50 protein-coding genes (1 of these 50 running past the window's edge) are annotated in these 57,671 nt (G+C 56.9%); 32 read left to right on the forward strand and 18 right to left on the reverse strand.

Translation table 11 applies throughout. The features are described 5' to 3' along the window. Positions 1 to 30: 30 nt before the first annotated feature. The 3 genes from glnD to ROR01S_RS13215 all read left to right on the forward strand — a co-directional run bounded on the left by glnD (position 31) and on the right by ROR01S_RS13215 (position 4,051). The gene (gene glnD, locus ROR01S_RS13205) at positions 31 to 2,694 is read left to right on the forward strand and encodes a bifunctional uridylyltransferase/uridylyl-removing protein GlnD (protein WP_004858104.1); all 2,664 of its coding nucleotides are present in this window, start codon (positions 31 to 33) and stop codon (positions 2,692 to 2,694) included. A gap of 35 nt (positions 2,695 to 2,729) precedes the next feature. Then, the gene (dapD, locus tag ROR01S_RS13210; RefSeq protein WP_004858103.1) at positions 2,730 to 3,554 is read left to right on the forward strand and encodes a 2,3,4,5-tetrahydropyridine-2,6-dicarboxylate N-succinyltransferase; all 825 of its coding nucleotides are present in this window, start codon (positions 2,730 to 2,732) and stop codon (positions 3,552 to 3,554) included. A 107-nt stretch (positions 3,555 to 3,661) separates the two neighbouring features. Next, complete coding sequence (locus ROR01S_RS13215; RefSeq protein WP_004858100.1) at positions 3,662 to 4,051, forward strand: DUF3461 family protein; 390 nt, start codon at positions 3,662 to 3,664, stop codon at positions 4,049 to 4,051. Positions 4,052 to 4,141: 90 nt separating this feature from the next. On the opposite strand, the gene ROR01S_RS13220 is transcribed toward ROR01S_RS13215, so the two are convergent. The 3 genes from ROR01S_RS13220 to dgt all read right to left on the reverse strand — a co-directional run bounded on the left by ROR01S_RS13220 (position 4,142) and on the right by dgt (position 8,578). Beyond that, the gene (locus tag ROR01S_RS13220; RefSeq protein WP_004858098.1) at positions 4,142 to 5,299 is read right to left on the reverse strand and encodes a CdaR family transcriptional regulator; all 1,158 of its coding nucleotides are present in this window, start codon (positions 5,297 to 5,299) and stop codon (positions 4,142 to 4,144) included. A gap of 190 nt (positions 5,300 to 5,489) precedes the next feature. After that, on the reverse strand, positions 5,490 to 6,929 hold the full coding sequence (gene degP, locus ROR01S_RS13225; RefSeq protein ID WP_004858096.1) for a serine endoprotease DegP: 1,440 nt from the start codon (positions 6,927 to 6,929) through the stop codon (positions 5,490 to 5,492). Between the two features lie 134 nt (positions 6,930 to 7,063). Then, complete coding sequence (dgt, locus tag ROR01S_RS13230) at positions 7,064 to 8,578, reverse strand: dGTPase (protein ID WP_048024042.1); 1,515 nt, start codon at positions 8,576 to 8,578, stop codon at positions 7,064 to 7,066. An 84-nt stretch (positions 8,579 to 8,662) separates the two neighbouring features. Here dgt and mtnN point away from each other — a divergent pair, with 84 nt between their 5' ends. The 3 genes from mtnN (at position 8,663) to ROR01S_RS13245 (ending at position 10,917) form a co-directional block, all read left to right on the forward strand. Beyond that, entirely contained in the window at positions 8,663 to 9,361 is a 699-nt protein-coding gene (gene mtnN, locus ROR01S_RS13235; protein ID WP_004858091.1) for a 5'-methylthioadenosine/S-adenosylhomocysteine nucleosidase, read from the forward strand. Then, the gene (btuF, locus tag ROR01S_RS13240; protein WP_064359568.1) at positions 9,354 to 10,151 is read left to right on the forward strand and encodes a vitamin B12 ABC transporter substrate-binding protein BtuF; all 798 of its coding nucleotides are present in this window, start codon (positions 9,354 to 9,356) and stop codon (positions 10,149 to 10,151) included. Before mtnN ends, btuF begins: the two co-directional genes overlap by 8 nt. Positions 10,152 to 10,293: 142 nt before the next feature. Continuing rightward, positions 10,294 to 10,917, forward strand: a complete 624-nt coding sequence (locus tag ROR01S_RS13245; RefSeq protein WP_015585110.1) for a TRIC cation channel family protein — start codon at positions 10,294 to 10,296, stop codon at positions 10,915 to 10,917. A 57-nt stretch (positions 10,918 to 10,974) separates the two neighbouring features. Here the strand turns inward: ROR01S_RS13245 and erpA are convergent, their stop codons facing one another. Next, positions 10,975 to 11,319 carry an iron-sulfur cluster insertion protein ErpA gene (gene erpA / locus ROR01S_RS13250; protein WP_004858085.1) on the reverse strand — a complete coding sequence of 115 codons (345 nt, stop codon included), beginning with the start codon at positions 11,317 to 11,319 and terminating at the stop codon, positions 10,975 to 10,977. A gap of 81 nt (positions 11,320 to 11,400) precedes the next feature. Then, positions 11,401 to 12,819, reverse strand: a complete 1,419-nt coding sequence (clcA, locus tag ROR01S_RS13255; protein ID WP_015585111.1) for a H(+)/Cl(-) exchange transporter ClcA — start codon at positions 12,817 to 12,819, stop codon at positions 11,401 to 11,403. Between the two features lie 178 nt (positions 12,820 to 12,997). Between clcA and hemL the strand changes: the two genes are divergently transcribed. Further along, a complete protein-coding gene (hemL, locus tag ROR01S_RS13260) occupies positions 12,998 to 14,278 on the forward strand; it encodes a glutamate-1-semialdehyde 2,1-aminomutase (RefSeq protein ID WP_004858082.1) in 1,281 nt (426 codons plus the stop codon). A 75-nt stretch (positions 14,279 to 14,353) separates the two neighbouring features. On the opposite strand, the gene fhuB is transcribed toward hemL, so the two are convergent. The 5 genes from fhuB to mrcB form a co-directional block, all read right to left on the reverse strand. Further along, positions 14,354 to 16,336, reverse strand: a complete 1,983-nt coding sequence (fhuB, locus tag ROR01S_RS13265; RefSeq protein ID WP_064359569.1) for a Fe(3+)-hydroxamate ABC transporter permease FhuB — start codon at positions 16,334 to 16,336, stop codon at positions 14,354 to 14,356. Beyond that, a complete protein-coding gene (gene fhuD, locus ROR01S_RS13270; RefSeq protein ID WP_064359570.1) occupies positions 16,333 to 17,223 on the reverse strand; it encodes a Fe(3+)-hydroxamate ABC transporter substrate-binding protein FhuD in 891 nt (296 codons plus the stop codon). The genes fhuB and fhuD overlap by 4 nt, the downstream gene beginning before the upstream one ends. After that, positions 17,223 to 18,020, reverse strand: coding sequence for a Fe3+-hydroxamate ABC transporter ATP-binding protein FhuC (gene fhuC / locus ROR01S_RS13275; protein ID WP_004858074.1), 798 nt, complete (start codon positions 18,018 to 18,020; stop codon positions 17,223 to 17,225). Before fhuC ends, fhuD begins: the two co-directional genes overlap by 1 nt. Positions 18,021 to 18,066: 46 nt before the next feature. Next, positions 18,067 to 20,280 carry a ferrichrome porin FhuA gene (fhuA, locus tag ROR01S_RS13280; protein WP_015585113.1) on the reverse strand — a complete coding sequence of 738 codons (2,214 nt, stop codon included), beginning with the start codon at positions 20,278 to 20,280 and terminating at the stop codon, positions 18,067 to 18,069. A gap of 229 nt (positions 20,281 to 20,509) precedes the next feature. Further along, positions 20,510 to 23,062, reverse strand: a complete 2,553-nt coding sequence (mrcB, locus tag ROR01S_RS13285) for a bifunctional glycosyl transferase/transpeptidase (RefSeq protein ID WP_004858069.1) — start codon at positions 23,060 to 23,062, stop codon at positions 20,510 to 20,512. 611 nt (positions 23,063 to 23,673) lie between these two features. Between mrcB and gspS the strand changes: the two genes are divergently transcribed. Continuing rightward, positions 23,674 to 24,048 (forward strand): type II secretion system pilot lipoprotein GspS, encoded by a 375-nt coding sequence (gspS, locus tag ROR01S_RS13290; RefSeq protein ID WP_032716589.1) that lies wholly within the window; start codon positions 23,674 to 23,676, stop codon positions 24,046 to 24,048. Between the two features lie 40 nt (positions 24,049 to 24,088). On the opposite strand, the gene gspB is transcribed toward gspS, so the two are convergent. Continuing rightward, positions 24,089 to 24,631, reverse strand: a complete 543-nt coding sequence (gene gspB, locus ROR01S_RS13295; protein ID WP_048024048.1) for a type II secretion system assembly factor GspB — start codon at positions 24,629 to 24,631, stop codon at positions 24,089 to 24,091. An 88-nt stretch (positions 24,632 to 24,719) separates the two neighbouring features. Further along, positions 24,720 to 28,001, reverse strand: coding sequence for a pullulanase-type alpha-1,6-glucosidase (gene pulA / locus ROR01S_RS13300; protein ID WP_004858060.1), 3,282 nt, complete (start codon positions 27,999 to 28,001; stop codon positions 24,720 to 24,722). Positions 28,002 to 28,291: 290 nt separating this feature from the next. On the opposite strand from pulA, the gene gspC reads away from it, so the two are divergent. Genes gspC through ROR01S_RS13365 form a run of 13 tightly spaced genes read left to right on the forward strand, consistent with a single transcriptional unit; the run spans position 28,292 to position 39,961 of the window. Then, positions 28,292 to 29,152, forward strand: a complete 861-nt coding sequence (gene gspC / locus ROR01S_RS13305; protein ID WP_044023562.1) for a type II secretion system protein GspC — start codon at positions 28,292 to 28,294, stop codon at positions 29,150 to 29,152. Positions 29,153 to 29,194: 42 nt separating this feature from the next. Beyond that, positions 29,195 to 31,135, forward strand: coding sequence for a GspD family T2SS secretin variant PulD (pulD, locus tag ROR01S_RS13310; protein WP_049814748.1), 1,941 nt, complete (start codon positions 29,195 to 29,197; stop codon positions 31,133 to 31,135). After that, positions 31,132 to 32,625 carry a type II secretion system ATPase GspE gene (gene gspE, locus ROR01S_RS13315; RefSeq protein WP_064359571.1) on the forward strand — a complete coding sequence of 498 codons (1,494 nt, stop codon included), beginning with the start codon at positions 31,132 to 31,134 and terminating at the stop codon, positions 32,623 to 32,625. The genes pulD and gspE overlap by 4 nt, the downstream gene beginning before the upstream one ends. 1 nt (position 32,626) lies before the next feature. Beyond that, positions 32,627 to 33,841: a type II secretion system inner membrane protein GspF gene (gene gspF, locus ROR01S_RS13320; protein ID WP_004858051.1), complete on the forward strand. Its 1,215-nt coding sequence runs from the start codon at positions 32,627 to 32,629 to the stop codon at positions 33,839 to 33,841. A 20-nt stretch (positions 33,842 to 33,861) separates the two neighbouring features. Then, positions 33,862 to 34,284: a type II secretion system major pseudopilin GspG gene (gene gspG / locus ROR01S_RS13325; protein ID WP_004858049.1), complete on the forward strand. Its 423-nt coding sequence runs from the start codon at positions 33,862 to 33,864 to the stop codon at positions 34,282 to 34,284. Then, positions 34,284 to 34,802 (forward strand): type II secretion system minor pseudopilin GspH, encoded by a 519-nt coding sequence (gene gspH / locus ROR01S_RS13330; RefSeq protein ID WP_015585120.1) that lies wholly within the window; start codon positions 34,284 to 34,286, stop codon positions 34,800 to 34,802. Before gspG ends, gspH begins: the two co-directional genes overlap by 1 nt. Next, complete coding sequence (gene gspI, locus ROR01S_RS13335) at positions 34,799 to 35,164, forward strand: type II secretion system minor pseudopilin GspI (RefSeq protein WP_004858044.1); 366 nt, start codon at positions 34,799 to 34,801, stop codon at positions 35,162 to 35,164. Before gspH ends, gspI begins: the two co-directional genes overlap by 4 nt. A gap of 11 nt (positions 35,165 to 35,175) precedes the next feature. Next, on the forward strand, positions 35,176 to 35,760 hold the full coding sequence (gene gspJ / locus ROR01S_RS13340; protein WP_015585121.1) for a type II secretion system minor pseudopilin GspJ: 585 nt from the start codon (positions 35,176 to 35,178) through the stop codon (positions 35,758 to 35,760). Further along, the gene (gene gspK, locus ROR01S_RS13345; protein WP_015585122.1) at positions 35,757 to 36,743 is read left to right on the forward strand and encodes a type II secretion system minor pseudopilin GspK; all 987 of its coding nucleotides are present in this window, start codon (positions 35,757 to 35,759) and stop codon (positions 36,741 to 36,743) included. Before gspJ ends, gspK begins: the two co-directional genes overlap by 4 nt. Then, the gene (gspL, locus tag ROR01S_RS13350; RefSeq protein ID WP_064359572.1) at positions 36,730 to 37,932 is read left to right on the forward strand and encodes a type II secretion system protein GspL; all 1,203 of its coding nucleotides are present in this window, start codon (positions 36,730 to 36,732) and stop codon (positions 37,930 to 37,932) included. Before gspK ends, gspL begins: the two co-directional genes overlap by 14 nt. After that, entirely contained in the window at positions 37,925 to 38,419 is a 495-nt protein-coding gene (locus ROR01S_RS13355; protein ID WP_044348321.1) for a type II secretion system protein M, read from the forward strand. Before gspL ends, ROR01S_RS13355 begins: the two co-directional genes overlap by 8 nt. After that, the gene (locus tag ROR01S_RS13360; protein ID WP_032716580.1) at positions 38,409 to 39,149 is read left to right on the forward strand and encodes a type II secretion system protein N; all 741 of its coding nucleotides are present in this window, start codon (positions 38,409 to 38,411) and stop codon (positions 39,147 to 39,149) included. The genes ROR01S_RS13355 and ROR01S_RS13360 overlap by 11 nt, the downstream gene beginning before the upstream one ends. 14 nt (positions 39,150 to 39,163) lie before the next feature. Next, positions 39,164 to 39,961, forward strand: a complete 798-nt coding sequence (locus ROR01S_RS13365) for a prepilin peptidase (RefSeq protein WP_004858028.1) — start codon at positions 39,164 to 39,166, stop codon at positions 39,959 to 39,961. Positions 39,962 to 39,981: 20 nt separating this feature from the next. Here the strand turns inward: ROR01S_RS13365 and hrpB are convergent, their stop codons facing one another. Continuing rightward, the gene (gene hrpB, locus ROR01S_RS13370; RefSeq protein WP_064359573.1) at positions 39,982 to 42,411 is read right to left on the reverse strand and encodes an ATP-dependent helicase HrpB; all 2,430 of its coding nucleotides are present in this window, start codon (positions 42,409 to 42,411) and stop codon (positions 39,982 to 39,984) included. A gap of 72 nt (positions 42,412 to 42,483) precedes the next feature. On the opposite strand from hrpB, the gene thpR reads away from it, so the two are divergent. From thpR to panD, 9 genes are all read left to right on the forward strand, one after another. Continuing rightward, on the forward strand, positions 42,484 to 43,020 hold the full coding sequence (thpR, locus tag ROR01S_RS13375; protein WP_004858022.1) for an RNA 2',3'-cyclic phosphodiesterase: 537 nt from the start codon (positions 42,484 to 42,486) through the stop codon (positions 43,018 to 43,020). Continuing rightward, positions 43,020 to 43,736, forward strand: a complete 717-nt coding sequence (sfsA, locus tag ROR01S_RS13380; protein ID WP_004858020.1) for a DNA/RNA nuclease SfsA — start codon at positions 43,020 to 43,022, stop codon at positions 43,734 to 43,736. The genes thpR and sfsA overlap by 1 nt, the downstream gene beginning before the upstream one ends. Before the next feature lie 164 nt (positions 43,737 to 43,900). Then, on the forward strand, positions 43,901 to 44,356 hold the full coding sequence (dksA, locus tag ROR01S_RS13385) for an RNA polymerase-binding protein DksA (protein WP_004858018.1): 456 nt from the start codon (positions 43,901 to 43,903) through the stop codon (positions 44,354 to 44,356). A gap of 62 nt (positions 44,357 to 44,418) precedes the next feature. Further along, a complete protein-coding gene (gene gluQRS / locus ROR01S_RS13390; protein ID WP_004858016.1) occupies positions 44,419 to 45,300 on the forward strand; it encodes a tRNA glutamyl-Q(34) synthetase GluQRS in 882 nt (293 codons plus the stop codon). 175 nt (positions 45,301 to 45,475) lie between these two features. Further along, complete coding sequence (gene pcnB / locus ROR01S_RS13395; protein ID WP_071824645.1) at positions 45,476 to 46,870, forward strand: polynucleotide adenylyltransferase PcnB; 1,395 nt, start codon at positions 45,476 to 45,478, stop codon at positions 46,868 to 46,870. Continuing rightward, positions 46,867 to 47,367, forward strand: coding sequence for a 2-amino-4-hydroxy-6-hydroxymethyldihydropteridine diphosphokinase (gene folK / locus ROR01S_RS13400; RefSeq protein WP_032716579.1), 501 nt, complete (start codon positions 46,867 to 46,869; stop codon positions 47,365 to 47,367). The genes pcnB and folK overlap by 4 nt, the downstream gene beginning before the upstream one ends. A 101-nt stretch (positions 47,368 to 47,468) precedes the next feature. Then, on the forward strand, positions 47,469 to 48,260 hold the full coding sequence (panB, locus tag ROR01S_RS13405; protein WP_004858008.1) for a 3-methyl-2-oxobutanoate hydroxymethyltransferase: 792 nt from the start codon (positions 47,469 to 47,471) through the stop codon (positions 48,258 to 48,260). A gap of 11 nt (positions 48,261 to 48,271) precedes the next feature. Beyond that, a complete protein-coding gene (gene panC / locus ROR01S_RS13410; protein WP_004858005.1) occupies positions 48,272 to 49,126 on the forward strand; it encodes a pantoate--beta-alanine ligase in 855 nt (284 codons plus the stop codon). Between the two features lie 204 nt (positions 49,127 to 49,330). After that, positions 49,331 to 49,711: an aspartate 1-decarboxylase gene (panD, locus tag ROR01S_RS13415; RefSeq protein WP_004858002.1), complete on the forward strand. Its 381-nt coding sequence runs from the start codon at positions 49,331 to 49,333 to the stop codon at positions 49,709 to 49,711. Between the two features lie 2,531 nt (positions 49,712 to 52,242). Here the strand turns inward: panD and ROR01S_RS13430 are convergent. From ROR01S_RS13430 to ROR01S_RS13445, 4 genes are all read right to left on the reverse strand, one after another. Next, the gene (locus ROR01S_RS13430; protein ID WP_064359622.1) at positions 52,243 to 53,490 is read right to left on the reverse strand and encodes a polysaccharide deacetylase family protein; all 1,248 of its coding nucleotides are present in this window, start codon (positions 53,488 to 53,490) and stop codon (positions 52,243 to 52,245) included. Between the two features lie 62 nt (positions 53,491 to 53,552). Continuing rightward, a complete protein-coding gene (locus ROR01S_RS13435; protein WP_004857996.1) occupies positions 53,553 to 53,993 on the reverse strand; it encodes a PTS sugar transporter subunit IIA in 441 nt (146 codons plus the stop codon). A gap of 119 nt (positions 53,994 to 54,112) precedes the next feature. After that, entirely contained in the window at positions 54,113 to 54,883 is a 771-nt protein-coding gene (locus tag ROR01S_RS13440; RefSeq protein ID WP_015585134.1) for an ABC transporter permease, read from the reverse strand. Then, positions 54,880 to 55,806, reverse strand: coding sequence for an ABC transporter ATP-binding protein (locus ROR01S_RS13445; protein WP_004857993.1), 927 nt, complete (start codon positions 55,804 to 55,806; stop codon positions 54,880 to 54,882). Before ROR01S_RS13445 ends, ROR01S_RS13440 begins: the two co-directional genes overlap by 4 nt. 106 nt (positions 55,807 to 55,912) lie before the next feature. Here ROR01S_RS13445 and can point away from each other — a divergent pair, with 106 nt between their 5' ends. Then, entirely contained in the window at positions 55,913 to 56,575 is a 663-nt protein-coding gene (gene can / locus ROR01S_RS13450) for a carbonate dehydratase (protein WP_004857991.1), read from the forward strand. A gap of 61 nt (positions 56,576 to 56,636) precedes the next feature. On the opposite strand, the gene hpt is transcribed toward can, so the two are convergent. Continuing rightward, positions 56,637 to 57,173 carry a hypoxanthine phosphoribosyltransferase gene (gene hpt / locus ROR01S_RS13455; protein WP_015585135.1) on the reverse strand — a complete coding sequence of 179 codons (537 nt, stop codon included), beginning with the start codon at positions 57,171 to 57,173 and terminating at the stop codon, positions 56,637 to 56,639. Positions 57,174 to 57,376: 203 nt separating this feature from the next. On the opposite strand from hpt, the gene ROR01S_RS13460 reads away from it, so the two are divergent. Next, positions 57,377 to 57,671, forward strand: the start of a protein-coding gene (locus ROR01S_RS13460; protein WP_004857943.1) for a glucose/quinate/shikimate family membrane-bound PQQ-dependent dehydrogenase. 2,096 nt of this gene lie beyond the right edge of the window; only the first 295 of its 2,391 coding nucleotides appear in the window; its start codon is at positions 57,377 to 57,379; its stop codon lies beyond the right edge, outside the window.

Consider the following 57,671-nt stretch of genomic DNA (forward strand, 5'->3'; position numbering starts at 1 on the left):
GGGCGATAGTTATTTTCTTATGGTGACGCGATGAGCAACTCTTTACCTGACACTGTCTCCCCTACCCTCTCCGGTCAGCCAGAGAATCCGGGTAGCTGGCCGCAAGGTGATTTGACCTGTGCCACCATCAAGGCACACCTCGATATTTTCCAGCGCTGGCTGGGTGAAGCGTTTGATAGCGGTATCGCCGCCGGGCAGCTAATCGAAGCGCGCACCGAATTTATCGACCAGTTGCTCCAGCGCCTGTGGATTGATTTTGGCTTTGGTCCGGTCAGCGATCTGGCGCTGGTCGCGGTCGGGGGGTATGGCCGCGGCGAGCTGCACCCGCTCTCCGACGTCGACCTGCTGATTCTCAGCCGCAAAAAACTCTCCGATGAGCAGGCGCAGAAGGTGGGCGAACTGCTGACGCTGCTGTGGGATATCAAGCTCGAGGTCGGCCACAGCGTACGCACGCTCGAAGAGTGCCTGCTGGAAGGACTGTCCGATCTTAGCGTCGCGACCAACCTGATTGAATCTCGCCTGCTGATTGGCGATGTGGCCCTGTTTCTTGAACTGCAGAAACATATCTTCAGCGATGGTTTCTGGCCTTCAGAGAAGTTTTTTGCCGCCAAGGTCGAAGAGCAGAACATCCGCCACCAGCGCTACCACGGCACCAGCTATAACCTCGAACCAGATGTGAAAAGCAGCCCTGGCGGCCTGCGAGATATCCACACCCTACAGTGGGTCGCCCGTCGCCACTTCGGCGCCACCTCGCTGGATGAAATGGTTGGCTTCGGCTTTCTCACCGAAGCCGAACGTAACGAGCTTAACGAATGTCTGCACCAGCTGTGGCGGATTCGCTTTGCGCTGCACCTCGAGTTAAACCGCTACGATAACCGCCTGCTATTCGACCGCCAGCTCAGCGTCGCCCGCCGACTGCGCTACGAAGGCGAAGGCAATCAGCCTATCGAATACATGATGAAGGATTTTTTCCGCGTCACCCGGCGGGTCAGCGAACTGAATCACATGCTGCTCCAGCTGTTTGATGAAGCAATCCTCGCCCTCACCGAAGATGAAAAGCCGCGGCCCATCGATGATGATTTTCAGCTGCGCGGCACGCTGATTGACCTGCGCGACGATACGCTGTTTATGCGCGAACCGCAGGCGATCCTGCGCATGTTCTATATTATGGTGCGTAACAGCAACATCACCGGCATCTACTCCACGACGCTTCGCCACCTGCGCCACGCGCGGCGCCATCTGACGCAGCCGCTGTGCTATATCCCGGAAGCGCGCACGATTTTCCTCAGCATGTTGCGCCACCAGGGCGCGGTCAGCCGGGGGCTGTTGCCGATGCACCGCCACAGCGTACTGTGGGCCTATATGCCGCAGTGGTCGCATATTGTGGGCCAGATGCAGTTTGACCTGTTTCATGCCTATACGGTCGATGAACATACGATCCGCGTGATGCTGAAGCTGGAAAGCTTCGCCAAAGAAGAGACCCGCAGTCGCCACCCGCTGTGCGTAGAACTGTGGCCTCGCCTGACGCACCCGGAGCTGATTCTGATTGCCGCCCTGTTCCATGATATTGCTAAAGGTCGCGGCGGCGATCATTCTGTCCTCGGTGCCCAGGATGTGCTGAAATTCGCCGAGCTGCACGGGCTTAACTCGCGGGAAACCCAGCTGGTGGCCTGGCTGGTACGCCATCATCTGTTGATGTCGGTCACCGCTCAGCGCCGTGATATTCAGGATCCGGAGGTCATCAAGCAGTTTGCCGAAGAGGTGCAAACCGAAAACCGCCTGCGCTACCTGGTGTGCCTGACCGTCGCCGATATCTGTGCGACCAACGAAACCTTGTGGAACAGCTGGAAGCAGAGCCTGCTGCGCGAGCTCTATTTCGCCACCGAAAAACAGCTGCGTCGCGGGATGCAAAGCACGCCAGATATGCGCGAACGGGTACGCCATCATCAGCTGCAGGCGCTGGCGCTCCTGCGGATGGAAAATATTAATGAAGAGGCGCTGCATCAAATCTGGAATCGCTGCCGCGCCAACTACTTCGTGCGCCATACGCCTAACCAGCTCGCCTGGCACGCCCGCAATTTGCTCAAACACGACCTGAGCAAACCGATGATCCTGCTCAGCTCGCAGGCCACGCGCGGCGGGACCGAAATTTTTATCTGGAGCCCGGACCGCCCGTACCTGTTTGCCGCCGTCTGTGGCGAACTGGATCGCCGCAACCTCAGCGTTCACGATGCCCAGATTTTTACCACCCGCGACGGCATGGCGATGGATACCTTTATTGTACTGGAGCCGGACGGCAGTCCGCTTTCCGCCGATCGCCATGAGATGATCCGCCACGGCCTGGAACAGACCATCACCCAACGCAGCTGGCAGCCGCCGGCCCCGCGCCGTCAGGCGGCGAAACTTCGCCATTTCTCCGTCGTTACCGAAGTCAATTTCCTGCCAACGCACACCGACAGAAAATCGTTTCTTGAGCTGATTGCGCTCGATCAGCCGGGCCTGCTGGCTCGCGTGGGTCAGGTGTTCGCCGACCTCAATATTTCGCTTCACGGGGCCAGAATTACGACAATTGGTGAGCGAGTAGAAGATTTATTTATAATCGCGACGGCGGACCGGCGTGGGCTTAATAATGCGCTCCAACAAGAAGTACAACAACGGTTGACAGAGGCCCTCAATCCAAACGATAAAGGGTGACGAACTTTTAATGTGTAAAGAGAAAGAGTAAAACAATGCAGCAATTACAGAATGTTATTGAGTCCGCTTTTGAGCGTCGCGCCGACATCACGCCGGCAAATGTGGATACCGTAACCCGCGAAGCGGTTAACCAGGTGATTTCTCTGCTTGATTCCGGCGCGCTGCGTGTCGCTGAAAAAATCGATGGCCAGTGGGTCACCCATCAATGGCTGAAGAAGGCGGTTCTGCTCTCTTTCCGTATTAACGATAACCAGGTTATCGACGGTGCGGAAAGCCGCTACTTCGATAAAGTGCCGATGAAATTCGCTGACTATGATGAAGCGCGTTTCCAGAAAGAAGGCTTCCGCGTGGTTCCGCCGGCGGCGGTTCGTCAGGGCGCATTTATTGCCCGCAACACCGTGCTGATGCCGTCCTACGTCAACATTGGCGCCTACGTTGATGAAGGCTCCATGGTAGATACCTGGGCCACCGTGGGTTCCTGCGCGCAGATCGGTAAAAACGTGCACCTGTCCGGCGGCGTCGGCATCGGTGGCGTGCTGGAGCCGCTGCAGGCTAACCCGACAATCATCGAAGACAACTGCTTCATCGGCGCACGCTCTGAAGTGGTTGAAGGCGTGATCGTTGAAGAAGGTTCCGTGATCTCCATGGGCGTGTACCTGGGTCAAAGCACCAAAATTTACGATCGCGAAACCGGCGAAGTCCATTATGGCCGCGTTCCGGCGGGCTCAGTGGTGGTTTCCGGCAACCTGCCGTCGAAAGATGGCAAGTACAGCCTGTACTGCGCCGTTATCGTGAAGAAAGTGGATGCGAAAACTCGCGGCAAGGTCGGCATTAACGAACTGCTGCGTACCATCGACTAAGCAGAATAAAAAGCGGGAGATATCCCGCTTTTTTTATATTTGAAGCTGGCGAAGATGGATCTTTTCGTTAATTATTCAAAGGTTATGATGATATCAAAGGTACCGTTATGTACGATAATCTGAAAAGTCTTGGCATTACCAATCCTGATGAGATCGATCGCTATAGCCTGCGGCAGGAAGCCAACAACGACATTCTGAAAATCTATTTTCAGAAAGACAAAGGCGAGTTCTTCGCCAAAAGCGTCAAGTTTAAATACCCGCGCCAGCGTAAGACCGTTGTCGCAGATGGCGTAGGCCAGGGGTATAAAGAGGTTCAGGAAATTAGCCCGAATCTGCGCTACGTTATCGATGAGCTGGATCAGATCTGCCAGCGCGATCGTACCGAAGTCGACCTCAAACGTAAGATCCTTGACGATCTGCGTCATCTGGAAAGCGTCGTCACTCATAAGATCAGTGAAATTGAAGCCGATCTGGAAAAACTGACGCGGAATAAATAAGTTGGTTTTCACTCCCTGGCCGGCGATGCTTTCCGGGGAGAGACCCACAGCAACCCGGAGAAGACACTGTGTCGCTATCCGGGCTATCTTCTAACGCTGTTCATCCAGCTGCAGCGCAATATAAAGCAGCAGACGATCGTCAAAACTCCCCAGGTCCAGTCCCGTCAGTTCAGCAATACGATTCAGGCGATACTCCAGCGTATTACGATGAATAAACAGCGCCTTTGACGTCGCCAGCGGCTGCACGTTATGGCGAAACCAGGCTTGTAGAGTACGCCGCAACAGACCGTTATTATCCATCGCCTTCAGCCTGACCAGAGGACGGGCGAGTTCATTGGCCTGCCAGCCGCCGCGCAGGCTATCGAGCAGCACCGGTAACATTAAATCCTGATAAAAATAGCTGCGGCTCTCGGGCATCCGCTGTTTGCCGACCATCATCGTGGTACGCGCGGTGCGCCAGGAACGGGCGATGCTGCCGGGGCCGGTAAAGAAGTTACCCAGCGCCACGCGAAAGCGCAGCTGGCCGTTTTCTTTCATTCGGGCGATCAGCTGATCGATTCGTTTGCGGTGATCCTCCGCGTCCCAGCGACCAAAGGCATTGAATGCCGGTTTGAGCACCACCATCTCGGTCAGTGAGACAATCGCCACCAGATTGTTGCGATCGGGCGTGGTCAGGGCGGTTTGCAGCTGCTGCAGTTCGGCCATGGCGCTGTCTACCCCGAGCTGACCGCTATCCACTTCAATCATCGCGACCACGCGAGGCTGGTTCAGATCGATGCCCAGCCGCTGCGCCCACTCGGTTAAGGCGGGCGTATTCTCTTCTGCCTGAATCAGGTTCATGACCAGCTCTTCACGCAGGCGGCTATCCTGGGCCAGAAGATGCATTAACCGCGACTGCTCCAGCATCATCTCGGCGGTCATGCACACCAGCTCGCCATATTTGCGCAGCGTTTCTGGTTCGCCGGTGAGGCCAATCACGCCGACGATCTCCCCCTCCAGACGCAAAGGCAGGTTAATCCCCTGACGCACGCCGTGTAGATGACGAGCAACCGCATCATCAATATCCACGACCCGCCCCTGGGAAAGCACCAGCAGCGCCCCTTCGTGCAATTCCCCAATTCGCTCGCGATCGCCGCTGCCGATAATGCGCCCGCGGGCGTCCATTACGTTGATATTGGTATCAATGATGCGCATCGTTCGCGCAACGATATCCTGCGCCATGTTGGTATCAAGATGCCAGCCAGCCATGTAACCCTCCCGTCAACAGGGGGTCAGCATAAAAGAGTTGGCCGAACGTCGCATTGTGCATATGCATAAAGCCAGGCAGAGAAGTATGGAGTTGCGGGTGGAGTCACAGAAAGGAAAGCGCGGCGGATAGCGGGGCAAAAAAAAGCCCCTTCCCGCAACGAGGAGAAGGGGCTGGTTTAGCCGTTAGCGATTACTGCATCAGCAGATAGATAGTGCTATCGCCACGCTGGATGTTCAGCGCCAGCACCGAAGGTTTGGCATCAAAGATTTTGCGCAGATCGGCGATATTTTTCACCGGCTGCTGGTTAGCGCCGACGATGATGTCGCCTTTCTTGAGGCCAATTTGTGCCGCCGGAGTCCCCGCTTTCACATTATTGACCACCACACCTTTGTCCTGACCTTTGTTGCTCATTTCCGCACCTTCAATACCATTGAAGATGGTGCTGGAGTCAACCTGAGTCTGGTTGCTCTGCTGCAGTTCGACGGTCGCATTGACCGCTTTGCCGTCGCGTACCAGTCCCAGCTGGACTTTGCTACCGATAGGCATAGTACCGACTTGCGCACGCAGCGCCGCGAAGCTGCTGATAGGCTTACCGTTCAGCGAGGTAATCACGTCACCGGCTTTGATACCGGCCTTCGCCGCCGCAGAACCCGGCATAACCTGGCTGACGAAGGCACCGCGCTGCGCATCGACCTTCATCGCTTTCGCCAGTTCAGAGTTCAGCTCGGTCCCCATAATACCCAGCTCGCCGCGTTTCACCTGGCCATACTTGACCATCTGCTCGGTCAGGTTTTTGACCATGTTACTCGGGATGGCAAAACCGATACCGATATTGCCGCCGTCCGGCGCCAGGATCGCGGTATTAATCCCGATCAGTTCGCCGTTCAGGTTAACCAGCGCACCGCCGGAGTTACCGCGGTTGATCGCCGCATCGGTCTGGATAAAGTTTTCGTAGTTTTCAACGTTCAGGCCGCTACGGCCAAGCGCGGAGACAATACCCGAAGTGACGGTTTCACCCAGACCAAACGGGTTACCGATCGCGACGGTGTAGTCACCGACGCGCAGCGCATCGGAATCTGCCAGCTTAATCGCCGTCAGATTTTTCGGATCCTGAATCTGGATCAGCGCAATATCGGAACGCGGATCTTTGCCAACGACTTTGGCATCAAACTTACGTCCGTCGCTCAGCTGTACTTTAATCGTGGTCGCATTATCCACAACGTGGTTATTGGTCACGACATAGCCTTTAGCCGCATCGATGATCACCCCGGAGCCCAGCGCCATAAATTTCTGCTGCTGACCGCCATCACCCGGCGCCCCGCCGCCCTGTCCACCGCCCTGACAGAACGGAGAACTCTGGAACGGCGAACCATCCTGGCAGAACGGTGAATTATCACCAAAGAACTGCTGGAAGTTACGCGGCATCCGCGGAGTGTTGACCGTTGTGCTGCCTTCAACATTAATGCTGACAACCGACGGCATCACTTTTTCCAGCATCGGGGCCAGGCTTGGCATTTGCTGTGTACTTGAGGCCGAAGAGGACGTTTCTGCCGCGCTCGCAGAGAGCGGGGATAACGCCAGACCTAAACTCAGAGCCAGTGCACTCATTGCTAACGTGGTTTTTTTCATATGTCTCAATCTCGATTTTAGATAATGCAAATTGCTATGTATGTGACTATCAGAGTCATTTTATCGCGCTAAGTTCCGGAATTAAGCATCTGGAAAAAGTAAAAATTTATTGTTCGTCTTTACAAAACCTGTACTTATTCCACCGCCATCAAGCGTCGATATTCATCCCATGCATACAAATCCGTCATCCCACTGATATAGTCCTGTATCAGACGGCAGCGATAATAATATTCCATCACCGGAAATTCTTCAGCATCGCGCGAAACCTTATTTACTGCTTCAACATAGGCCAGCCGATGACGCGTCGAAAGTTTCTGGAACAAGCGCGAGGCGATAGGTAAGCTCCTCACCCGCTCTTTCTCCACTAATAAGCTAAACTCCTCCAGCGATAATTTTAACAGCGGCTCATAGATATCCAGAAGACCGCTAATCACCCGATAGCCTTGTAATTCCAGCTGCTCAACGTCTGGATGACTAAACACATGTTTTATCGCAACGTTTTTATATAGTTCCAGCAGCTGACTGCAGTCGCTATCGTCCTCAAGCAGCGCATGATTAAAATCACCGGCAAAGATCTTCGGTAAATTATCGATAAACCGGCGTGCCGCATACGGCACCAGTTTATTCAGCGTGTTGACCCGTAAATACATAAAGAACTGATCTTCTGTACTTCGACTCAGAGAATTCGCGCGCGATTTATCCCAGGCATTTTCTACCACTTGCGAAAATAAAGAACCTTTTTCATGCTGCCCCCACGCCTCGTGAAGCAGCTGATAAAGTTGTTCTACGCTGAAAATACGTTTTTCTACCGCATCCTCAAGATCGGCCACACAATATGAGATATCGTCCGCCGCCTCCATAATCCAGGTCAAAGGAAAACGATTGTAAGGAGCCAGCTCCAGTTCTTTACGCAACCTCGCAATATAGCCCTCTTCGGCTAAATAATAACCAGGCTTCTTCATTAAATAACTGTGGCTGGAGGGAAGTTCTCCCCGCCACCACGCCGGGCGCGTATATTTTAGAATGCAGCCAACCTGCGCCCAGGTCAGATTCATCCGCATCAGGGTATGCACTAAGCGAATACCCTGCGCGTTGCCTTCAAACCAGCACAGATCCTGACGAACTTTGCTCCGCAGCACATTCAGTTCGTCAGCGCCCTCCTGCAAACGGAGCGCCTCCACCGTACAACGATCCTGCGCTAACGGCGCGCCGGCGGCATCGTCAGGCGCGAGCCGCTGACGGAACCAGTCATTAATCGCCGCCTCGCCAAAATGGCCGAACGGCGGATTGCCGATGTCATGCATCAGGCAGGCCATTTCCACCACGCTCTCAAACGGTCCGGTGAGTTCATCCAGCCCATAGGCTTCCAGCAGACGCTGCTCTTTCAGGCGACTGAGGATCTCTTTGGCGATATAGCGTCCCACCTGCTGAACTTCAAGGGAGTGGGTTAAACGAGTCCGCACCGCGGCATTACGTTCCAGCGGGAAGACCTGGGTTTTTTGCTGTAAACGGCGGATTGCCGGCGAGTTGATAATGCGCCCGCGATCGCTTTCAAAAATACGCAGGATCTCACGTTCCGTTTCGACCCCCTGCGGCGAGCGGTAGCGCCGACGCCAGTTAATCTTGTTGCGAAAATCAATCTTTGCCATGGCCTCTCCCGCGCGAGCAATAACGTTTCCCTTTGAGTGCATGATAGACTATGCAACTAAACCTGACACATCGCGAGTAAATCTATGAAAATCGGCATTATTGGCGCTATGGAAGAAGAAGTTACCCTTCTGCGCGACAAAATCGAAAACCGTCAGACTCTGACCCATGGCGGGAGCGAAATCTACACCGGCCAGTTGAACGGCACCGATGTCGCCCTGTTAAAATCAGGCATTGGCAAAGTGGCGGCAGCGATGGGCGCGGCCCTGCTGCTGGAGATTTGCAAGCCGGACGTGATTATCAACACCGGCTCCGCAGGCGGACTGGCGTCGACGCTGAAAGTCGGCGACATCGTCATCTCCGACGAGACCCGCTACCACGATGCCGACGTCACCGCCTTTGGTTATGAGTATGGCCAGCTGCCAGGCTGCCCGGCAGGCTTCAAAGCCGACGATAAGCTGATTGCCGCCGCGCAAAGCTGCATCGAAGCGCTGAATCTGCACGCGGTGCGCGGCCTGATCGTCAGCGGTGACGCCTTCATCAACGGCTCGGTCGGGCTGGCGAAAATCCGCCACAACTTCCCGCAGGCTGTAGCGGTTGAAATGGAAGCAACGGCGATTGCCCATGTTTGCCACAACTTCGGCGTGCCGTTCGTGGTGGTACGCGCGATTTCCGACGTGGCGGATCAGCAGTCTCACCTGAGCTTTGATGAGTTCCTCACCGTTGCCGCCAAACAGTCCACGCTGATGGTGGAAAAACTGGTACAGACGCTGGCGCGTGGCTAAGTCGCTAAAACGGGCGCTTGCCGCTCTGCTGCTTACCCCGGCGTGGCTCTTCGCCGCGCCGCGGGTTATCACGCTATCCCCCTCCAATACCGAACTGGCCTTTGCCGCCGGTATTACGCCGGTTGGCGTCAGCAGCCATTCCGATTATCCGCCGCAAGCGGCCGGTATCGAACAGGTTGCCAGCTGGCAAGGGATGAACCTGGAACGCATTGTCGCGTTGCAGCCGGACCTGATTCTGGCATGGCGCGGCGGCAATGCCGAGCGGCAGGTTAATCAACTGAGCGCGCTGGGGATCAAGGTACTCTGGGTCAATACCGCGACGATTGAAGAGATCATTGCGACGCTGCGACAGCTGGCGCAGTGGAGTCCGCAGCCGGAAAAGGCTCGCGCATCCGCACAGCGAATGCAGGACGACTATGATGCCCTCAAAGCCCGCTACGCACATACGCCGAAAAAACGCGTCTTTCTGCAGTTTGGCAGCAATCCCCTTTTTACCAGCAGTCGGGGATCGATTCAGGACCAGGTGCTGACGTTGTGCGGCGGTGACAACATTTTTGCCTCCAGCCCGGTTCCCTGGCCCCAGGTGAGTCGTGAACAGGTCCTGGCAAGGCAGCCTCAGGCCATTGTTATCGCCGGTGATGCCAGCAGACTCCCTGAAGTTGAACGTTACTGGCATAATCAGTTAAAAATTTCCCTGATTGCAGTAGATGGCGACTGGTTTGAACGCGCAAGCCCGCGTATTATCCTCGCCGCAAAACAGCTCTGCGAGGCGCTCGGGCAGGTCAAATAGCGCCGTTTGCGCAGGGTAATAACGACATCCGCTACAGAGAACGCCAGTGTAACCGACATACATACGGTTGGCGGACGCCGTGCGGGTGCAATTTGGTGAGTAAAAATAGCCTAAGGATCCGGGCGCTTAACGAGAACTGACGATGCTTGTCTATTGGCTGGATATTATTGGCACCGCCGTATTTGCTATCTCGGGCGTATTGCTGGCCGGTAAACTCCGGATGGATCCCTTTGGCGTGCTGGTGCTCGGCGTTGTCACCGCCGTGGGCGGTGGGACCATTCGCGATATGGCGCTCGCCAACGGCCCGGTGTTCTGGGTAAAAGACCCCACTGATCTGGTGGTGGCGATGGTCACCAGCATGCTGACCATTCTGCTGGTGCGCCAGCCACGCCGACTGCCGAAATGGATATTGCCGGTGCTTGATGCCGTTGGTCTGGCGGTATTTGTCGGCATCGGAGTGAATAAAGCGTTTCTGGCCCACAGCGGCCCGCTGGTCGCTATCTGTATGGGTGTCGTCACCGGCGTAGGCGGCGGGATCATTCGCGACGTACTGGCGCGCGAAATTCCGATGATTTTACGCACGGAAATCTATGCCACGGCCTGTATTGTCGGCGGTATCGTGCACGCCACGGCCTATGACACTTTTCATGTTTCGCTGCAGAACTCGGCGATGATGGGCATGGTCGTCACGCTGATGATTCGCCTTGCGGCCATCCGTTGGCATCTGAAGCTGCCGACTTTTGCCCTCGATGATCACGGGCGATAGAACGGGGAAATTGCCCCGGCGGAGAAAAACTACCGGGGCGAGAATCCAGTGCGGGGATCAGACGCTGAATGAAGACCCGCAGCCGCAGGTACTTTTCGCATTCGGGTTGGTCACGATAAAACGCGAGCCTTCCAGGCCTTCAGTGTAGTCGACGGCACCGCCGACCAGATACTGCAGGCTCATCGGATCGACCACCAGGCCGACGCCCTGTTTTTCGATGGTCATATCGCCTTCGTTAACCTGATCGTCAAAGGTGAAGCCGTACTGAAAACCACTGCAACCACCACCGGTGATATACACACGCAGTTTCAGGTTTGGATTGTCTTCATCTGCAATCAGGAATTTTACTTTTTTGGCTGCAGCTTCAGTAAACTCCAGCGGCAACGCTACGTCATCACTCATTTTATGCTCCCATTGATACTTCTGACCGGTTAAAGAATAACCCGACCTTATGAGCCATTATCTAATACCCTGGTAAATCGTTCAAGTATTCTCCCCGGCAACCTGCTGCGCTTTTGCCGCCTGTTCTGCGGCCTGTTTCGCCAGCGTGCGCTCCAGGATCGTGGAATACAAAGGCTTACCGCCAAGGAATTGCGCCAGTAGTGTTGCGCCAAGACAGGTAATAATCATTGGCAGAATGAGCTGATAGTTATCGGTCATCTCCAGCACCAGCACAATCCCGGTCAGCGGAGCGCGGATTGACGCCGCCAGCAGGGCCCCCATTCCGGCAATCGCAAAGGTCCCGGCATCCAGATGATAGGCCGGCAGCATCGGCGTGACGGCCATCCCGAAGGCGGTTCCCAGCAAGGTTCCCAGCGCCAGCATCGGCGCAAAAATGCCGCCGGGCGCCCCGGAGGAGAAACAGAGTAACGTGGTTATCACGCGGGCGATAAAGATAAACAGCAGCAGGCCAACGGAAAAGTTGCCCGCCGCAGCAATCGGAATCAGGTTAAAACCGCCTCCTGCCGCCGCCGGTTGAATCAGCCCGAGAACGCCGCACATTCCGCCAATTAGCCCGCCGATCAGTACCCACTTTTTCGTATTGCCGCCATGAATACGCTGGAACATATCCTGGGTGCGCAGCACCAGGCTATTAAACAGCGGGCCAACGCAGCCAAAAATCATCCCCAGGATCAGGTACAGCCACAGCGTATTCACCGGCGCATCGCTCAGCTTGCCGACCTCAATAATCGCCGATTCGCCATTAAAGATACGGAACACAATGCTCGACATAATCACGCCGGTAAAGACGGCTTTAATCGAAATCAGGTTGTAGCGAAACTGCGGGCGCATCTCTTCGATAATGAATAAAATCCCCGCCAGCGGCGCGTTAAATGCCGCAGAGAGCCCCGCCGCGGCCCCGGTGGCCAGCAACGTGTGGCGCGCTTCGGGGCTGCGCATGCGGAAAATATCCAGCACCATTCGCCCGACGTTGCCGCCCAGCTGTACCGTTGGCCCTTCGCGACCGAGCACCATACCGGCGCCCAGCGTCCCCATCCCGCCGATAAATTTTACCGGCAGCACTCGCCACCAGCGAACCGGACGCAGCTCTTCCAGCGCCCCTTCGATCTCCGGTATGCCGGATCCCCCTGCCTCCGGCGCGAAACGACGCACCAGAAAATAGCCCACCATCGCCAGCAACGCAGATAAAATAAAAGCCAGCGGCCAAATCAGGAACCCGTGATCCGCCACCTGCACCAGGGAACCGATGCGCATGTTCTGCACCCAGCTGACGCTCTTTTCAAAGGCGACCCCCACCAGCCCGGCCAGCGTGCCGACCACCGCGGCCATCAGCAGCACCGCCAGCGGCGTTTTGTCACGTTGAACTAATCGACGTACCACATCGCCACGACGCAAGCGCACGATTTGTTTTGCTTCAAAAGTAGAGGCTTCTGTTTTCATACTCTTATCGTCAATAGTCATACAAATACGAAGGGGACATTTTAGCCTTCTGAACGTCCTACGTCGCGGGAAAAATGCACCTGCTGCGCTTTGTTTCAATTGGGCAAAACTTTCATAACTATCCTGGAATAACTTAGAATAACCAGCAAAACATTTATCACGAACCAGGATCATGGCAATGAGCAAATCTGAAACACTCTATAGCGCCGCACGTGAACTCATCCCCGGCGGCGTGAACTCGCCGGTCCGCGCCTTTAGCGGCGTCGGCGGTACACCGCTGTTTATCGAACGCGCCGACGGCGCCAGGCTGTACGATGTCGACGGTAAAGCGTATATCGATTATGTCGGCTCCTGGGGCCCCATGGTACTGGGCCATAACCATCCGGCCATTCGCAATGCGGTGATTGAAGCCGCGGAGCGCGGCCTGAGCTTTGGCGCGCCGACGGAAATGGAAGTCAAAATGGCGGAGCTGGTGACCGAACTGGTCCCAACGATGGATATGGTGCGGATGGTGAACTCCGGTACCGAAGCGACGATGAGCGCCATTCGCCTGGCCCGTGGCTTTACCGGCCGTGACAAAATCATCAAATTTGAAGGGTGCTATCACGGCCACGCCGACTGTCTGCTGGTGAAAGCGGGCTCCGGCGCGCTGACCCTGGGCCAGCCGAACTCACCGGGCGTACCGGCTGATTTTGCTAAACATACCCTGACCTGCACCTATAACGATCTGGCCTCCGTTCGCGCCGCGTTTGAGCAATATCCGCAAGAGATTGCCTGCATCATCGTGGAGCCGGTAGCCGGCAACATGAACTGCATCCCGCCGCTACCGGCGTTCCTGCCGGGCCTGCGCGCGCTGTGCGACGAATTTGGCGCGCTGCTGATTATCGATGAAGTGATGACCGGCTTCCGCGTGGCGCTGGCGGGCGCGCAGTCATACTACGACGTGGTTCCGGATCTGACCTGTCTGGGCAAGATCATCGGGGGCGGTATGCCGGTCGGCGCATTTGGCGGTCGTCGCGATGTGATGGATGCCCTGGCCCCGACCGGCCCGGTGTATCAGGCCGGAACCCTGTCTGGTAACCCGATCGCCATGGCGGCCGGTTTTGCCTGCCTGAGCGAAGTCGCCCAGCCGGGCGTCCACGAAACGCTGACCGATTTAACCAATCAGCTCTCTCAAGGGCTGCTGGATGCCGCGCGCGAAGCGGGCATTCCGCTGGTGGTGAATAATGTGGGCGGCATGTTCGGCCTCTTCTTTACCGATGCCGAAACGGTCACCTGCTATCAGGATGTGCTGAAGTGCGACGTTGAACGCTTTAAGCGTTTCTTCCATCTGATGCTGGAAGAAGGCGTCTATCTGGCGCCATCGGCGTTTGAGGCCGGCTTTATGTCGATTGCCCACACCCCTGATGATATCAACGATACCATCGCCGCCGCCCGTAAGGCGTTTGCGAAGCTGTAATTCAAGACCGGGCAGCGCAAGCTTGCCCGGCCTGCGTTTTTGTCGCCCCGGTAAGCGAAGCGCCACCGGGGAAAATTATCGGCTCTGTTTCCTCAGCAGATAAATAAAGTACGGCGCGCCGATAAAGGTCGACAGCAGACCTGCGGGGATCTGATACGGGAACATCATCATTCGCCCGCACCAGTCGGCAAAGACCAGCAGCAACCCGCCGATCAACCCGGCCATCACCATCTGCGGCATCGTCCGGCGGAATCCCATCATCCGCGCAATATGCGGCGCCATCAGGCCAACAAAACTCAGCGGGCCGATAGTCAGCGTGGCGGCCGCCGTCAGGCCAGCGGCCAGCAGCAGCAGAGCGACCCGCGACGGCGTCAGCGCGATACCTACCGCGCGTGCGGCTTCACCACCCAGCGGCAGAATCGTCAGCCAGCGCCGACACAGCGGCACCAGAATCAGCAGCAGCACCATCGCCATCCCGCTCCGAACGACCATCTCCGGCGTGGCGCCGTAAGTCGAGCCGGAAATCCACGTCAGAATCTGCGCCATGCGCGGATCGCCGCTGGCCTGCAGCATCATCAACAGCATAGTGAAGGCGGTGCTGAGAGCCATCCCCGCCAGCAGCATCCGGTGCGGCGAGAAACCGCCGCGCCCGGCAGCCACCAGGATCACCAGCAGCGTCGCCGCCGCCCCCAGGCTACCGGCCGGCAGCAGCCAGCCGAAAGCGTTGCCGGGAACGAAAAACAGCATCAGGACAATACCAAAAGCTGCGCCGGAGCTGATGCCCAGCACTTCCGGGCTGGCCATCGGGTTACCGGTCAGGCGCTGGATAATACACCCCGCGACCGCCAGCATCACCCCGGCGAACAGCGCGGCGAACACCCGCGGCCAGCGCCACGGCATCAGTTGATCCAGCAGCGTGCCGCTCGCCCAGTGCCAGCTCTGCGCATCCCGCCCAAAGGCCAGGGCGACGAGGAGCGCCAGCAGCAGGATCAGCAAACCGCCAAACGCAAATCCCCGTACGTTTTGCCGTTCCACCAGCACTTTATCGCCGGCATTCATCACCGGCGCACTGATGCTGCGCAAGCGCGGCAGCAGCCACAGCAGCAGCGGCGCGCCGATCAGCGCCGTCACGGAACCGGTGGACACTTCCCGCCATACCCGGGTCAGCCACAGAATGATCTGGTCTGACAGCCAGAGAATCAGCGCGCCAATCACCGCCGCCAGCAGCAGACGCGACAGCAGACGACGCGCGCCGAGCATTTTCGCCAGCAGCGGCGAAAACAGGCCGATAAAACCGATAATCCCCACCGCATTCACCAGCAACGCGCTGATAACGATCGCCAGCGTCAGCGTGGCCAGACGCGCCAGAGAGAGCGCCAGTCCGAGATTACGCGCCACGCCATCATCCAGCCCCATCAGCGTGAGGGGACGCAGCAGCAGCAACGTTAACATGAGGCCGCCGAGCAGCTGCGGCCACAGCCGTTGCACCACGCTCCAGTCGGTTTGCGTCAGCGTACCGGTGCTCCACAGGAACATACTTTGCAGCTGATCGTGATGGAAAATAACCATCAGCTGGTTCAGCGCCCCGCAGTACAGACTGACCACCAGACCGGCAAGAATCAGGGTTACCGGCGACAGCCGTTTTCCCCACGAGACGCCGAAAACCAGCGCCCCGACAAGACAGGCCCCCGCCAGTGCGGCGAATTGCGACGCCAGTACGCCGGGAATCGCCCACAGCGTCGTCACCGTCATCCCCAGCTGAGCGCCGGTCGCGACCCCGAGGGTGGTCGGTTCCGCCAGCGGGTTGCGCAGCACCTGCTGGAACAGCACGCCCACCAGTCCGAGCCCCGCGCCAACCAGCAGCGACACCGCCAGTCTCGGCAGCAGGCTGTAGTGGAACAACATCTGAGCGATATTGTCGATATCCGGCTGCCACAGCGCCTGGCGCCACTCGTGCTGCGGCAACGCCGCCTGGAGATTCAAGAAGCTGAGCGCAAATGCGGTCATCGCCAGCACCGTCAGCAGCAGTGCCGCCAGAGGAGACAGTCGCGATCTCATGCCTCACCTCCCTGGACATCCGCCAGCACGCGGGCAAAATGCATTGCCGACAGCGTCGCACCGTAGAACCAGACAGCCGGCACGCGCTGGAAGCGCCCTTCGCGGACAAACGGCATCGCCTGCCAGAGCGGCGTACTCATCAGTTGGCTCATTTCGGCACGATTACCGTGGTCGAAGCAGATAACATCGGTCTCTTTGTAGGCGGCCAGTCGATCGATTCCCACGCTGACGCTGCCCCAGAAGGCGGTTTCACCGCGCCAGGCATTTTTAATCCCCAGGCGATCGAGCACCTCCTGAAACAGACAATTATTGCCGAAAACCAGGACATGGCGGGGATCGAGCAAGGTGATCATCAGCAGCGGATGATCGCCACGGCGGGCGAAACGCGGGCGCAGATTCTCCATCAGCGCGTCAAATTCCGCCAGATGGCGCTTCGCCGCCTGCTGCCGGCCAATCAGCTCGGCCATCTCGTTGAGAGATTGCTGCGCCATCTGCAGCGGTCGTTTACCGTCGCTGAAGGTGAATCCCCGTCCCGGGGCAATGCGCGCCAGCTTCTCTGGCGACGGCCCATATCCGGCCGACCAGACGATAAACGACGGTTTCATCTGCGTCAGCAGCTCAAGATTCGGCTCCGTACGCAGCCCGACATCAATCACCGAGGAAGGCAGCGCCGGTTCATTCACCCACAGGTTATAGTTCGGGATATCGGCCACGCCGTAGGGCGTCACGCCAAGCGCCAGCAGGAGTTCTGCCGGCAGCCACTCCAGCGCCACAATACGCTGCGGATCGAAGCTTGCGGCCTGGGCGCCGCGCATCTGCCACAGCAGGGGCGACAGGGCCATCGCCGCCAGCAGACGGCGACGGGTAATGAAAGGGGTCTTTTCCATCAATAGACAAAGCTTACCGGCGCGCTACCCGCCGGATGCGGCAGAATACCCATCGGAATACCGTAAATTTGCTCCAGCGTTTCGCTGCGCATCAGCTGCGCGGGCGTGCCCTGAGCAATCATCTCCCCACCACGTAACGCGACCAGATAATCACAGTAACGGGCAGCCATGTTGATATCGTGCAGAACGGCGATCACCGTTAACCCGCGCTGTTGACTCAAACGATGCACCAGCGCCAGGACATCCACCTGATGGGCAATATCCAGCGCCGAGGTAGGTTCATCCAGCAATAAACAGCGGCTGTCCTGCGCCACCAGCATGGCAATCCACGCCCGCTGGCGCTCACCGCCTGACAGGCTGTCAACCAGCCGGTGCGCCAGCGGCTTAAGGCCGACCAACGCAATCGCCTCTTCAACTTTTTCCCGGTCGGCGGCACCGAAACGCCCCAGCGCGCCGTGCCACGGATAGCGGCCGATGGCCACCAGCTCGCGCACGGTCATCCCTTCCGCCGGCGGCAGCTGCTGCGGCAGATAGGCCACTTTACGGGCAAAGGCCTTGCTGCTCCAGCTGTCCAGAGGCTGCCCGTCCAGCAGCACATCGCCTTCCGACGGCGGCTGATGACGGCCGAGCATTTTCAGCAGTGTGGATTTGCCGGAGCCATTATGGCCAATCAGCCCCGTCACTTTTCCCGCCGGGAAAGTTAAGGAGAGAGGATGCAGCAGCGTACGGCCAGGTACGCGAAAGGTAACGCGATTCAACGAAAACGTGGTATCAGAGTGCGGAGAGTTTTCCTGCATAGCGGCGACCTGGTGAACGGCGCGGCGAACCGCGCCCGGTAAGTGATTAGAAGCGGAAGGTTCCGGTCGCAATAACCTGACGTCCTGCGCCCCAGTAGCACGCGTATTCGCTGTAGCAGCTGGATACGTACTCACGATCGAACAGGTTGTTCACGTTGATCCCCACAGACGATCCTGGCAGACCAAAACGCGCCAGATCGTATTTCACCGTGGCATCCATCAATGCATAGCCGGCCACGTTGAAGGAGTCGTTTTTCTTCCCGGTGTCGGTATCATTTTTGTAGTAGCTCACCGTCGAGCCGATATAACGCGCCCCGGCCCCGACCGTCAGACCGCTCAGCGCGCTCTCGTGGAAGGTATAATCCGCCCACAGCGACGCCATGTTGCGCGGAACTTCCGCCGGACGTTTGCCTTTGAATACGGTGTCTTCGGTGTACTCCGCATCGGTATAGCTATAGGCCGCCGTCAGGTTGATATTGGCATTGACCGCTGCTTTTGCTTCCAGCTCAAAGCCGCGTGAGCGAATTTCACCTGTTTGAATGCTATAAATTCCGTACGGATCGTTGGGATCCGCGGTCAGGTTTTTGTCTTTGGTCAGCTGATAGACTGCCGCGGTCACCACCACCGGCATATCTTTCGGGACGTATTTCACGCCCGCTTCATACTGCTCGCCGCGAGAAGGATCGAACGGCTTGCCTTCGCGGGAAGAGCCGGAAACCGGTTCGAAGGACTGGCTATAGCTGAAGTACGGAGAGATGCCGTTATCGAACAGATAGTTAATACCACCACGCCAGGTAAACTGCTGATCGTGGTTTTCCGCGAGATCGTTAGAAGAGCGCGTCAGGGTCGAAGCCATGGCGTAATCATAGCGGCCGCCCAGCGTCATTACCCATTTGTCCCACTCCATCTGGTCCTGAGCATACAGGCCGGTCTGCTCCATGCGGTTCAGCACCGCGTAGGGGAAGTTCACGTTGACGTTCGCATTACCGTATTGCGGATTGTTCATGCTGATTGAATCGGCAGAACCGTATTCCGCATTCACATCGTTACGCATGCGCGAATAATCAACGCCGGTCAGCAACGTATGGTTAACCGCGCCGGTGGCAAAATCAGACTGCAGCTGCGTATCAACGGTGAACGTATTGAGATGTTCATCAGAACGCACATAGGCGCGGTTGATTTGGCCCGGAGCCGAATAGCCGTTACCGTAAACGGAGCGATACAGCGTCTTCACGTCGGTATAGCGCAGGTTCTGACGCACCGTGAAGGTGTCATCGAACTGATGCGAGAAGCTGTAGCCGACCATCTGCTGACGGCGGGACATCTTGTTATCCGGCTCGCCTTCGTTGTAATCAGTCGGCAGCTTATGGGCATTGCCGTTGGCATCGTAATACGGCACCACGGTCCCTTCGCGAGGCAGCCAGCCGTAGTAACCGGCATACGGATCGTTCTGGAAGTTGCTCAGGAAAGTGAAGTCGGTTTTATCATCCGGACGCCAGCTGAAGGAGGGCGCGACCGCGTAGCGAGTCGATTTCGCCATCTGCTGCTGCGCATCCTGACTGCGGCCTAAACCGGTCAGTCGATACGACCATACGCCGTTATCATCGATGGCATCACTGAAGTCAAAACCGGTCTGCCACAGATTATCGGTACCCATTTTGAACTGAATTTCTTTCAGCGGTTCGGTCGTCGGACGCTTGCTCACCATACTGACGATGCCGCCAGGGTTGCTGTTGCCGTACAGCACCGATGTTGGCCCACGCATCACTTCCACACGTTCAAGGAAGTAAGGGTCCATCGACACTTCTGAATAGTTATTCCCCTGCAGCTTCATGCCGTCCAGATACTGGTTGGTATTGACCGTTGTGGAGGTCGTGAAGCCGCGAATGGTCACCACATCATAGGTGGTAGAGCTGCCGCGGGTGGAGAAGACGCTCGGCGTATAGGACAGCGCCTCTTTCACCGTCGTCGGCTGCTTCATGTCCATCTCGGCACGGGTGACGACGGAGACAGACTGCGGTGTTTTTTCAATCGGGGTATCGGTTTTGGTCGCAGTTGCCGAATGTTTCGCCGCGATCGTGGGCGACGGGCCCCAGGCACTCTCTTGCGCGGCAGGTGCCGCGATAACGGTGATGGTTTCTTCTTGTTTCGGTTCAACTGCTGCCTGCGCATAGACAGACATGCCGCTAACCGCCGTGGCTACTACGACTGCGATTTTACGCAGCGAGTGATTTGGCTGAGCAGTTTTTGGACGCGCCATGGGTATATCTCTGATGAAAGTGAATGATAACGTAAACGAGAATTATTATTATGACCGTTGACATAATAGGCGAAACGCAGAATACAAGGCAAGTGGTATGCCCCGCGCTGAAGACTGAAGGATGAAATAATAACCAGGCAGTTATTGTGGGGTTAAGTGACTGTTAAGTAATGTGCAGAAATAAAAAGGCCCTCTGATACATCTGTATCAGAGGGCCTGGTGACGACGATCAGTTACCGCCGAACATATCCTTAATCCAGCCTGCTACGCCATCGCTCTTTTCCTGCTTCGCGGGCTGTTGCTGTTGCTGCTGTTGTTGCGCCGGCTGCTGCTGTCCGGACTGATTGAACGGATTGTTCTGCTGCTGCTGCTCCAGCTGCTGCTGTTGCATCTGCTCGCCCTGGCGACACAGCGCATCCGGCGTGGTTGTCCAGACCGGAAGCGAACGCATCCCCCCGCTACACACGAAGTTGCCATTGCTGTCCACGCCCATATCCACCACGTCTTCCGGTGCCGTCAACACCAGCGGCGTCGGCGTCTGGTTAGCCAGATAGCGCTGGTAAATAGACATGGCGCCGCTGGCACCGTAGAGTTTCGTCGGCTGGTTGTTATCGCGACCCACCCAGGTAATGGTCACCTGACCGCCGTCAATACCGGCAAACCAGGTATCGACGTTATTGTTGGTGGTCCCGGTTTTCCCTGCCAGATGCAGGCCCGGATACTTCGCGCCAAGCTGACGGCCGGTACCGCGCTGCACAACCTGCTGCATGGTCCACAGCGTCATGTACGCCGCCTGCGCCGGCACCGCACGCTCTGCCTGCGGATAGCTCTGATACAGCACGGTACCATCTTCGGCAATGACCGAACGCAGCGCCGAAAGCGTCGCGCGGTTACCGCCGCTGGCGATGGTCTGGAACGCCTGCGCGACTTCGATCGGCGTCAGGTTCAACGCCCCGAGAATCATCGCCGGTACCGGGTGCAGCTGATCTTTCGGCACGCCCAGTTTGACCCAGGTGTCGGTTATCGCCGGCAGGCCCAGCGCCATCCCGAGGTTAACGGTCGGCACGTTCATCGAGCGCGTCAACGCATCCACCAGCATCACCTGACCACTAAAGCGACGATCGTCGTTCTGCGGGGACCAGGTCTGACCGTTTGGCAGACGGATGGAGATCGGTGCATCGGCAATCGAGGTGTTCAGGCGATACTGGTTCGGCAAGCTCAGCGCCGTCAGATAGGTCGCTGGCTTCGCCAGAGAACCGATTGAACGGCGGGCCTGCATCGCGCGGTTGTAACCGGCAAACTGCGGTTCCGCACCGCCGACCATCGCCCGCACTTCGCCCGTAAAGCGGTCAACGACCACCATCGCGGTTTCCAGATCCGGCAGCTTACGCTGTTTCTTCAAGGCCGGAATGCCGTCGGTCGCCGCTTTTTCTGCCGCATCCTGCGCAACGGAGTCAAAGGTAGTAAAGATCTTCACGCCGGAGAGATCTTTCACCTTATCGCCCAGTTTCGCCTGCAGCTCCTGACGAACCATCTGCATAAATGCCGGCTGTGGAGAGATCACGCCGCCGCGCGGCTGCACGCCCAGCGGACGCGCGCTCAGCATGTCATACAGCTCCTGATCGATCACGTTCTGCTGCTGCAGCAGACGCAGCACCAGGTTGCGTCGTTCCAGCGCCAGCTTCGGATTACGCCACGGGTTGTAAATCGATGCCCCTTTCACCATCCCGACCAGCAGCGCCTGCTGGTCGAGGCTGAGTTCTTCGACCGGGCGGCCAAAGTAATAGAGGCTCGCCAGCGGGAAGCCGCGAATTTCGTTGTCGCCGCTCTGACCGAGGTATACCTCGTTCATATACAGCTCAAGGATACGATCCTTGCTGTAACGCGCATCAACGATCAGCGCCATATAGGCTTCGTTCGCTTTACGCCAGTAAGAACGCTCGCTGGAAAGGAACAGGTTTTTCACCAGCTGCTGGGTCAGCGTACTGGCCCCTTGCACCGTGCGCCCGGCCGTCAGGTTCGCCAGCACCGCACGACCAATCGAGTACAGGCTGATCCCGTCGTGTTCATAGAAGTGACGGTCTTCGGTCGCCAGCAGCGTATCCACCAGCAGGTCCGGGAAACCGCTGCGCTTGACAAACAGACGCTGTTCGCCATTTGCCGACTGCAGCATCGTGATCAGCCGCGGATCGAGACGGAAGAAGCCGAACTGGCGGTTGTTCTCCATATTCTCAATCGTTTCCAGATGATCGCCGTCAAAGGTCAGGCGTGCACGCACCTGCCCTTCTTTACTATCAGGGAAATCAAACGGACGACGGATCATCTCAATGCTGTTGGCCTGCACGGTGTACTCGCCCGGACGCGTCATCGCGCTGACCTGGCGGTACTGCGTGGCATTCAGCAGACGCACCATCTCATTTTTGCTGATCTGCATATCCGGTTCGAGGTTAACCATCCGGCCATAGACCGCCGCCGGAAGCTCCCAGACTTTGCCGTCGATACGGCTACGGATTTTCTGATCGAGGTAGACACCGTAAGCGGCAACCAGCACCGCGACCACGATCCCTAGCTTGAACAGTAGCCATAGCCAGGTACGTTTACGGCGAGGCTTGTTACCTTTGCCTTTTGCTTTCTTCGGCATCGGCTCTTGATCCTCATAATCATCATCGTCGTAATCATCGTCGTAGTCCTCATCCCGGACCCGACGACGAGTCACTTTTTGTTTTGCCGGACGCGAGGGCTTTCCCTTACGTCCGATAGGCTCGCGGTCATCTCCCGCCATGCTTTTTCTCCGCAACTTTCAGGCGTAAAAGCCTGATTCTCAATACTTCCTCTTGAAAGAGGAAGAAGATATCTCTCAAATTCACGCCCGGAGGTCTCAACCCGCAGGCCACGACCTCGGTATCACAGCACTTCGCGTCTCAGGGCGCGGTCATGATGTATGTTTATGTACTCCTGGAGAATTCATAATATAAATCATCATGTTATACGCATCGCCTGACGAGAATTTTGGGACATAGCACAAATAGTCCAGGTGACACAGGATAGCACTAAACCGGGACAGGCTTAACCAGCATTTTACTCCCTCACGACGTAACAAAAGCGAAAATATTATGTTTTTTAATAACATAAAAAATATTCTCCGCCGTTCATCGTCTCAGCGGTCTGTCTGAGGACCTCTGCCACGATAAAAAACAAAAACCTCAGCGCGGATTGAATATTATATTCTGAGTGTGACAAGAAATATTCTGGCAAGAAGTAAAGAGAAACATTAAGCCATTTGACGATAAAAACGGGAGCGCCTTAACAAATATCTATAATAATATTTCCTGATGACAGCATGAAAATATTTGTTAAACTGTCCTTCAGTTAACCCGATCCCTTTAATATATTATGCGAACTTCCGTTATATTTCCGCTGCTCATGATTGCCGTTCTCGCGGGTTGCCAGCAGAACCGTTCGTCTACGCTCAGCCCCGCCATCAGCAACGAAGCGCAGCTGGAACAGCTCTCTTCCGTGGCCGCCGGCGCGCGTTATCTGAAAAATAAATGCAGCCGTAGCGATCTTCCTTCCGATGACGCTATCGACCGCGCGGCATGGAATGTTGGCAAAAAGAGAGGATGGAGTAATATTGATTACGCCACGCTCAACCAGCGCAGCACGCAAATGTATCAGCAACTGCAGCAGGACAGTACGCCGGAAACCACCAAATGCAGCCAGTTTAATCGCCAGCTGGCGCCCTTTATTGATAGTTTACGCAGTCAATAAAATGACGAAATAGCCCTGTTGTTTATTATTTCGCACCGCTTTATTCCCCTTGAGGGCTATCTTCAATAATGCCTCCCGGCCAGTCGTCGAGAGCCGCAAGGGTAAATGTCTTACCGTTAAAACTGAATAGCGTGACATCCTGCTGAATTTGCTCAATCACCAGATTCGGCAGCGGCGACTCCCCCTCTTTCCAGGACTGACCATTTAACACGATGCTGCGTTTCTCCGCCGAGGACGCGTAGACATGCGCGCTATAGCGCAGCGCCGGCAGATTATCGTCATCGACGATAGCCTCGGGTTTCGCTTTCTCAGGTTCCGGGGCGGCGACCGGCTTAACCTTTTTTTGCGCCGAGGAAGCCATTGGCACCAGTGCCGCATGCGCCGCCGGCACAACCAATGCTGATGTTACAGGGGGATTGCGCCACTGCTCGCCCGCAAACCAGCCGAGGGCAATCAGCAGCGCGGCATAGAGTGGCACAATCGGATACGGCACCTGCACCATGCGTCCAACCACCACCGGCGGTTCGCCCTCATGCGCAATTGACGCGGGCAAACGGCACGCTTTGTCATCAGAAACGATCACGCTCTCTCCTTTCCCCATAAAACAATAGCCCGGCAATGTCTGCCGGGCTATCAGGCTCCCTTCGCAGGGAGCGGCAAAAGCCCCGGCGTTACTTACTGCTCACCGGCAGCCCCGTCCCCTGGGCATCGCCCTGAGGTTTTTCCAGTACCGCCACGGACCAGGCTGGCAGGGTAATCGCGCCATTGGCCGCAATCTCCACGCCGCTCGCCAGCGATCCGTCACCGGCAGCCTGCTGGATGGTGCTCAGCTGCAGATTGTCGCCGATGAAATCATTGAGGGTCCGGCTCTCAGATGCGGCGTTGATCGCCACCACCAGCCCATCAACCCGGCTATCGAGACTCGCCCCTGCCTGCACGCCATCATCGATGGTCATGATCAGCAGACCGGCCTGCTGATCTGGCCCGGTATTACGGAAATCCACGCGCTTCATCACCGCGCTGCCGTCGCCTAAGGTGAACAGCGGGGAGGATTTACGCAGCCCGGTCAGCTCCTGGTAGAATGCGGTCATCTGCTTCAGCTCCGCTTCGCCAGGCGTGGCAACCATCTCTTTAACGCGAGAAATCACCTCATAGTTGCTGCCGTCATCGCTGATGCGCGGCATCCCGACATTAAAGTTATTGTCCTGCATGGCATAGTCCACGCGGTTAAACCAGTCGCCGGAGTCGTAGGAGTCGCGGGTAAAGGATTTCGAGCGCAGCAGTTCAGAACCCTGCTGGTCGAAAGCAATCCCCTGCCCCAGCATCACCGTCGCCAGCGACACCGCCTGCATCCGCACGCGCGTATTCAGGTCAGCCTGCTGCGCGGCTTTGTAGGTAATCATGTCCCACAGCGTCTGGTTGTCGTGCTTCGAAACATAGTTGACGACTTCCGTCGGGTCAGCGGCATAGCCGCCAGGTGCGCCGTTATAGTCAATTTCGCTGCCTTTCTTCACCGCGCCGTCTTTATCGATCAGGATAAAATCGGCAAGGTTACCGGCCATCCCCAGACGAGTCAGGTCGGCCAGGTGATGAACCTGGTCATCGTTCAGACGGGTCAGCTCGTTGGGCAACACGCCCGCGCCGCTGCCAACCCCCTGGTTTTCACGCAGCGCATCGCCGGAATCGAACGGGCCGCCGCCGCGGACGGCGTCGCGCAGACGATCGGAGAACGTACCGATGCCGGTGCCTTTCAGGTTGATCTGCGAGGCAATTTCAAAGCGATCGCTCTGGTTAGAGTCCCAGCCTTCGCCGAAGAAGTAGATATCCGGGTTCAGAGCCTTAATGCGATCCCACGCCGAAAGAATTTGCGCTTTCGGGTGATAGCCCATCAGGTCGAAGCGGAAACCATCGATTTTATAATCCGTGGTCCACACCGCCAGCGAATCGGCAATAAGCTTCGCAAACATCCGATGCTCAGGCGCTGAATCCGAACAACAGGTGGCTGACTCAACGCTGCCGGTGCTTTCATTCAGACGCTGATAGTACCAGGGCACTATTTTATCCAGCACCGACGTACGGTCAGTCGGTCCGGCGGCATTAGTATGGTTGTACACGACATCCATAATGACGTTCATGCCCAGATCCTGCTTGATCGTCTGAATCATGGTGCGAAACTCTTTGATGCGAGTCGTCCCTTCCGGATTGGTCGCGTACGAACCTTCCGGCACCGTATAGTGGAACGGATCGTAACCCCAGTTATAGGAGTCGGTCTGCGCCACCAGGGTGTTCAGCGCCTGAACCTGCGGATTGTCCTGGCTATCGCCCTGCTTCAGCTGATTGAGCACCTCTTCAACGGTGGAGCCGCTGGAGCAATACCCGGCAAATTCGCTGCTCTTCACCGCGCTGTTAACGTCGCACAGGTGGCTGAACGACTGCTGGATATCAGCGACTTTATCGCTGAACTCGTTGACCGTTGCCAGATCGAAGACCGGCAGCAGCTCAACGTGCGTGACGCCTGAAGCGGAGAGCTTCTTCAGATGCTGCACCATATTGCTGTCGCCGGCGGTCAGCGCAAGGTATTTACCGCGCAGTTCGGCCGGAACGGTCTGATCCCAGGCGGAGAGATCGCGAATGTGCGATTCATGAATCGTCATTTTCGCCAGATCGGCTTTGGTTTTCTGAGCATGCGGCATTGTCAGACTATCCCAGCCTTCTGGCTTAAGATCGCTGTCGTTGAGGTCAACGACCTGACTGTATTCCGAGTTAGTGGATAAGCTATGGGAGTACGGGTCAGTCACTTCATACTGTTCAACCTGGCGCGACTGCGGATGGTAAACCGTCAGCGCGTAGCGATAGAACGCCCCTTTCAGGTCGCTACCGCCCTGCCATGTCCAGGAACCCGATGCGCTGTCACGGGTCATCGGATGGCTGGCCACCACTTTTTTATCCGCGCTGTAGAGCACCAGATCGACCTGCTGCGCGGTGGGCGCCCACAGACGGAAATTGACCCCGCCGTCGCTCATCTGAGCCCCGTAATTCAGCGCTTCCGCCGCCGGCGCATAGGTATCATCCAGTACGCCCGCCGTCTGCACCTGGGTGGCGGAAATCAGGATCCCGTCCTCTGCGGCGGCAATGGCTACCGTTTCTCCCTGCAGCAACTCATCCGTTTTGGCATCATCCGGCAGTTTAAACGCCGCATAGCCTGAAAGCTGCGGGAAACGCATGCTGACCTGCTGGCTGATGGTGGTTGGCGTCAGCTTCAGGTAACGGTCGGTAAATTTTCCTTCGCTATCGGCCGCCACTTTGCTGCTGTGGCTGTAGTACAACCGGACGATTGGCTTGTCTTCGCCAGCCGGCCACAGCAGCGTCGTTTTATCAACCCAGTGCGCTTCGGCAAGCGCCACGCCGAAAGCGGCGCGGAAGGCGTCAGCGCGAGAGTCATAGATCGCGCTGTTACCCGCGATCACCGATACCGTGCGATCGGTGAAGTCGCCAAAGGACACGCGCAGGTCGCTGTCGATCAACTTGTTGGTGCCATCTCTGACGATGACGTTGATACAACCGCTCTCTTTATTCAGTGGAATGACCCAGTACGGGCCGTATTTATCGCTACCGGCCGGCGTCGTGCTGACGTCATTCCAGTCGGCTACCGGCGCGCTTAAAGCATCGCAGGTTTCATTATTCCAGAGATACAGGTTCTTACTGCTGTAATCCGCCGGGCTGGTACCGGTGATCCCGGCAATATCGACCAGATGGATGACGGCCTGATTCGCCGTCGCCATCACGGCCTCACCAGGAACCGCCACATCGGGTAAACGAACAACGACATCCTGGTTATCAGGATTGCCAGGGTTATCAGGTGAACCAGAGGAAGAAGATGAAGAACTATTATCGCAGCCGCTAAGTAAAATCAACGAGCCAAGGAATAGGGCATTACAGGTATATCTGAGCATTCGATAGTCCCTAATATGCTTAATAATTTATGAAAGGTAAGAAAAGATGTTTATCTGTAAAGCGTCGCAATTAGATATTTTTGTTTTCTCCGGTTCAATCATCCATTAACAATTAATGGGGGGGCGTAGGTGGCCGGGGGAGTAAAAATAAAAAGGGAATGACGACCCGGATCGCGAAACTCATTATGATTCGCGACGACAAATCCGGTTTCTCGCAATAAAAGCTCGCAATATAAAAAAACCACCCACCAATATAGGTAGGGGTACTGTATCGCCTCGAGGGAAATAAAATGAGCAACGGAATAAAAAGATATATTTCTGTGATGCAGTTAACACTAATAAATAAAAAATACATGCATTACGCACCGCATATTGCCATGCTCGTCACCTTATTACTGATTGGCCAACAGCTGGCAAAATTAAGCTGGCGAATGATACTCCCTGCTTCCTCTCCGGGTATTGAGATGAATGACGCGCCGGAGATCGCCGCGCTCATCCCGGCACCAAAAGCTGAATTACCGGTATTCACACTGTTCGGTCGCGCAGAAAAAAAACCGCCGTCATCAGCACATGACGGCAGCCTCGAACAGGCCCCGATCTCTTCCCTTAAGCTGCGGATTACCGGCCTGCTCGCCAGCAGCGACGCGGGCCGCTCGATTGTCATCATGGCAAAAGGAAATCAACAGGTTAGTCTGATGACCGGCGACAGTACACCGGGTAATGAAGCCCGGATTATCGCCATTCTGCGCGATCGCATTATTGTCAGCTACCGGGGCAGAAATGAAGCAATTTTACTCGCTGATGACCCCACGGCGAAAACCGCTGGCGCCCCTGGCACCGCGCTTAATTCATCACTCAGCCAGATTCGCCAGCAGCCGCAAAATATTCTTAATTACCTCAATATTTCCCCGGTCATGGTCAATCAACAGCTCAGCGGATATCGGCTTAATCCCGGCAAAGACCCCACGCTTTTCCGTGAATCTGGTTTACATGAAAACGATCTGGCGGTCGCTTTAAACGGACTTGATCTTCGCGATCGGCAACAGGCTCAGCAGGCATTAAAACAGCTCCCGGAGCTCAGTGAAATAACCCTAACCGTCGAACGCGAAGGCCAGCGACAAGATATCTATTTAGCATTGAGGGATGAATAATTGGCAAAGACAACGATTTTCCGCCTGATTTTCACCACTCTGATGATATTCAGCTCGCTGTTATTCAGGCCGCTGCACGCGGAAGAATTCTCCGCCAGCTTTAAGGGAACCGACATTCAGGAATTTATTAATACCGTGAGTAAAAACCTGAATAAAACGGTCATCATTGACCCCAGCGTACGCGGCACCATTACCGTCCGTAGTTACGATATGCTCAACGAAGAGCAATATTATCAGTTTTTCCTCAGCGTACTGGATGTCTATGGTTTTGCCGTTATCAATATGAATAACGGCGTGCTCAAAGTGGTACGTTCGAAAGATGCCAAAACCGCCGCGGTCCCGGTCGCCAGCGATGCCGCCCCCGGCGAAGGGGATGAAGTCGTGACCCGCGTGGTTCCGCTGACCAACGTGGCCGCCCGCGATCTGGCGCCGCTGCTGCGCCAGCTCAACGATAACGCCGGGGCCGGCAGCGTGGTGCACTACGAGCCGTCCAACGTGCTGCTGATGACCGGGCGCGCGGCGGTGATTAAGCGCCTGCTGACCATTGTCGAACGCGTCGATAACGCGGGCGATCGCAGCGTAGTCACGGTTCCGCTCTCCTGGGCCTCCGCCGCCGACGTCGTCAAGCTGGTCACCGAGCTAAACAAAGACACCAGTAAATCTGCGCTTCCCGGTTCGATGGTCGCGAACGTGGTCGCCGACGAGCGTACCAATTCGGTACTGGTGAGCGGCGAGCCGAATTCACGGCAGCGAATTATCACCATGATTAAACAGCTCGACCGCCAACAGGCGGTCCAGGGCAACACCAAAGTTATCTACCTCAAGTACGCCAAAGCCGCCGATCTGGTGGAGGTGTTAACCGGCATCAGCAGCACCCTGCAGAGCGACAAGCAGAACGCGAAACCGGTGGCCGCGCTGGATAAAAATATCATTATCAAGGCCCACGGCCAGACCAACGCCCTGATTGTCACCGCCGCGCCGGACGTGATGAACGATCTTGAGCGAGTGATCGCCCAGCTGGATATACGCCGTCCGCAGGTGCTGGTGGAAGCAATCATTGCCGAAGTTCAGGACGCCGACGGCCTCAACCTCGGCGTCCAGTGGGCCAACAAAAATGCCGGGATGACCCAGTTCAACAACAGCGGTCTGCCGATGTCGACGGTGATTGCCGGCGCCAATCAATACAACAAAGACGGCACGGTCACCACTTCGCTTGCCAGCGCGTTAAGCTCGTTTAACGGCATCGCCGCCGGGTTTTACCAGGGCAACTGGGCGATGCTGCTGACCGCGCTCTCCAGCAGCAGCAAAAACGATATTCTCGCCACCCCCAGCATTGTCACTCTCGACAACATGGAAGCCACCTTTAACGTCGGCCAGGAAGTCCCGGTGCTCAGCGGTTCGCAAACCACCTCCGGGGATAACATCTTCAACACCGTTGAACGTAAAACCGTCGGTATCAAGCTCAAGGTCAAACCGCAGATCAACGAAGGCGATTCGGTGCTGCTGGAGATCGAACAGGAGGTCTCCAGCGTCGCCGACTCCGCCTCCAGCACCAGCGCTGATTTAGGGGCCACCTTCAACACCCGCACGGTGAATAATGCGGTGCTGGTGGGCAGCGGCGAAACGGTGGTGGTCGGTGGACTGCTGGACAAAAGCGTCACCGATACCGCGGATAAAGTGCCTCTGCTCGGGGATATTCCGGTTATCGGCGCCCTTTTCCGCTCCAGCAGTAAGAAAGTCTCCAAACGGAACCTGATGCTGTTTATCCGCCCGACCATCATCCGCGATCGCGATAGCTACCGTCAGGCCTCTTCGGGCCAGTACAACGCTTTTAACGAAGCCCAGACTAAACAGCGCGGCAAAGAGAACAACGAGGCGTTGCTGAGTGACGATCGGCTGCATATCTACCCGCAGCAGGACACCGTGGCTTTTCGCCAGATAAGCGCCGCCATCGATGCCTTCAACCTCGGAGGCAAACTATGACGCCAGCAACCGAGGCTCGCCCGCTGCTGCCCTTTGTCTACGCCCGCGCCCACAATATCGTGCTGCTCAGCGATGGCGCGACGTCTCTGGTCCGCTGCCTGCGCAGCACGTCCGCTCAGGCGTTGCTGGAGGCGCGGCGGGTCGCGGATGGCCCGATCGCCGTTGAACATCTCTCCGCTGAAGAGTTTGAAAAGCTGTTGCTGCTGAGCTACCAGCGGGACTCAGCAGAAGCCCGGCGCATGATGGCCGATATCGGTAACGAGCTGGATTTATACACCCTGGCCGAAGAGCTGCCGGACACCGACGACCTGCTGGACAGCGAGGACGATGCGCCAATCATTCGCCTGATTAACGCCATGCTCACCGAGGCCATCAAAGAAAAAGCCTCTGATATTCATATCGAAACCTACGAACGCCATCTGCAAATTCGCTTTCGGGTGGATGGCGTCCTGCGCGAAATCCTGCGCCCACAGCGCCGTCTCGCCGCCCTGCTGATCTCACGCATTAAGGTCATGGCAAGCCTCGACATCGCGGAGAAACGCATTCCGCAGGACGGGCGCATGGCGCTGCGCATTGGCGGGCGCGCCGTCGATGTTCGCGTCTCAACGCTGCCTTCCAGCTACGGCGAACGCGTGGTGTTGCGTCTGCTGGACAAAAACAGCGTCAACCTCGATCTGCTCACTCTGGGGATGCCGCCCGCGCTGTTGCAGCAGGTCGACGATCTGATGGCTCGTCCGCACGGCATTATTCTGGTTACCGGCCCCACCGGGTCAGGAAAAAGTACCACCCTGTACGCCGCCCTTAGCCGGCTCGACGCCCGGGAGCGCAATATCATGACCATTGAGGACCCGGTCGAATATGAGCTGGAGGGTATCGGCCAGACCCAGGTCAACGCCAAAGTGGAGATGACCTTTGCCCGCGGGCTGCGCGCGATTTTGCGCCAGGATCCGGACGTGGTGCTGGTGGGGGAAATTCGCGATGGCGAGACGGCGCAGATCGCCGTGCAGGCCTCGCTGACCGGACATCTGGTGCTCTCCACGCTCCATACCAACAGCGCGCTGGGGGCCATTTCACGTCTGCAGGATATGGGCGTCGAGCCGTTTTTGCTCTCCACTTCGCTGCTGGCCGTCATGTCACAGCGTCTGGTGCGCCGCCTTTGCCCGCACTGCCGCCAGTCGCAGCCGGCCGATGCGCACACCGCCGGCCAAATGGCCATCGCCCGCGGAACGCCGCTGTGGCGGGCGGTCGGCTGCGCAGAGTGTAGTTTTACCGGTTATCGCGGACGCACCGGGATCCATGAACTGCTGCGGATTGACGATCGGGTGCGCATGGCCATCCACCGGGGAGAAAATGAATTAACGCTGATTCAGCAGCTGGGGTCGGACCACACCACTCTACGGGATGCCGGGCGGGAAAAGGTGCTGGCCGGAATCACCAGTTGGCAAGAGGTGGTCAGAGTGACCGAACAGCGCGCGGGAGAAGCAGACTAAAATGGCTATCTTCCGTTATCAGGCGCTCGATGAGCACGGTAAAACCCAGCGCGGCGTGCAGCAGGCCGATTCCGCCCGTCACGCCCGCCAGCTGCTGCGGGAAAAAGGCTGGCTGCTCCTGGAGATTCACGCCGTTGCGCAGGCCACGCCGGGCTCCCCTCGATCGCTGCTGACGCGGCGCACCAGTGCCAGCGATCTGGCCTTGCTGACCCGCCAGCTGGCCACGCTGGTGGCGGCCGCCATCCCGCTAGAGAAAGCGCTGGATGCCGTGGCGCAGCAGTGCGAAAAAGCCCATCTCAAGACCCTGATGGCGGGCGTGCGTGGCAAGGTGCTTGAAGGCCATTCGCTGGCGGAATCCATGCGCGGTTATCCGGGCTGTTTCGACCAGCTGTACTGCGCCATGGTGGCCGCCGGGGAAACCTCCGGCCATCTTGACGGCGTCCTGAACCGGCTGGCGGACTATACCGAACAGCGCCAGCAGCTGCGCGCCCGTCTGCTGCAGGCGATGATCTACCCTATCGTCCTGACGCTGGTCGCTATCAGCGTGATCGCCATTTTGCTCTCCACGGTGGTGCCCAAAGTCGTCGACCAGTTTGTCCATATGAAACAGGCGCTGCCGTTCTCCACCCGCCTGTTGATGGCCCTCAGCGATCTCGTCCGTACCGCCGGCCCCTGGCTGTTGCTGACGCTGATCGGCGGAGGCCTGCTGCTGCACTACGCCCTACGTCAGCCCGCGCGGCGCCTGCTGTGGCACAAACAGCTGCTGCGCCTGCCGCTGATCGGTCGGGTCGCCCGCAGCATCAACAGCGCCCGCTATGCCCGAACCTTAAGCATTCTGAACGCCAGCGCCGTTCCGCTGCTGCTGTCGATGCGCATCAGCGCGGAAGTGCTGAGCAACGCGTGGGCACGCCGCCAGCTGGAGGCGGCCACGGAGTCGGTACGCGAAGGCATTAGTCTGCATCGCGCCCTGGAAATGACCGCCCTCTTCCCGCCGATGATGCGCTACATGGTGGCCAGCGGCGAACAGAGCGGAGAACTCAACGGCATGCTCGAACGTGCCGCCGACAACCAGGACCGCGAACTGAGCGCGCAAATTCAGATGGCGCTCAGCCTGTTTGAACCTCTGCTGGTGGTGGCGATGGCTGGAATGGTGCTGTTTATCGTTCTGGCGATCCTGCAACCGATCCTGCAACTCAACACCCTTATGAGTATGTAATTGTCTTAATGGAGAAAAATATGCAACGGCAGCGCGGCTTCACGTTACTGGAAATTATGGTGGTGATTGTCATCCTCGGCATTCTCGCCAGCCTGGTGGTGCCCAACTTAATGGGCAACAAAGAAAAAGCGGATCGCCAGAAGGTGGTCAGCGATCTGGTGGCGCTGGAGGGGGCGCTGGATATGTACAAACTGGACAACAGTCGTTACCCCAATAGCGAACAGGGTCTGCAGGCGCTGGTCAGCCGACCGACCGCCGAGCCGCAGGCGCGTAACTACCCGGAGGGCGGCTATATCCGCCGTCTGCCTCAGGATCCGTGGGGCAACGACTATCAGCTGCTCAGCCCCGGACAGCATGGTCAGATCGACGTGTTTAGCGTTGGCCCTGACGGAATGCCGGATACCAACGACGATATTGGCAACTGGAATATCGGGAAAAAATAGTGCGACAGCGCGGCTTCACGTTACTGGAAATGATGCTCATTTTGCTGTTGATGGGCGTCAGCGCGGGCATGGTGATGCTGGCGTTTCCGACATCGCGCGAGGATGACGCGGCACAAACTCTTGCGCGCTTTCAGACGCAGCTGCGCTTTATCCGCGAACGCGGGCTACAGACCGGCCAGTTCTTTGGCATCTCGATTCACCCCGATCGCTGGCAGTTTATGCTGCTGCAACCGCGCGATGACGCTGAGGCGAATCCCGGCACGGAGGAGAGCTGGTACGGTTATCGCTGGCTGCCGTTACCGCCGGGTCGCGTCGCCACCACAGGCGAGGTCGCATCGGGAAAACTGACCCTGAGCTTCCCGCATGATGCCCAATGGACCCCGGGGGAACAGCCCGATGTTCTGCTGTTTCCCGGCGGCGAGGTCACGCCGTTTCAGCTGCAGATCGGCAGCGCCGAAGGGATCGCCGTCGATGCCCGCGGCACAATCCGCTCAGCCCGACAGGATGATGGACGATGAAAGCACAATCCGGAATGACGCTCATCGAAGTCATGGTCGCCCTGGTGGTCTTTGCCCTGGCCGGGCTCTCCGTCATGCAGGCGACTCTCCAGCAGACCCGCCATATGGGGCGGATGGAGGAGAAAACCCTCGCTGGCTGGCTCGCCGATAACCAGCTGGTACAGCTGAAGCTGGAAAATCGCTGGCCGGCGCTGAGCAGCTCGGAAACCACGGTACAGGCGGCGGGAAGCCGCTGGTATATCCGCTGGCAAGGCGTGGAAACGGAAATCCCGCAGCTGCGGGCGCTGGATGTCGAGGTCCGTCACGATAAGCGTGATAAGACGCCGATCGCGTCCCTGCGCACCTACGTGACTCAGCCATGACCAGAGGCAAGATGCACGGCTTCACCCTCGTGGAAATGCTGCTGGCGCTGGCTATTCTGGCGGCGCTGAGCATCGCCGCGATGGCGGTTCTGCAAAACGTCCTCCGCGCGGATAGCCTGACCCGGGAAAAAACGCTGCACGTTGAGGCGCTGCAACGCACCTTCAGCCAGATGGCCGCCGACTTCAATCAGATTATCCCGCGCCGCAGTCGCGAGAGCGCCAGCCTCTTTTTTGCCGGACGTTTTCAGCTCCACAGCGATGACTGGGCGCTAGCCTTCAGCCGCAACGGCTGGCCGAATCCATTGGGGATGCTGCCGCGCTCCGAGATCCAGAACGTCAGCTACCGCCTGCGCCAGCAGCAGCTGGAGCGGCTGAGTTATGATCAGCAGGACCCGCTCACCGGCGTCGAACCGACGGTGGACGTCCTGCAAGAGGGCATCCAGGCCTTCCGTCTGCGCTTCTATGCCAATGGCCGCTGGCAGGAGCGCTGGGACAGCACACAAAGCCTGCCCCAGGGGCTCGAAGTCACCCTGACGCTGGACGGCTACGGGGATATCACGCGCCTGTTTCTGATAACGCCCGGAGTCAGCCAATGAACCAGCGACAGCGCGGCGTTGCGCTCCTGATGGTGCTGCTGATCCTGGCCCTGATGATGGTGCTGGCAAGCGCGATGACCGAGCGCACGGCGCGCCTCTATCAGCAAACCGCCACCACCCTCGATAACCTGCAGGCAAAATGGTATGCGCTAGGGGCGGAAACCATGGCCGCCGCGCTGCTCCAGCGCGATGCGCTGGACTCTCCGAACCAAACTCATCTGGCGCAAAACTGGGCGCAGGAGGGGCGCCGCTTCACGGTCAACGACGGCGAGATTAACGCGACCATCACCGATGGCCAGGCCTGCTTTAACCTCAATGCGATCAACCGCGGCAGCGGCGAAGAGAGCGAAGAGATCCCCTGGCCGGCGCGCGCCTTTACCCGCCTGCTGGAAAACCTCGGCACAGAGCCGCTACGGGCGCTCCAGCTCACCGCCGCGCTACGCGACTGGATCGATGGCGACCGGGCGCCGCGCCTCAACGGCGGCGAAGATGAGGTATACATGGCGCGCTCGCCGGGATACCTCACCGCGAATCAGAAGATCCAGGACGTCAGCGAACTGCGGCTGATTGCCGGAATGGACGCCGCGCTGTATCTACGCCTGCTGCCCTTTGTTTGCGCCCTGCCGGACGACGCCCTGCAGCTCAACGTGAATACGCTCAGGCCAGACCAGGCCCCGCTGCTGATGGCGCTCTTTCCCGCCGGCGTCAATCTCCAGCAGGCGCGCCAGCTGCTGCAGGATCGCCCGCGCAGCGGCTGGAACAGCGTTGCCGCTTTCCTGGCTCTGCCGGCTTTACAGCAAAGCGATACCGCCGCCGCCCGCCCGTGGCTGACGGTTCACAGCGAGCGGTTTGTGGCCGCCTTCACCGTGGTCATGGGCAGCACGCGTTATCAGCAGCGGAGTGTCCTGCAAAAAGAGGGGCGGACTTTCCGTATTATCCAGCGGCGTTATGGACTCTATAGGGTGGCCGATGAATCACGATAAAACAGCGCAGCGGGAGATGCTCATTGTGCGTCTTGCTGCCCCCGAGCGCCCCATCGCCTGGCGACTGACCTGCCCGGGTGACCCGCAACGGGAAGCCTGCGGCGAGTGGTCCGCCACCGGCGCTGACTCCACGCTCCCCGATCTGGCGCAACGCTATCCCGCCTGGGTACTGGTCCCGGCCAGCGACTGCGCCTTCCACCACGTCACGCTCCCGGCGGGCCTGCGCAAAGCGCCGCAACAGGTGGTGCCGTTTTTACTGGAAGAGCAGTTGGCCACCGACGTCGACGAGACCCACTTCGCCCTGCTCCACCGTCAGCGCGAGCACTGTGCCGTCGCGGCAATAGCACGGCAGAAGATGGCCACCTGGCTCACCCGCTGCGACGAGCCAGGGCTCAATATTCTTGCGCTGACGCCGGATGTATTGACGCTGCCCTGCCACCCCGATCGCTGGAGCGCGGTACAGGCCGATGACCAATGGCTGATTCGCCAGGACGCCTGGCGCGGGATGGCGGTAGAAACCCCGTGGCTTGCGGAATTACTCGCGGCCTGGGAAACGCTGCCGCCGATCGATTGCTATTCCCCGCCGCCTGCCATCTCCGTCCCCTGGCGCGCGCTCGCGCCGCAGGATGTGCTCGCCCTGGCGGCGGCGAACCCGGCGGCCCGGCGGATCTGTTTACGTCAGGGGGCCTTTGCGCCAAAGCGTCGCTGGCAGCCGGCCGGCCGGCGCTGGCGCCCGACGCTCGCCGCGGCGGCAGCGCTGGCGCTGCTATGGAGCACCAATACCGTGCTTGACCACCTTGCCCTGAGCCGCCAGGCGGATGCGGCCCGGGAGGCCAGCCAGGCGTTTTATCGCCACTGGTTCAAAAACGATAAAAACGTTATCAACCCGCGGCTGCAGATGCAGCAGCACCTGCGCCAGCTGGAGGCAACAACCGCCACCTCACCGCTGGTCGCCCATATTCGCACCTTGCAAAATATGGTCTCCGATACCCCGGGGATCCAGCTGCGGGCGTTGACCTGGGATGCTGCCCGCAATGCGCTTCAGCTCGATATTTCGGCGGTTTCTTCACGGGCGCTGGAGCAGTTCACCGCCCGCGCGCAGGCCGGTTTTCGCGTGCGTACAGGAGAAATGAAGCCCCGCCCCGACGGAATTGAAGGGCGTCTGACGCTGGAGGGCAACGATGGCTAACTGGCTTATGTTATGGCAACAGCGCACTCGTCGGGAACAGCGTCTGTTAATCGGCATGGGGCTGCTGCTGGCGGTGGGCATCATCTGGTACGCGCTCTGGCAGCCGTGGCTCAGTCGGGAAGCCCGCTGGCAACAAATGCTGGTCAGAGAGCAGGCAACCCTGCGCTGGATGCAGCAGCAAACGCCCCGGCTCCAGCAGCTAGCCCGCCACACGCCGGGGGCCGCGACCGCGACGAAGGAGGATCTCTCCGCGGTCATCATGCGTGAAGCCACCCGCCAGGAGCTGGCGATTGTCCGGCTACAGCCGCAGGGCACCCGAATAAACGTGACGTTGCCGGCCTGCACTTTTCAGGCGCTGATGACCTGGCTGGACGCCCTCGCCCGCCAGGGGATCCTCGCCTCTTCTCTGGCCGTCAGCGCTCAACCGACGCAACCCGGTTGGGTGACGGTGACAACCCTGGTGCTGGAGCGTCCGCATGCCCCGTAAAGTCGCGTTCGGCCTGCTGATCGCGGGGATCTATCTGTTCTGGCTGCTGTTGACCGCGCCGGCCCGTCTGCTGACTTTCGCCCTGCCGGACGGCGTCAGGGTCGGTGAGCTCACCGGAACCGTATGGCAAGGTGAGGCCCGACAGTTAGCCTGGCGCGGCGTCCGCCTTGACCACCTTCGCTGGACGCTGACCTTCTCGTCCGGCCTTCCCGGCTGGCGGGTCACGCTTGACGACCCCGACGGCTTACGCGGACACGTCTCGCTACAGGGCATGACCACGCTCCGCTTGCAGAACGGCCTTTTTACCATCCCCGCTAACCTTGCCAGGCGCTGGCTGACGCCGGCGCTGCCGGCCGAAGCCCGCGGCCAGATCACCCTGAATCTGTCGGAAGGTCGCTTTAACCAAACCGGCTGCCAGCAGGTGTCCGGCGGTCGCGTGCAGTGGCGGGAAGCGCAGCTAAGTTCTCCGGCCGGTTCCCTTGAGCTGGCCGACGTAAGCGGCAAATTTAGCTGCACGCCGGCAGGGGCGCTGGCGCTCACCCTCAGCCAGGACTCTCATCAGCTCAGCCTCACCGGCGAAGGCACCTTGAGCCCCGATGGTCGCTACGCCTTTCGCGGCAAGCTCCAGACACGTCAATCAACCCCAGCCCTCCTCACCCTGCTTGTTGCCCAACATCAGCGCCAGGATGAGCAGGGACGCATTCCCTGGCAGCTGCAGGGAAAATGGTAATCACAGGAGACATCATGACGCTACTGAGCGCATTTTCGTTGCAGTTCCCCCTGTTATGGGGCGGATTGTTGTTTATTTTCGGCCTGACGTTTGGCAGCTTTTTTAACGTGGTTATCTACCGTTTGCCGCTGATGATGCAGCAGGAAGAGTCCGCACGATTCAACCTGTGCGTTCCCGCCTCCTTCTGCCCCCAGTGCCAGCGGCCCATCATCTGGCGGGATAATATTCCGCTGCTCAGCTATCTCTCACTCAAAGGGCGCGCCCGCTGCTGCCAGGCGCCCATTTCTCAGCGCTATCCGCTGACGGAACTGGCCAGCGGACTGCTCTTTGTGTTGACCGGCTATCTGCTGACGCCGGGATTACCGCTGCTGGGGGGCCTGATCCTGCTCTCCACGCTGCTGGTACTGGCGATCATCGACGGCCAGACTCAGCTCCTGCCGGATCGGCTGACTCTGCCGCTGCTGTGGGCCGGTCTGCTGTTTAATCTCAACGGCACGTTTGTCCCGCTCAGCGAAGCGGTGATCGGCGCCATGACGGGCTATTTATCACTGTGGACGGTTTACTGGCTGTTTCGCCTGCTGACCGGCAAAGAGGCGCTAGGATACGGCGATTTTAAGCTGCTGGCGGCACTCGGCGCATGGTCCGGCTGGCAGATCCTGCCGCAGACGCTGCTGTGCGCCTCGGCCAGCGGCCTGATCTGGACCTTGCTGCAACGGCGGATCACGCTCCAGTCGCTGGATCAGCCGCTGGCCTTCGGCCCCTGGCTGGCGCTGGCGGGCAGCGGCCTGTTTCTGTGGACTCAGACGCTGTAACCGCGGCTCGACAAGCCCGGCTACGAATACTTTTTGGTGCGCCGCGTCGGCGCGGTATTGGCCGGGTCGTCCGGCCAGACATGTTTGGGATAACGTCCCTTCATCTCTTTTTGCACCTCGCGATAGGTCCCCTGCCAGAAAGCGCTGAGGTCACGGGTAATCTGCAGCGGACGCTGCGCAGGCGACAGCAGCTCCAGCACCAGCGCGATCCGCCCCTGAGCTATCGTCGGCGTGGTGGCTTCGCCAAACATCTCCTGCATACGTACCGCCAGCGCGGGCGGATTGTCGGCATGGTAGCGGATCGCTATCCGGCTTCCGGTCGGCACCGTGTAATGGGTTGGCAGTTCGCTGTCCAGCTTCTGGCGCAATGACCACGGCAACCCGTTTTGTAGCGCCTGGCGCACATCCAACGCTTTCAGCGCGCGCAGCGAGTGCACTCCGCTCATCTGCGGTAGCAGCCAGGCTTCAAGCGAGTCCAGCAGCGAAGCGTCGTCGACGGCCGGCCACGCCTCTTCTGGCAGCCATTGTGCCGCGCAGAGCAGGCGCAGACGCAGCTGTTCGGCTTCCGGCGTCCAGTTAAGCACGCCGAGGCCCTTATCGCGGATGCCGTTGAGCATCGCCTGATGCAGCTCCTCTTCCGAGGGTTTCGCCAGCGGCTGGGTTTTTAACACCAGTTGACCGATGCAGGTGCGTCGCCAGGCCTTCAGCGTCCCCTGCGTTTCATCCCATTCGACGGTATCGGAACGCTGCGCCAACCCGGGGCACTGCGCCAGCAGCGCATTGACATCCAGCGGCAGCGCCAGCAGAATCCGCGCGTCCGGCGAGGTGCTTCCCTGCAGGAGCAAAGGCGCAATCAGCCATTCGTGGCGCCCGAGCGCATCATCGGCGTCCAGCATCGCCCCCATCCCGTTGGCGAGCTGATAGCGCCCTTCCTGACCGCGGCGACGGGCAATCCGGTCGACAAATGCCGGTGCCAGCAGCGGCGCCAGGCGTTGCGCATCGGGCTGACCATCGCGGCTGCCCAGTCGCTTCAGAAGCTGTTGCGCCCGCTGCTGCCAGTTCGGCTGCTGGCGGGCAAACGCCGCGCCGAGATCGCTGTTTCCGCCGCGCGGAGGCTCTTCGAGGATCGCCGCCAGTTTCGCCGCAGTCGCCGCATCATCCGCATCAACTGCCGCTGTCAACATGGCCGCGAGCCGCGGGTCATTACCCAGGGTGGCCATTTTGCGCCCGCGTGCCGATAACCTGTCGCCCTCCAGCGCCGATAGCGCCGTCAGCAAACGTCGGGCCGCGGCCAGGTTTGCTTCCGGCGGCAAATCGAGCCAGTTCAGCTGCGCCGGATCGTGGCATCCCCACTGGAAGAGCTCCAGCAGCAGCGCCGAGAGATCGCTGTGCAGTATCTCAGGATCGCTCTGTACCGCCGCGCGTTCCGCCTGCTCTTTGCCGATCAAATGCAAACAAATCCCCGGCTCCAGACGGCCGGCGCGACCGGCGCGTTGGGTCATTGACGCCTGGCTGATGCGTTGCGTCACCAGTCGGGTTAAACCGGTACGGGCGTCAAAGCGAGCGACGCGCTCCTGGGCGCTATCGACCACCAGCCGGATACCTTCGATGGTTAAGCTGGTCTCGGCGATATTGGTTGCCAGCACCACTTTGCGCTGACCTTCGGCGGCCGGGAGAATCGCTTTACGCTGCTCGCTTAGCGGCAGCGCCCCGTACAGCGGGCAAAGCACCACATCGTCGGCCACCCGCTCAGCCAGCTGCGCCTGGACCCGCTGAATTTCCCCCACGCCCGGGAGGAACAGCAGCATCGAGCCGCGCTCCTGGCGCAGCAGCTCCGCAGCGGCGATAGCGACCGCTTCATCGAAACGCTGATGAGCGGCAAGCGCCTGAAAACGTTTTTCCACCGGGAACGCACGCCCTTCAGAGGAGAGGGTCGGAGCCGAGGGCAGCAGCCGCTGCAGACGATCGTTATCCAGCGTCGCTGACATAATCAGCAGTTTAAGATCATCGCGTAGCCCCTGCTGGACATCCAGCAGCAGCGCCAGCGCCAGATCCGCCTGCAGACTGCGCTCGTGGAACTCATCGAGGATCACCAGTCCGACGCCGCTCAGTTCGGGATCGTGCTGGATCATCCGCGTCAGAATGCCTTCAGTCACCACCTCCAGCCGCGTATTCGCTCCGACGCAGGTTTCCGCGCGCATCCGATAGCCGACGGTCGCCCCCGGTTTCTCACCCAGCAGCTCCGCCAGACGTTGTGCCACGTTGCGGGCGGCTAATCGCCGCGGCTCCAGCAGGATAATGCGCCCGTCGATATGGCCATCGGCGAGTATTTGCAGCGGCAGCCAGGTCGATTTCCCGGCGCCGGTTGGCGCAGTGAGCAATACCTGCGGCGCCTGCTGGAGTGCAGAAAGAAGTTCAGGGAGGATGGCGGCAACCGGCAATTGGGACACGAATGGCTCCGGAGGTTAACATTTGAGGGCAAGCATTGTAGCATCCTGATAATTCATTACCGAGTCTCTATCATGTCCGAGCCGAAAAGGCTGTTTTTCGCCCTTGAGCTGCCTGCTGAAGCCCAGCGGCAAATCGTTCACTGGCGCGCGGCGAACTTTGCGGAAGATGCCGGACGGCCGGTGGCCGCAGATAACCTGCACCTGACGCTGGCCTTTCTTGGCGAAGTCAGCGCGGACAAGCAGCGTGCGCTGGCGGCGCTGGCCGGACGCATCCGCCAGCCCGGATTTACGCTCACCCTCGACGATGCCGGCCAGTGGCTGCGTTCCCGCGTGGTGTGGCTCGGCACCCGCCGGCCTCCGCGCGGCCTGCTACAGCTGGCCAGCATGCTGCGCGCCCAGGCGGCACGCAGCGGTTGCTATCAAAGCCCGCAGCCGTTTCATCCGCATATCACCCTGCTGCGCGAGGCCCGCCACGCGGTGCCCATTCCGCCCCCGGGCTTCAGCTGGACTTTTGCCGTCAGTGAGTTTGTGCTTTATGAATCCCGTTTTTCCCGCGGACGCACCCGCTATACCGCGCTGGAACGTTATCCCTTCAACAAGGAAAGCTGATGCAGTTCAATCCACCTTTACAATCCGCCATCCTGATTAAGCGTTACAAACGGTTTTTGGCGGATGTGGTCACCCCCGACGGTCGGGAACTTACGCTACACTGCCCGAATACCGGCGCGATGACCGGCTGCGCGACACCCGGCGACACCGTCTGGTACTCCACGTCGGATAACCCGAAACGCAAATACGCCCATACCTGGGAATTAACGCAAACCCAACGGGGCGCGATAATTTGTGTTAATACTTTACGCGCGAATATACTGGCAAAAGAGGCGATACTGGCGGGGAACATTGTCGAACTTTCTGGCTATAACACGCTGAAAAGTGAAGTAAAATACGGCGAGGAAAAGAGTCGTATCGATATTATGTTACAGGCAGAAGAGCGACAAAACTGCTATATTGAAGTGAAATCGGTTACGTTGGCGGAAAATGACAGCGGTTATTTCCCCGATGCTGTTACCGAGCGCGGTCAAAAGCACCTTCGGGAGCTGATGAGCGTGGCGGCGGCAGGTGACCGGGCCGTAATCTTGTTCGCCGTGCTCCATTCGGCGATTGACCGTTTCTCACCCGCGCATCATATTGATGCCAGATACGCACAGCTGTTGATTGAGGCGCAAACCAAGGGGGTAGAAATTCTCGTTTATAAAGCGGAACTTTCTACCGAAATGATGACTCTGAATAAGCCGATTACCGCGGTGTTAACCCCCGGTAAATAAACGGCTAAATTGTGTCCGGGTCGCGAGCGCAAATACGCTTTTCTTCACAGGGTTGTCAAGTGTAACGTTTAGATAATTGCTATCCGGAAAAGCATCTGCTATTTATAGCGGCCTGATTTTTCCCCCAACATGGGGATCGATAGTGCGTGTTAAGGAGAAGCAACATGCAAGAAGGGCAAAACCGTAAAACATCGTCCCTGAGTATTCTCGCCATCGCTGGGGTGGAGCCATATCAAGAGAAGCCGGGCGAAGAGTATATGAACGAAGCCCAGCTGGCGCACTTCAAGCGTATTCTTGAAGCATGGCGTAATCAACTCAGGGATGAAGTGGATCGCACCGTATCGCACATGCAGGATGAAGCAGCTAACTTCCCGGATCCGGTCGACCGTGCCGCTCAGGAAGAAGAATTCAGCCTGGAACTGCGTAACCGCGACCGCGAACGTAAACTGATCAAAAAGATCGAGAAAACGCTGAAGAAAGTCGAAGACGAGGATTTCGGCTTCTGCGAATCCTGTGGCGTTGAGATTGGCATTCGCCGTCTGGAAGCGCGTCCGACCGCTGACCTGTGCATCGACTGCAAAACGCTGGCGGAAATTCGCGAAAAGCAGATGGCTGGCTAATCCGCTTCGCTATCGTATCTCCGGCGGGAGTCTCTCCCGCCTACATGTTTTATTAGTCACCCATGAATGACTCACACTATATTGGCCGCTTTGCCCCCTCACCTTCCGGCGAACTTCATTTCGGCTCTTTGATTGCCGCTCTCGGCAGCTATCTTCAGGCCCGTGCGCAAAACGGTATCTGGCGCGTACGCATTGAAGATATCGATCCGCCGCGGGAAGTCCCCGGCGCCGCCAGTACGATTCTGCGCCAGCTAGAGCACTACGGCCTGCACTGGGACGGCGAAGTGCTGTGGCAGTCGCAGCGTCACGAAGCCTACCGTGAACGGTTGGCCTGGCTGCACGAACAGGGGCTTTGCTATTACTGCACCTGTACCCGGGCCCGTATTCATGCCGTCGGCGGCGTGTATGACGGCCACTGCCGCGATTTACGACTTAGCGCAAACGACGCCGCCCTGCGCTTACGTCAGACGCGCCCGGTCCTCGCGTTTTATGACCGTCTGCGCGGCACCCTCGTCGCCGATGAAGCGCTGGCGCGGGAAGATTTCATTATCCATCGCCGCGACGGTCTGTTCGCCTATAATCTGGCGGTGGTGGTGGACGATCATTTCCAGGGGGTCAGCGAAATCGTCCGCGGGGCGGATCTTATCGAACCGACGGTGCGCCAGATTTCGCTGTATCAGCATTTTGGCTGGCAGGCTCCGGACTATGTCCATCTGCCGCTGGCAGTGAATGCCCAGGGGAATAAACTCTCCAAACAAAACCACGCCCCGGCGCTGCCGGAGGGCGATCCGCGTCCCGAAATTATGCGGGCGTTAATGTTTCTTAATCAGGATATTGAGCAGGAATGGCGAGCGTTAAGTATTGAGGATTTACTGAAGAATGCGGTAGCCAACTGGGACCCGCAAAAAATCCAGCATTCTCAAATGACTCTCGCTGAGCTATGATTAGCCGCTATTTTTCTCGTCGCCTTTCAAGTTGCTCCTGCGTTGGTGCACTTGTTCACCCCGGTCACATAGCGATCTATGCGCCTGGGACTCACAAGTTTGCCGCCTTGCTGCAACCCGAAATGCATAGAGTAATATTTTGATCTGAAGTCCGTCTGACACTACGAGGTGCAACATTTTTACCCGAGTCGCTAATTTTTGCCGTAAGGTGCTAAGCCGTGAAGAGCGCGACGCAGAAGCCGCCGTTGAACAAACGCATATGACGGTTATCCCGCGTGAACAGCATGCAATTTCCCGCAAAGATATCAGTGATAATGCCCTCAAGGTGCTCTATCGACTGAACAAGGCGGGCTATGAAGCCTATCTCGTCGGCGGTGGCGTACGTGACCTCCTGCTCGGTAAAAAACCGAAAGATTTTGACGTGACAACCAGCGCGACGCCGGATCAGGTTCGTAAACTGTTCCGCAACTGTCGTCTGGTGGGCCGTCGTTTCCGCCTGGCGCACGTGATGTTCGGGCCGGAAATCATCGAAGTCGCCACCTTCCGCGGCCACCATGAAGGACACACCACCGATCGTGTGACTTCACAGCGCGGCCAGAACGGGATGCTGCTGCGCGACAACATCTTCGGTTCGATCGAAGAAGATGCCCAGCGTCGCGACTTCACCATTAACAGCCTGTATTACAGCGTGGCTGATTTTACCGTGCGCGACTACGTCGGCGGCATGAAAGATCTGCAGGAGGGCATGATTCGCCTGATTGGCGATCCGGAAACCCGCTACCGCGAAGATCCGGTCCGCATGCTGCGCGCTGTGCGCTTTGCCGCCAAGCTCAATATGAACATCAGCGCGGAAACCGCCGAGCCGATTCCGCGTCTTGCCGCACTGCTCCATGACGTTCCTCCGGCGCGTCTGTTCGAAGAAGTCCTGAAGCTGCTGCAGGCGGGCTACGGCTATGATACCTACATGCTGCTGCGCGAATATAACCTGTTCCAGCCGCTGTTCCCGACCATCACCCGCTACTTTACCGAGCGCGGCGATAGCCCGATGGAACACATCATTACCCAGGTGCTGAAGAATACCGATAACCGCATCCATAACGATATGCGCGTTAACCCGGCGTTCCTGTTCGCGGTCATGTTCTGGTATCCGCTGCTGGAAATGGCGCAGAAAATCACCCAGGAGAGCGGTCTGGCCTATAACGACGCTTTCGCCCTGGCAATGAACGATGTGCTGGATGAAGCCTGCCGTACGCTGGCCATTCCGAAGCGTATTACCACGCTGGTACGCGATATCTGGCAGCTGCAGCTGCGCATGTCCCGCCGCCAGGGCAAACGCGCGTGGAAGCTGATGGAACATCCGAAATTCCGCGCCGCCTACGATCTGCTGGAGCTGCGTGCCGGCGCCGAGAAAAATGGCGAACTGCAGCGTCTGACCAAATGGTGGGGCGAGTTCCAGGTTGCCGCGCCGCCAGATCAAAAAGAGATGCTTAACGAGCTCGATGACGAACCCGCGCCGCGCCGCCGTCATCGTCGCCCGCGCAAACGCACCCCGCGTCAGGGTGGCGCATGACCCGCGTCTACATCGCGATCGGCAGCAATCTGGCCTCTCCTCTGGAGCAGGTCAATGCTGCCGTGACGGCGCTGGCTGCCATTCCGGACAGCCGGATGGTCGCCGTCTCCTCTTTTTACCGCACGCCGCCGCTGGGACCGCAGGATCAGCCTGACTACCTCAACGCCGCCGTCGCCCTGGACACGCATCTGCAGGCGGAAGCCCTGCTGGATCATACCCAGCGCATCGAGCTGCAGCAGGGCCGTCAACGCAAAGCCGAACGCTGGGGCCCCCGTACGCTGGATCTCGATATCATGCTGTTTGGCGATGCGGTGATAAACAGCGAGCGCCTGACGGTACCGCACTACGATATGAAAAACCGCGGTTTTATGCTGTGGCCGCTGTACGAGATTGCCCCGACGCTCCATTTCCCCGATGGCACCGCTTTGCGTGACGTGCTGGAAAACCTCGGTGCCGAAAAGCCGGCAATCTGGTCGTTCCCCCTTCCCCATTGTTAGCCATTACGGCGATCGTCGTTATCGATTGCCTAAAACCATTGCCCCTCTGAATGCTGCTGTTAGAATGCCGGTTAATATGACTTTCATCATCAGGAAACGTTATGAAACCGACCACTATCGCCCTGCTGCAGAAATGCAAACAGGAGAAGCAGCGCTTCGCCACCATCACCGCCTATGACTACAGCTTTGCGAAGCTGTTTGCCGATGAAGGGATCAACGTGATGCTGGTAGGGGATTCGCTGGGCATGACGGTGCAGGGGCACGACTCGACCTTGCCGGTGACCGTGGAAGATATCGCCTATCACACCCAGGCGGTACGTCGCGGCGCCCCCCATTGCCTGCTGCTCGCCGACCTGCCGTTTATGGCCTATGCCACCCCGGAACAGACTTTTGCTAACGCCGCCATCGTGATGCGCGCGGGCGCTAACATGGTCAAGCTTGAAGGCGGCGCCTGGCTTGCGGAAACGGTGAAAATGCTGGCGGAACGCGCGGTGCCGGTTTGCGGCCACCTTGGCCTGACCCCGCAGTCGGTCAATATTTTCGGCGGCTATAAAGTGCAGGGCCGCGGCGATGCGGCGCAGGCGCTGTTCGACGACGCGCTGGCACTGGAAGCGGCAGGCGCACAGCTGCTGGTCCTTGAGTGCGTCCCGGTCGAGCTGGCTCAGCGTATTACCGAGGCGTTAACCATTCCGGTTATCGGCATTGGTGCAGGCAACGTCACCGATGGTCAAATTCTGGTGATGCACGACGCTTTCGGGATCACCGGCGGCCATATTCCTAAATTTGCTAAAAATTTCCTGGCTGAAGCGGGCGACATGCGCGCCGCAGTGCGGCAGTATATTGCCGACGTGGAGTCCGGCGTTTATCCGGGCGAAGAACACAGTTTCCATTAAGGAGTCTTGTTGTGCTGATTATTGAATCCCTGCCGCTGCTGCGCCAGCATATCCGCCGTTTGCGCCAGGAAGGTAAGCGTATCGCGCTGGTTCCCACTATGGGCAACCTGCACGACGGCCATATGCAGCTGGTGGATACCGCAAAAGCCAGCGCCGATGTCGTGGTGGTCACTATTTTCGTCAACCCGATGCAGTTCGACCGCCCTGACGATCTGTCGCGCTACCCGCGTACGCTGCAGGATGATTGCGAAAAGCTGAACAAACGTAAGGTGGATTTTGTTTTCGCCCCCGCGCCGGCAGAGATCTATCCGCACGGTACCGAAAACCAGACCTATGTGGATGTCCCGGGGCTGTCGACCATGCTCGAGGGTGCCAGTCGTCCAGGCCACTTCCGCGGCGTATCGACCATCGTCAGCAAGCTGTTTAACCTGGTCCAGCCGGATGTCGCCTGCTTTGGCGAGAAGGACTTCCAGCAGCTGGCGCTGATTCGTAAAATGGTTGCCGACATGGGTTACGATATTGAGATAATCGGCGTGCCGATTATTCGTGCTAAAGATGGTTTGGCGCTGAGCTCACGCAACGGCTACCTCACCGCAGAGCAGCGTAAAATTGCGCCGGGCCTGTATAAAGTGCTGAGCGCCGTCGCCGGTAAGCTTGCCGCCGGTGAACGTAACCTGGATGAAATCATTACCCTTGCCGGGCAGGAGCTGAACGAGAAAGGCTTCCGCGCCGACGATATCCAGATCCGGGATGCGGATACGCTGCTGGAGCTGACGGAAACCAGTAAACGTGCGGTGATCCTGATGGCCGCATGGTTGGGACAGGCGCGGTTGATCGATAACCACATCGTCGAGCTGGGTCAGTAGACAAGGGTTAAAAATCTGGCAATATTGCCGGACATTTACTCAAAGCGGATGTCATGTCCGCTTCGTATCATTAAGGTATAGACCCTGACTAATCCGGTTGCAGACCGGCGGCAGGCAAGAGCACTACCGTCCCCCATCAGGGGAAAGTCGCTCGCCCGCCACGACCCTGCACTCTGAAGCAGGAGGGGAAGAAAGGTAGACATCATGATTCGTAATATGCTGCAGGGTAAACTCCACCGCGTTAAAGTCACGCAGGCCGACCTGCACTATGAAGGTTCCTGCGCCATTGACCAGGATTTTCTGGATGCGTCCGGTATTCTTGAAAACGAAGCGATCCACATCTGGAACGTGACCAACGGCAACCGTTTCTCCACCTATGCCATTGCCGCCGAACGTGGCTCGCGAATCATTTCGGTGAACGGCGCTGCCGCGCACTGCGCCAGCGTGGGTGACATTCTGATTATTGCCAGCTTCGTCACCATGCCTGATGAAGAAGCCCGCCGCTGGCAGCCGAAAGTGGCCTATTTTGAAGGCGACAACGAAATGAAGCGCCAGGCAAAAGCCATTCCGGTACAGGTTGCCTGATAGCCGATAGCTGACGGTGCGTCGCCCAGGCGGGGCACCGTTTATCACGGTATAAATATTACCTCATCATCACACTCTTCCCACCTCCATCAAGACCATTGGTGCGATACCACACCGGATGGCCGGTCAAAGTAAGAAGCACCTTTCTGAAGTAAACCTGTGCCAGGGGACCGGGCCAACTTTTACGCTACCACCTTAGCGTAATGCTTCATCCACTCACTGGTGGCAGAATATTCACAGGTGGATTTTTATCAGCCAGATCTTCTCCGCGGTGAATCATATCGAACGTCTGTGGTAAGTATTGCACGGCACAACCCCCATATCCTTTGATGCCGGGCGATGTGGCGCGATTGAAAAAATTTCGCCAGGAAAGTGACCAGCCTACACTCTCGAGGCGGACCCGGTCTGATAAAGGTGTAGTTGTATTCACAGCAGCTATTCCGGAAAGTAAAAAATTATATTGATTCTGATACTTTTCCGCGTCCTAATTTAACTGGCTGATTCTCATCTCCTCACTGTTCACTACCTTTCCCATTAAGGAAAAGATCTATGCGATAAAATCATGGCATGGGTATTCTGAAATCGGAGATGATCCACATTTACACTTTAATTTCTTCATCATTAAAAACCCTTAACCATAATTAACAGCAACATCCCAACCAAATTAAATAGATCTCATGAATATTTATAAATTTATATTACCATAAAAATTTTGGTGCTATTCAATTGAATGCACTCACGAATAATAACTAATCAGCACGTAATGCCTTTATATTTTTATTTTATGGTTAATCACACTCTTAAATTTACTGACTTATCAATTTTTTTGTTTTTTTAAATTGCTGACCTATGTTTGATCTTAGTCAATCTTTGAGTATGTAAAAATATCTACATTAAAACGGTAACAACAAAAATTAATAACTAAGTGCGAAAGACCTTTGACTTTATGATGGCCATCTTTTTATTTGGAACATCTGAATTAGTCATTCCCTCACGATCCACTGAAATTATAATCAGTATCTATAGTCTGGAGGGGTAATGACCTAAGGTTAATGTATAAAAAGACTGTGGTGTTTTGTTGTCTGAATGATGTGCCTTATTGTTCTCAAGATGATAACCCTGGCATTGTATCTGTTAATCAGTTATCTCTACTTCGACTTTTATCGTAATAGGTAAAATATTACATTAAAGAATACATTACTGGCCCCAGTGTTTATTTTGATTCTAAAATCATTTATTTGGTGGCCAAATATCCTTGGCTATTGGGATGAAGTGCGGTAACTGACGGAGTTATCAGCGGTGTTCTGGGAGGAGTGAGGCGCTGTTGTTGGTAATTTGATAATTATCTGACTTGCAACCTTACAGATAAATTACACGCCGAGAAAACCTAATTAAAATGCGATTAATTGAATTAGTTCAAATTTCTCGTTTTTTTTGGAAAAAAAATATGAACAGATATAAAAAAATTGAAGCTTTCTCATATGCGTTATTATCACCAATTATTGCCATGAATATTTTATGGAAGGCCGATGTATATTCAGAGAAAAACATTTATTTGGGAATGTTGATCACAGTTCAGAGTTTCATTGGCACCAGAGTAATCCTGGAGTTTATCTATAGAAATATACTCTCACATAAACCATGGTGTTATAAAAGAGGAGGCATGTTTAAGTATCCCTATTGCCTTGAAAAAAGCGTTGTGAATTTGTGGTTCTTTTTGGTTTTTATAGAGATAATCCTTATAGCTGAATACCCAACGGAACCAAAATTATTTTTATTTAAAACAATCACAGCACTAATGGTGTTATTAGGAAGCATTGAATCGGGGGATTATATTCGTAAGATAGTTAACTATGTATATAATTACTATACTCTTCATCATCACAAAAGGAAACAGTGAACTGATATAATAGTTCAGCAGTTGCTTATCATTCCATCCGGGAAGAAATTATGCGACAGTTTAGAAATGAAAATAACCAAAACATTATATATATATAATGCACAAACTATTCACTATCAAGATGCGATGTTACATCAGGTACGCATCTGAAAATCCCCGCCAGACACGCACAGAGTTTATTAGGCGTTAATCTGTTCAGGATTAACGCCTTTTAATTAAAACCGTTATATAAACCACTATTGCCACGATGAGCAGGGAAGCAACGCAAAGAGCCAAAAAATAATACTTATCCCATGTAAAATCAGACATAAATCCTGTTGATTCCGTAATCAGTCTGTACATCTTTATTTCTGGTATCAGCACGTATAACAGGACAAACACAACTGTAAACAGCAATGCTTGCCCAAACCATAATATTACGTATTGTATTGGCTTCATTAGTACACCTGTACGGTACCGAAAGCAGTTAATGGCGCTGTTACCTGTATTGTGGGCGTATTAAATCAAATAACCATAAATAAAAATGGACTTCATGCCAGACAACAAATTCTGAAAATAAATAAGATGATCTCTGAAACACCTTGTCAGGAATTTATTCGCGGGGTGGCCGGTTTCGTATCACCGGCACCATTTATCCCTGCGGCTGATTGCTGATCAATCGCGACATTGTCTCCAGCGAATCGGTCCGCAGAATATAGAGTCTTTTTAGTAAGAACGGGTTATCGCCCGGCTTCACCTTCCCTCTCACCGTGGTCACCGCCATATGAAAACCGGCGTCGTTCGCCGCCCTGACAGCCGTCGCGTTATAGCCGCCAAACGGATAAGAGAGATACAGCACGTGCGGATTAAACTGGGCAAGCGCGCGCCGCGAACGCTCAAAATCGAACAGCACATTATGGTAGCTGCGACTCAACAGAATCGGATGATGCAGGGCATCAACCCGGTGCAGGAAGTGGGTATGGGACTGTATATCAAAAACGTCCTGAATCTGCTTCAGCTCGGAAACACTCATAAACTGCAGCGATTTCGGCTCCCATTTCTGCGGGTGGCGTTTGACACGCGATGAGATAATAAATGCCGTCGCGTGAAAGCCATACTGCTTCAGAATCGGGTACGCGTAGCGGTTAACCGACTTCAGACCATCGTCAAAGGTAATCACCACCGAGCGGGCCGGCAGATTGATTTTATTACGCAGATAGCCTTCCAGCTGATACATCGTCAGCGTAGTGTAGCCCCGGTCGCGGAGCCAGGTCATCTGGTTGCTGAAGGCGCGTACCGAAGTCGTGGTAGAGGTGTGGCGAAAACGGGTGTTCTCTTCATCGCGCAGAATGTGATGGTAGGTCAGCATCGGGATACCGCGATCTTCCTGAGCATCCAGGCTGCTGACCCACGCCAGCCGGTTACCAATACGAATTTGAAACCAGGTCTGGTTGAGACGGTCTTTCAGCTTGCTGATAATGGGATAGCGCAGATTATTCGCCAGGGTGCCAAACGGCGCGCTGCCGACGGAAGGCGCATCGTACACCGGCGTATCTTTCCAGGTGAGCAGATTCTGGTTGCTCAGCGGTTTATGCAAATCGCCGAGATTGTCTTCAACCCGCTGCTTGCCCTGCACCGGTTCGAGGTGGCCTTTATCGATAAAGCCGGTGCCGAAACCGAAGCTGAATTCATAATAATCGGCGGACGTCGGCACCACGGCGATAATTTGCCCGGCCCGAATGTTCCCCACGCTCACCACGTCATTTCCGACCTGCGCCCAGATAACCGCATCTTCCGTGGTCTGCATATAGCGGGCGGGGGTCCCCTGCTGGCTAAGCAGGCTGGCTGAAGCGCTGAGCGATGTCAGTAAAAGGAACAGGGCAACAATTCGGACAAACATGCAGGTCGGACCGCTAGAGAAATCAGCCGCCATTGTAACAAAAGCGGCATCAATACCAATGCTTAATTCCCGAACGCATCATGGCGCAGGCGGAAAGGCGGATTTTTTTGCTGTTGGTGCCAGAGGCTGCTGACGACCGGGCCTCCGCTGCTTACGATCGCCTCGCGAAACGCTTCGCTGCTCAGGGTGTAGCGCAGGAGATACATACGCTCCAGTAATGGATAGCTGATACCGGAGATCACTTCACAATGGGTATGTTTATGGCTCATCAGGGCCGCCACGCGATAGGGAGGTGCTCCGGTGTGGTCGGTCAAAAAAATCACGCCATCGCCGCTGTCCGTGGCGTGCAGCGCATCGCACATCATCCGGCTCAACATATTGCTGCTAAGATTACGCCAGTAATTTACCGCCCGGCATTGCGCCAGCGGGCCAAACTTTTTTTCCAGACGATCCAGCAGTTCCTCCGCCTTCTCATCATGACAGGTAATCACCCAACCCAACATAGACAGCCTCCTTAGCAGAGAAACACTGTAACAAAGGGGATGACGCAGATGAGTGATGGCAGTCAAGATTAGCGGATAGCGCCTCGCCTGGCGGCCAGGCGCTATTTGCCGATCCGCGGTTAGCTGCGCAGACCGCGTCCACGCTGGATCAGATACCAGCACAGGGCGTAGAACAGAACAATAAACACCACCAGCACGCCAAAAGTCGTCATCAGCGGAACATCGTTGATGCCGAGGAATCCGTAGCGGAAGCCGCTGATCATGTAAACAATCGGGTTAAGGTGCGACAGCGCCTGCCAGAATGGCGGCAGCAGGGTCAGGGAGTAAAATACCCCGCCGAGGTAGGTCAGCGGCGTCAGCACGAAGGTGGGGATCAGGCTGATATCATCAAAGGTTTTGGCAAAAACCGCGTTCAGCAAACCCGCCAGCGAGAAGAGGACCGCGGTCAGCATCAGCGTCAGCCCAACGAACAGCCAGGAATGCACCTGGAACGGCACGAAGAACAACGATATCGCGGTAACCAGAATCCCTACGCACAGCCCTCGCGCCACCCCACCACCAACATAGCCGGCGATGACCACGTGCGTCGGCACCGGCGCCACCAGCAGCTCTTCGATGTTGCGCTGAAATTTCGCGCTGAAGAACGAGGAGGCCACGTTGGCATAGGCGTTGGTGATGACCGCCATCATGATCAGACCCGGCACAATAAACTGCATATAGGTAAAGCCATGCATTTCACCGATCCGCGAGCCGATCAAATTGCCAAAGATGACAAAATAGAGGGTCATGGTGATCACCGGCGGTACCAGCGTCTGGATCCAGATACGCATAAAGCGGTGAATTTCCTTGGCCCAGATGCTTTTCAGCGCGACCCAATAAAGCTGCATCATGCTGATTCTCCTTTTCTGTCATGCACCAGCGTGACAAACAGCTCTTCCAGCCGGTTGGCTTTGTTACGCATACTTAACACCTGAACTCCCTGAGCACTCAGCTGGGCAAATACGCTGTTAATCCCCTGCTCGCGCAGCACTTCGACTTCCAGCGTGGAGGTATCCACCAGGCGATACTGGTAACCTTCCAGCGTCGGCAGCGGGCTTTTCGGCGCCAGATCAAGGATGAACGTTTCTGATTTCAACTTGGCAAGCAGCGCCTTCATCGAGGTGTTTTCCACCAGCTCTCCGCGTTGAATAATCCCGATATTGCGGCACAGCATCTCCGCCTCTTCCAGGTAATGGGTGGTCAGGATGATGGTGGTGCCTTTATCGTTCAAATCCTTGAGAAACCCCCACATCGAGCGGCGAAGTTCGATATCCACCCCTGCGGTGGGTTCATCAAGGATCAGCAGTTTGGGTTCATGCATCAACGCGCGGGCAATCATCAGGCGTCGTTTCATCCCGCCGGAGAGCATCCGTGCACGTTCGTTGCGCTTTTCCCACAGATCGAGCTGTTTTAAGTACTTTTCGCTGCGCAGAAGCGCTTCTTTATGCTCCACGCCGTAGTAGCCGGCCTGGTGAACGACGATCTGCTGGACGGTTTCAAACGGGTTGAAGTTGAACTCCTGCGGCACCAGCCCGAGCTGACGCTTGGCGTTCACCACGTCCTTTTGCAGGTCGTAGCCAAAGACGTTGACCTCACCGGAGGTTTTATTTACCAGCGAACTGATAATGCCAATCGTGGTGGATTTTCCCGCCCCGTTAGGGCCGAGCAGCGCATAAAAATCCCCTGCTTCCACCTGCAGATCGATTCCCCGAAGCGCCTGAACCCCGCCGGGGTAGGTCTTGGTGAGCTGTTTTAATTCCAGAGCAATGGTCATTAAATATCTCTTCTCGTGTCATGACACGCGATGGGTTGTTTTAAATAAAGTGAGGTTAACCTATATTAGCCCAACGCACTTACTTGGTTACAGGCCGTAAACGTCCATGAATGATATAGATACACTCATCAGCAATAATGCACTATGGTCAAAAATGCTGGTGGAAGAAGACCCCGGCTTTTTCGCAAAATTGTCACAAGCGCAGAAGCCACGCTTTCTGTGGATTGGATGTTCTGATAGCCGTGTTCCTGCGGAACGGTTAACCGGCCTTGAGCCCGGTGAACTGTTTGTCCATCGTAACGTCGCTAATCTGGTGATTCATACCGACCTGAACTGTCTTTCCGTGGTGCAGTATGCCGTTGACGTGCTGGAAGTCGAGCATATCATCATCTGCGGCCACTACGGCTGCGGCGGCGTGCAGGCGGCAGTAGAAAACACCGAGCTGGGGCTTATCGACAACTGGCTGCTGCATATTCGCGATATCTGGTTCAAACACAGTTCGCTGCTGGGCGAAATGCCTGAAGAGCGTCGACTGGATACATTATGTGAACTGAACGTGATGGAGCAGGTTTATAACCTGGGCCACTCGACCATTATGCAGTCGGCGTGGAAGCGGGGTCAGAAGGTCACCATCCACGGCTGGGCCTACGGTATCCATGACGGGCTGTTACGCGATCTTGATGTGACTGCCGTCAGCCGCGAAACCCTTGAACAGCGCTACCGCCACGGAATTTCCAACCTCAAGAGCAAACACGTCAACCACAAGTAAGCCGCCCGCTTCAGAAAACCCCGGCAGCGCGGTGCGCCATCGTCCGGGGTTGCATGAAACCTTACTCGTCCAGCAGCACCACTTTGCCGACGTACGGCAGATGGCGATAGCGCTGAGCGTAATCAATCCCGTAGCCGACCACGAACTCATCCGGGATAGCAAAGCCAACAAACTCTACCGGCACGTTCACTTCACGGCGGCTAGGCTTGTCCAGCAGCGTACAAATAGCCAGAGATTTCGGCTCACGCAGGCTGAGAATTTCACGCACTTTAGACAGCGTGTTGCCGGAATCGATAATGTCTTCCACAATCAATACGTCTTTACCGCGAATGTCTTCATCCAGATCTTTCAGGATTTTAACGTCACGGGTCGTCGACATGCCGCTGCCGTAGCTGGAGGCGGTCATAAAATCGACTTCATGCGGCACCTGCACTTCACGACACAGATCGGCCATAAACATAAATGAGCCGCGCAGCAGCCCCACCAGCACCATCTCGCTGCCGCTGTCTTTGTAGCATTCGTTGATTTGACGACCCAGTTCGGCGATACGCGCTTTGATCTCGGCTTCCGGGATCATCACTTCTACAGTATGTTTCATTAAACTAACCATTTGATTCTTAAGATAAATCATCAACACCGCTGCGAATGCACCGACATTGACCGGCAAGCTATGCAGTATACCAGTAAAAAGAAATATGCGATGCAGGGAATAATAAAGCCCATTTTGTGATTCCGATCACACTTGTTAAATCCTATAATTAATTGCAATTAAAAAATTAACAAACAACCGAGTGTCTTTCTATGGCAGAAACAAAGTCTCAACAATCACGGCTTCTCGTGACGCTGACAGCTCTCTTTGCAGCGTTCTGCGGCCTGTATCTTCTTATTGGCGGGGTATGGCTGGCGGCCATTGGCGGCTCCTGGTATTACCCTATTGCTGGCCTCGTCATGCTGGCCGTCACCGTGATGCTGTTGCGGGGCAAACGCGCAGCGCTCTGGCTCTATGCCGCGCTGCTTCTCGCCACCATGATCTGGGGCGTCTGGGAAGTCGGCTTTGACTTCTGGGCGCTTACGCCGCGTAGCGATATTCTGGTCT

This window comes from Klebsiella ornithinolytica NBRC 105727 = ATCC 31898, assembly GCF_001598295.1.
Taxonomy (GTDB): domain Bacteria; phylum Pseudomonadota; class Gammaproteobacteria; order Enterobacterales; family Enterobacteriaceae; genus Klebsiella; species Klebsiella ornithinolytica.

Coding starts and splice junctions, on each gene's coding strand:
- fhuA (WP_015585113.1), bottom strand. CDS start 20,280: ATGGCGCGTCCAAAAACTGCTCAGCCAAATCACTCGCTGCGTAAAATC.
- gspJ (WP_015585121.1), top strand. CDS start 35,176: ATGCACGGCTTCACCCTCGTGGAAATGCTGCTGGCGCTGGCTATTCTG.
- gspI (WP_004858044.1), top strand. CDS start 34,799: ATGAAAGCACAATCCGGAATGACGCTCATCGAAGTCATGGTCGCCCTG.
- gspK (WP_015585122.1), top strand. CDS start 35,757: ATGAACCAGCGACAGCGCGGCGTTGCGCTCCTGATGGTGCTGCTGATC.
- dapD (WP_004858103.1), top strand. CDS start 2,730: ATGCAGCAATTACAGAATGTTATTGAGTCCGCTTTTGAGCGTCGCGCC.
- fhuC (WP_004858074.1), bottom strand. CDS start 18,020: ATGCAGGAAAACTCTCCGCACTCTGATACCACGTTTTCGTTGAATCGC.
- ROR01S_RS13220 (WP_004858098.1), bottom strand. CDS start 5,299: ATGGCTGGCTGGCATCTTGATACCAACATGGCGCAGGATATCGTTGCG.
- dksA (WP_004858018.1), top strand. CDS start 43,901: ATGCAAGAAGGGCAAAACCGTAAAACATCGTCCCTGAGTATTCTCGCC.
- sfsA (WP_004858020.1), top strand. CDS start 43,020: ATGCAGTTCAATCCACCTTTACAATCCGCCATCCTGATTAAGCGTTAC.
- panD (WP_004858002.1), top strand. CDS start 49,331: ATGATTCGTAATATGCTGCAGGGTAAACTCCACCGCGTTAAAGTCACG.
- ROR01S_RS13445 (WP_004857993.1), bottom strand. CDS start 55,806: ATGACCATTGCTCTGGAATTAAAACAGCTCACCAAGACCTACCCCGGC.
- mrcB (WP_004858069.1), bottom strand. CDS start 23,062: ATGGCGGGAGATGACCGCGAGCCTATCGGACGTAAGGGAAAGCCCTCG.
- clcA (WP_015585111.1), bottom strand. CDS start 12,819: ATGAAAACAGAAGCCTCTACTTTTGAAGCAAAACAAATCGTGCGCTTG.
- glnD (WP_004858104.1), top strand. CDS start 31: ATGAGCAACTCTTTACCTGACACTGTCTCCCCTACCCTCTCCGGTCAG.
- gspC (WP_044023562.1), top strand. CDS start 28,292: ATGAGCAACGGAATAAAAAGATATATTTCTGTGATGCAGTTAACACTA.
- degP (WP_004858096.1), bottom strand. CDS start 6,929: ATGAAAAAAACCACGTTAGCAATGAGTGCACTGGCTCTGAGTTTAGGT.
- ROR01S_RS13245 (WP_015585110.1), top strand. CDS start 10,294: ATGCTTGTCTATTGGCTGGATATTATTGGCACCGCCGTATTTGCTATC.
- gspL (WP_064359572.1), top strand. CDS start 36,730: ATGAATCACGATAAAACAGCGCAGCGGGAGATGCTCATTGTGCGTCTT.
- ROR01S_RS13215 (WP_004858100.1), top strand. CDS start 3,662: ATGTACGATAATCTGAAAAGTCTTGGCATTACCAATCCTGATGAGATC.
- can (WP_004857991.1), top strand. CDS start 55,913: ATGAATGATATAGATACACTCATCAGCAATAATGCACTATGGTCAAAA.
- ROR01S_RS13430 (WP_064359622.1), bottom strand. CDS start 53,490: ATGTTTGTCCGAATTGTTGCCCTGTTCCTTTTACTGACATCGCTCAGC.
- gspS (WP_032716589.1), top strand. CDS start 23,674: ATGCGAACTTCCGTTATATTTCCGCTGCTCATGATTGCCGTTCTCGCG.
- thpR (WP_004858022.1), top strand. CDS start 42,484: ATGTCCGAGCCGAAAAGGCTGTTTTTCGCCCTTGAGCTGCCTGCTGAA.
- panB (WP_004858008.1), top strand. CDS start 47,469: ATGAAACCGACCACTATCGCCCTGCTGCAGAAATGCAAACAGGAGAAG.
- erpA (WP_004858085.1), bottom strand. CDS start 11,319: ATGAGTGATGACGTAGCGTTGCCGCTGGAGTTTACTGAAGCTGCAGCC.
- ROR01S_RS13440 (WP_015585134.1), bottom strand. CDS start 54,883: ATGATGCAGCTTTATTGGGTCGCGCTGAAAAGCATCTGGGCCAAGGAA.
- hemL (WP_004858082.1), top strand. CDS start 12,998: ATGAGCAAATCTGAAACACTCTATAGCGCCGCACGTGAACTCATCCCC.
- pulA (WP_004858060.1), bottom strand. CDS start 28,001: ATGCTCAGATATACCTGTAATGCCCTATTCCTTGGCTCGTTGATTTTA.
- mtnN (WP_004858091.1), top strand. CDS start 8,663: ATGAAAATCGGCATTATTGGCGCTATGGAAGAAGAAGTTACCCTTCTG.
- fhuB (WP_064359569.1), bottom strand. CDS start 16,336: ATGAGATCGCGACTGTCTCCTCTGGCGGCACTGCTGCTGACGGTGCTG.
- folK (WP_032716579.1), top strand. CDS start 46,867: ATGACCCGCGTCTACATCGCGATCGGCAGCAATCTGGCCTCTCCTCTG.
- gspF (WP_004858051.1), top strand. CDS start 32,627: ATGGCTATCTTCCGTTATCAGGCGCTCGATGAGCACGGTAAAACCCAG.
- ROR01S_RS13365 (WP_004858028.1), top strand. CDS start 39,164: ATGACGCTACTGAGCGCATTTTCGTTGCAGTTCCCCCTGTTATGGGGC.
- gluQRS (WP_004858016.1), top strand. CDS start 44,419: ATGAATGACTCACACTATATTGGCCGCTTTGCCCCCTCACCTTCCGGC.
- gspG (WP_004858049.1), top strand. CDS start 33,862: ATGCAACGGCAGCGCGGCTTCACGTTACTGGAAATTATGGTGGTGATT.
- ROR01S_RS13435 (WP_004857996.1), bottom strand. CDS start 53,993: ATGTTGGGTTGGGTGATTACCTGTCATGATGAGAAGGCGGAGGAACTG.
- hpt (WP_015585135.1), bottom strand. CDS start 57,173: ATGAAACATACTGTAGAAGTGATGATCCCGGAAGCCGAGATCAAAGCG.
- gspE (WP_064359571.1), top strand. CDS start 31,132: ATGACGCCAGCAACCGAGGCTCGCCCGCTGCTGCCCTTTGTCTACGCC.
- pulD (WP_049814748.1), top strand. CDS start 29,195: ATGATATTCAGCTCGCTGTTATTCAGGCCGCTGCACGCGGAAGAATTC.
- ROR01S_RS13360 (WP_032716580.1), top strand. CDS start 38,409: ATGCCCCGTAAAGTCGCGTTCGGCCTGCTGATCGCGGGGATCTATCTG.
- ROR01S_RS13355 (WP_044348321.1), top strand. CDS start 37,925: ATGGCTAACTGGCTTATGTTATGGCAACAGCGCACTCGTCGGGAACAG.
- dgt (WP_048024042.1), bottom strand. CDS start 8,578: ATGGCAAAGATTGATTTTCGCAACAAGATTAACTGGCGTCGGCGCTAC.
- fhuD (WP_064359570.1), bottom strand. CDS start 17,223: ATGGAAAAGACCCCTTTCATTACCCGTCGCCGTCTGCTGGCGGCGATG.